Origin of the sequence: Rhodoferax sp. U2-2l, assembly GCF_020594515.1 — a bacterium.
Lineage (GTDB): Bacteria > Pseudomonadota > Gammaproteobacteria > Burkholderiales > Burkholderiaceae_C > Rhodoferax.
This window is the reverse complement of sequence record NZ_JAJCTH010000023.1, coordinates 1-56,825: the sequence shown is the minus strand read 5'-3', so window position 1 is coordinate 56,825 and position 56,825 is coordinate 1. Positions and strand designations below refer to the sequence as shown.

The following is a 56,825-nucleotide window of genomic DNA, read 5'->3' as shown; positions in this document are numbered from 1 at the left end:
AATATGCACCATTGCTACACCGGTCTTTGCCTGTGCCACGCTCCACCTTGCCACATTTGCAACGCCCGCGCCACGTGTTTCTTCGGAACGATTTGCGGCGCAGGCGGGCCGATTACTTCGCTAACCCGGCCCTCCACACCCTGGACATCGTCTGTTCCTATGCTGCACCGTTGGCACGCTCTATGCACCTGCGCAGGCTTGCCCTTTAAAATTTGACCAACGCACCGCTCTCCCCCCATCTCGCTCGGCCAAAGCCGACGCCCTCAGGAACACCCCATGACCGAACCCACACCCCAAGCCAAGCCCTCATTTTTTCAACGCATACCGCTGGCCTTCAGTGCGTTTTTCCAGGTTTTGTTCGGCAACATGCCGCCCCCGGTCGCTGCCCAACCTGCCCAGTCCGCAGCCGTGGTGCTGCGGGAGGCCACGCCCGACGCCGCCCTGCAACTGCTGGGCCTGCTGCAAAAAGAAGCGCGCCTGATCGACTTCACGCAAGAAGACCTCAGCAGCTACAGCGACGCCGACATTGGCGGCGCCGCCCGCGTGGTGCACGAAGGCTGCTGCAAAGTGCTGCGCGACCACTTCACCATTGCGCCGGTGCGCGCCGAAGCCGAAGGCAGCCGCATCACGCTGCCTGAAGGTTTTGACGCCAGCGCCATCCGCCTGACGGGCAACGTGGTCGGCCAGGCCCCGTTCAAAGGCAGCCTGAGCCACCGCGGCTGGCGCGCCACTGAGACACGCCTGCCCAAACTCACCCCCAGCCATGACGTGACCGTGCTGGCACAAGCCGAGGTGGAACTGTGAGCGCGCCACTGTTCTCGATTGGCATCGACCTCGGCACCACCCACTGCGCGCTGGCCTTTGTGGACATTGGCGCCAGCGATGGCGAAAAAACCACATACGGCGTGCTCGACATCCCCCAGCTCAGCGCCCCCGGCGCGGTCGAATCGCTGCCTTTGCTGCCCTCGTTTTTGTACCTGCCACATGAGGCCGAGCTGGCCGACGGTGACCTGAGCCTGCCCTGGTCCAGCACGCAAGGCTTTGCGGTGGGCGAATTGGCGCGCAGCCGGGGCGCGCTCACCCCGATCCGGCTCGTGTCCAGCGCCAAAAGCTGGCTCTGCCACCCCGGCGTGGACCGGCGCGCCGGCATTTTGCCGTTTGACGCACCGCCCGAAGTGGCCCGCATCTCGCCGCTGGAAGCCTCCACCCGTTACCTGGCGCACCTGCGCCAGGCCTGGGACCAGGCCCACCCCGAAGCGCCGTTTGACCAGCAGGACGTGACCGTCACCATCCCCGCCTCGTTCGACCCCGCTGCGCGCGAACTCACCGCCGAGGCTGCCCGCGCCGCCGGTTACCAGAACCTGACCCTGCTGGAAGAACCGCAAGCCGCGCTCTACAACTGGATTCAGGGCAGCGGCGGCGGCTGGCGCAAACAGGTCAAACCGGGCGACATCATCTTGGTGGTTGACGTGGGCGGCGGCACCAGCGACTTCTCGTTGATCGCCGTGCTGGAGCGCGAAGGCCAGCTGGAGCTGCACCGCGTGGCCGTGGGTGACCACATCCTGCTCGGCGGCGACAACATGGACCTGACGCTGGCGCATGTGGTGGCCCGCAAACTGGCCGCAGACGGCAAAACGCTGGACCCCTGGCAAATGCGCGCACTCACCTACGCCTGTCGCAGCGCCAAAGAAAACCTGCTGAGCGACGCCGCTCTGGAGGCGCAATCCATCGTGGTGCCCAGCCGTGGCGCCAAGCTGATTGGCGGCGCCCTCCGCACCGAACTGACGCAGGCAGAAGTGCGCGCCACCATCCTCGAAGGCTTCTTCCCGCAGGTCGACGCCGCCACCCGCCCGGCCAGCCGCACCCGCGGCGGCTTGACGCAGCTTGGCCTGCCCTATGCGCAGGACGCGGGCGTCACGCGCCACCTGGCGGCGCTGCTGGGTCGGCAAGCCGGGGCCACGGCTGAACTGGAAGGTTTTGCCGGGCAGGTGGACACCAACGCCAGCTTTCTGCACCCCACCGCCGTGCTGTTCAATGGCGGCGTGTTCAAGTCGACCATCCTGTCAGAGCGCACCCTGGGCACGCTCAACGGTTGGCTCGCCGGCGAACACGCCGAACCGGCGCGCGAACTGGCCGGGGCCGACATGGACCTGGCTGTGGCGCGCGGCGCCGCCTACTACGGCTATATGCGCCGCGGCCAGGGCGTGCGCATTCGCGGCGGCACGGCCCGCGCCTATTACGTGGCGGTCGAGTCAAGCATGCCCGCCATCCCCGGCATGGAGCCGCCGGTGCAAGCCCTGTGTGTGGCACCGTTTGGCATGGAAGAAGGTATCGAGACCGACTTGCTGGCGCAGGAATTTGGCCTGGTGGTGGGCGAGCCGGTGCACCTGCGCTTTTTTGGCTCGTCGGTGCGGCGGCAGGACCAGATCGGCACTCTGCTGGAATTCTGGCAACCTGATGAGCTGCAGGAGCTGGGCGAAATTCAGGCCACCCTGCCCGCCGAAGGCCGCCGAGTCGGCGAAATCGTGCAGGTGAGGCTGCGCGCCGTGGCCTCTGAGACCGGCACGCTGGAACTCACCGCCGTGGCCACCCAGGGCGACGAGCGCTGGAAGGTTGAATTTGACGTGCGTGGCAACGCCTAGTGCCTGAGCCGGTGAGCCAATACCTCGTCGGCATCGACCTGGGCACCACCAACACGGTGGTGGCCTACGCCCCGGTGGCCCAGCCGCCGGGACGTGGCAAGCGCCGTGCGCTCCCCGAGATCAAGCTGTTTGACATCGCGCAACTGGTCGCGCCGGGCCAGGTGGCGGCACGGCCCTTGCTGCCGTCGGTGCGTTACCACGCCGCAGAAGGCGAAATCGCGCCCGGTGAACGGCAACTGCCCTGGCCTGCTGCTGATGACGTGGCGCCGATGCCGACGCCAGTGGTGATGGGCCAATGGGCGCGCCAGCTGGGCAGCCAGGTGCCGGGCCGTTTGGTGAGCAGCGCCAAAAGCTGGTTGTCCCACACGGCGGTGGACCGACTGGCGCCCATCCTGCCCTGGGGCGCACCGGCTGACGTGCCCAAAGTCTCGCCAGTGGAGGCCAGTGCCAGCTATTTGGGCCACGTGCGCGCAGCCTGGAACGCCCAATTCCCCAACAGCCCGCTGGAACAGCAAGACATCGTGCTGACCGTGCCCGCGTCATTTGACGAAGGCGCCCGCGCCTTGACCTTGCGCGCCGCCCGCCAGGCCGGGCTGCCGAAATTGCGCCTGCTGGAAGAACCGCAGGCCGTGTTTTACGACTGGCTCTTGCGCCACCGCAGCCACCTGGCCGATGAACTGGCCCACACCCAGCTGGTGCTGGTGTGTGACGTGGGCGGCGGCACCACCGACCTGAGCCTGATCCAGGTCGACCAGGTCAACGGCGAGCCGCAGCTCACCCGCATCGGCGTGGGTAAACACCTGATGCTGGGCGGCGACAACATGGACCTGGCGCTGGCACACACCGTCGAGGCCCGCCTGGCCGCCAGCGGTCCGGCCACGCAAACCCTGTCAGCCAGCCGGCTGGCCCAGCTGATGGAGCGCTGCCGCGCCGCCAAAGAGCAACTGCTGGCCGCCGACGCGCCCGAGCAAACCCAGGTCACCCTGCTGGGTGGCGGGGCGCGGATGGTTGGCGGTAGCCGCTCGGTCACACTCACGCGCGACGAGGTGGTGCGCATGCTGGTGGACGGTTTCTTCCCGCAAGTTGAGCGCACTGAACAAGCCAGAGAAGGCCGCAGCGGCATCGTCGCCTTTGGCCTGCCCTACGCCCGCGACCCGGCCATCACACGCCACATTGCCGACTTTTTGCGCCAACACGCGCACGCCCTGCCCGACACCCTGTTGCTCAACGGTGGCGTGTTTCGCGCTGACGCGCTGGTGCAGCGGCTGGCGCAAACGCTGGCTGAATGGCGCGGTGCCCCGCTGCGCCTGCTGCACAACGACAACCCCGACGTGGCGGTGGCACGCGGCGCGGTCGCCTACGCGTTGGCGCAACACGGGCTGGCGCCCAAAATCGGTGGCGGCTCGGCGCGCAGCTACTTTTTGCTGCTGGAAGGCGCGGCCAAAAGCACCACCGACCCAACCGCTGCGCGCGGCATCTGCCTGCTGCCGCGTGGGCTGGCTCCCGGCGTGGAGGTCTTGCTCACCGACCGCAGCTTTGCCCTGCGCCTGGGCCAGCCGGTGCGCTTTAACCTGCTCAGCGCCACCGCCGAGGCCGACCACACGCCGCCCCAGGCCGGTGAATTGGTCACGCTCACGCAAGGCCAGTTTGAGCCCCTGCCGCCCATCGCCACGGTTTTAGAAGCCCGCACCGCCCCTGACACCGTGGCTGGCGGCTCATCCAACCCGAAGAACATCCCGGTGCAACTGGCCACCACCTTGACCGAAGTTGGCACGCTCGAGATCCACTGCGTGAGCCTGGCCGACCCCAGCCAACGCTGGTTGCTGGAATTTGACCTGCGCCATGCCCAAAACGCCGCCAGCCCCGGCACCGAAGCCGTCCCGCCCGACACCCCGGCCAGCGTCCGTCTGAAGCAAGCCGTTGACAAAATCGACCACGTTTTTGGCACCGGCAGCAAGCCCGTGCCAGCCAAAGAAGTCAAACAACTGCGGGCGCAACTGGAGCAACTACTGGGCGAGCGCGAGCGCTGGGCCGCACCCGAACTGCGCCACCTGTTCGACGCCTTGTGGGCCCGCGCCCGAGGCCGGCGCCGCTCGGCCGAGCACGAACGGGTCTGGCTCAACCTGGCCGGCTACTGCCTGCGCCCCGGTTTTGGCGACCCGCTGGATGGCTGGCGCATCGGCCAGCTCTGGACCCAGTTTGCGCCCGGCGTCCAATTTGCCAGCGACAAACAGGTCTGCACCGAATGGTGGACGCTGTGGCGCCGCGTGGCCGGTGGCCTGGCCGCGCCCGAACAAGCGCGCCTGCTGGACGACTTTGCCTACAACCTGCATCACAACGAACTCGGCAGCGACGCCGCCGCCATCAAGCCTGTCAAAGGCAGCGACGACGACATGCTGCGCCTGGGCGCCGCGCTGGAGCGCATTCCGGTGGACTACAAGGTGGAGATTGGCGAATGGCTGCTGGGCCGCCTGCAGAAATCGTCCACCGCTGCCGCCAAAGGCCGCCCCGTGGACGCCGCCAGCGATGCCCGCACCCTGTCGGCCCTGGGCCGCATCGGCGCCCGCCAGCCGTTTTATGGCAACACACACGACGTGGTGCCCGCCGAGACCGTGGTCGCCTGGCTGGACACCTTGCTGGCGCTGGACTGGAAGCGCCAGGAGAGTGCCGCCTTCGCCGCCGCCCACCTGGCCCGCATGACCGATGACCGCACCCGCGACCTGCCACTGGCGCTGCGCGAACGCATCATGGCGCGCCTGCAAAGCATCAACGCCCCGCCCGTTTGGATCGAGATGGTTGACCACAAAGTCACGCTGGACGAAGCCACCGAGCGACGTCTGCTCGGCGAATCGCTGCCGCCGGGGCTCAAATTGATTGCTTGAGGGCTACCCGTTGACAGCCTGGTGACATCGGAATGGCGATTGCCATCGGCAGGCCCCGACCCAAAGCGGTCTGTCACATGGCCATAGGGACATGCCATTGGCTTTCGTTCAGTTACAGTCCTTGCCCTCCCTGTAAGGGTGGCCCATGGCGATCACTTCGCATCGCAAGGGGCATCGGTTTCCCAGTGGCCTGGTTTGAAAAAACATGATCTGGGACTTTTGGGGCATGACGGCTGGTGCGGCTGGGCAAGCTGTGGCATAAAAATGAGGAAACCAAGATGCTATTAACTGATATCACCGTCGAGCACACGCGGGTGTCCAAACAGACTGGGGTGCGGCAGACTTTTTTGCTGCATCCGTTTACCGATACGCAGCGAGATACGCTGGGCAAATTCGAGATCGTTCGTGACATTCGTGAGCCCGGGTTCAAAGACGTCAAACGCTCAACCTTCGTGACATTTCAACAATTGGCGGAGTTGTATGCCAAAGGCGTCCTCGACGAGTTTGGGTTTTCCGTTCGCATGTGTCCGGGTCAGGGCACCTACCCCGCGGCGAACCCCGCCAAAAAGATACTGCCAACCAGCATCCGGCCAGGCTCATCGTTCGACCTGGCGGTTCAAAAGGTGGACGTTTCCATACCGGCCAATCGCGATTTAAGAACCGCCCTGCTTCGCACGAACGTCAAACTCCCCCTATGAATCCATCCGTTGCCCATGCCGAACTCATCGCCACGTTCAAGCGGGCGCAGGCAGATGCTGCGCACAAGTTCGGATTGATCCAAGCGGCTGCAAAAAAGGGCCCCAAGGCCATCCAAGCAGCCACTGAAACAGCGGCCAAGGCAGCCAAACGCAGGGACGCGTATGCCAAGAAGCTGGAAACCTTTGGGGTGAGCCTCAAGGATTGAGCGGGGCCCAGTCTACGGCCCGGCACCCATCGGTGGCGAACACGCCCAACTGGCCCAGAGGTGCAATGGACCCAATGCTGACATAGCGCCCCTCGACCCAGTGGCTTAAAACCGGTCACCGATACACGCTGTATCACGAAGAAAAAATATCGGATCGCAATATGCCATTCAGGCTCGTTATTCAAAAAAGTCAGTCTGAAGGCGCTGTTCTCGTGGGTGACCGGCCCCCCCACAATCACAACGAACGCAGTTCTTACCGTCGCGCTTGGCGGCGTAAAGCGCCGCATCCGCTGCCTCGAACAGGGATTGAGCCGTTGTACCGTCTTTGGGGAACATGGCAACCCCGACGCTGGCCGTGACTGGCACGGCGACACCGGCGTACGGGCGTCCTAAGGCAACAACAATGCGCTCTGCCGTATTCAGTGCCTCTGGCCGGAGGGCACCCGCAAGTAGGACCACAAACTCATCGCCCCCCCAACGTGCCGCGATATCGCCTGCACGAATCTCGCTCCGCAGCCGATTGGCCGCCTCGCGCAGCACTGCGTCACCCATCTCATGGCCCAGCGAATCATTAACTGCCTTGAAGCCGTCCAGATCAATGGCCAATAAAGCCAGCTGATCCTGACTTCTCATGGATTGGGCAACCTGTCGTTGCGCCGCATCGTCAAACAGACGGCGATTGGCTAGGCCGGTCAGGGCATCATGGCTGGCATCAAACACAACCTGTCCCATGGCCTGAGCCGCAAGTTGGATCGCGTGGCCAACCGCCTCAGCCTCATGAAGTTCCACCGTTGGTAGCACCACCGGCCGGCCTTCGCTCAGGTCCAGCGCAGCCCGGTTCAACTCTTGCACAGACTTGAGAATTCGACGCGCCAGTCGCAAGGCCAGCCAGAGCCCCAGGCCCATGCCAGTTGCCCCACCCAAAAGACCATAGATGACAAAGTTTCTCAGCTCGCCGTTGAGTTGCGCCTTGGGAACACCGACGGCAACCGTCCATCCCCAAAGGCTTGAGCGGGAGTAGCCATTCACAGCCGGATGACCGTCTTTTGTCATCGCAACCAACTGACCCTCGGGTGGCCCCGATTGGGTGGCCGCAATTTCGAGTACCGCCTTCTGTCCGACAAAGCGTTGCGCATCGCGCGAGCGAGCGACGATGGTGCCGCTGCCGTCCAAAACCGCAGCCAGCCAGCCATCGGGCAATCGAACCCCATTGAGTATCTCTGCAACGCGTGCAGGCGCCAAACCAACATTCAGGCTATAGACCACCTCGTCACCCCGCATGACGGGAACCCCCATGGCGATAGCGGGCTCACCCGTAACTGGACCGATGAAAAAATCGGTCAAGACCGTGACTCGATCACTGAACACGCGATCAAGCTGACGTGGTGTGCCCTGCTGCGGCAATGAAGCACCAATTGGTCGCAGGGTGTTGAGAATCTGCCGGCCCGAGGGATCCGTCAGGATGTAGTTATAAACAACTCCAGCTGGCAAGGCGTTGCGAGCATCCTTATGAAATTTCACCAAGTCCCCGCCCACCAGGGATTCCGTCGAAGCGAGGACCTTGAGTGAAGCCTCGATCTTGGCCAGCTCCTGCTCCAACCGCGCCAAGACTGTTCTGGCCGCGAGCACCGTGGTCATCTCCACTTGCTCGACACGCAGCCGGTAGTAGGCGTAGCCCAACCCCATTCCGGTGAGCGTCGGCAACAGAGCGCACACCAAGACCATCAGCATCAGGCTCTGGTTCAGCGAGTAGTGGCGACGCGCCTTCGTTAGGTTCATCGTGTGATTTTGCACCTGATGACGATGACAGGCATCGGCGTGCTTCTGCCACTTGTAAGTCTCCTGCTGCGCTTAATTGGTAGTCCGGTGTGGTCCGAACTTGCCGCAGCAGTCGACCTGAATCTGCATTCGACCCGAAGCAGTCTTCGGACCACTCGGATTCATGACTTGGTAGCGGAAATTCATCGCGAGCTCACCAGACGGGTACGATCAACAGCCGGAGTGCAGCGTCTCGTATCCTTCGTCCGCCGCGCCCCAACTCACGGTGTCGGCCAGCCTCCGGTCATTGCCATGACCGCGCGAAGGCAGATCGAATGGTCAACCCGAAGGTCGTTGTGGTCGTTCGCGATGGGTGTGGGCGGCGCGAGCTATATAGCCGTCGGAAGACCGCTACTGCGACCGGCGCATTCACGCTGCCCCCCTTCGGACATTATCGGAGTCGCATTCCGACCCGGCAAGTAGCCGTTAAAAGTTTGAATTGAGCCGGTCGCAGGGGGCGGTACATCTACATGTTTAGGAGAGCACTAAAGGCACCCGGCTGAAACCGGACGGAGTGTCGGCACAGCAGTGAGGGAGCGCGCCAGCGATGAAGCTAGAGCATGGCCGAAAGGCGCACCATCCAGCCTCTGACCTCGCCATTCGGGTCTCGCTCGGCGAGTCTGTCGGCAGTCATGTAAGGGAAGACCTTGCTCGCCAAGAGTTTCTTGACTGTGCTGTCCTTCATTGGTGCGCCAACCGAGTTCGCCGCGTGTATTCCCAAGGCGACAGCCTTTGGCACAGCATGCCCGTCGGCGTTCAGGTGATCGGCCACGTTGACGACAACCCCAAGCGCGTCTTTGATGGCGTCAGGGTGGAGGTAGCTTTCGATTTCGTGCTTCAACATTTGGGTAGCCCACGAACCATCCTGGCGGGCGTTAACAGCGGCAACAGCGTTGCCATAGTTTGGAACGTCGCTGTCGTAGATGTGCGCCTCCTTGCGGCCGAGATCTGCCAAGTAGCGCTCGGCAACCCAATGCTGCAGAGTTGACCCGCCGGAGGGTACGAATGCGAAACGACGATCCCTCGAGAGATCGGGCAGGTTTGGATCGGCGATGTGCAGAGCATGGCTCAGGTTTTTCAGCGCATCGATGTCCGTCGGCCCTTCAACGCAGATCAGGACCTTCACCCGGCTGTCCGCCACAAGGCCGAGTGCCGCGGCAACGTGCTCGAAAACATCGACACCGGATTCAACGCAAGGCTTCTTCGCTGAGTTGCGCGTGACGTAACGGATGCTGTCTGTAGGCAGTTCTGCCGCGAAGCCGGGGCTGTGCGTGGTCAGGATGACTTGGCAGCCGTCATCCCCGGCCAGCGCCTTGAAGGATTCGATCAGGATCTTTTGGTTGTTGGGGTGCTGGGCGGTCTCGGGTTCTTCGATCGCGTAGATGATGCTGCGTGCTTTATCGCCGCTGGCGAGGCGCCGTTCGGCCGCAGCTTTGAAGAAACTGACGAGGATCAGCCGGCGGATGCCGCTGCCGCGTTTGTTCAGCGGGATGCCGTCGTCGGTTTCCATGTTGACCGAGAAGAGGCCCTTCCACTTTGCCTGCGTGGGCGGGGTGAACTGAGGAGTCAGTTCCTTGGCCAAGTTCGGATCGATGGTCTTCAATGCGTCGTGCGTCAGGCTGGCGATCTCCTCGGTCTTTTGCCGAACCTTGGCCTGGATCGCGTTTATCTCCGCTTGTAGTTCAGCCAGCGCCTGGGTCACGGCAGCCATCATTGGCGCCTGAACTTCGCCGTCAGAGTCCTTGCTGTTGCGGTCGCTCTGGAACAGCGCAAACAACGGCAGGTGCGCTTGCAACTGATCCCAGATCTTCTTGCCGTCCTCCTTACCCTTGCTCAGGGGGATTGCCACCTCAGCAAGCTGCAGGTCGGGTTCGCTGAGCCAAAGAGCTTGCCGCATGCCGGGGTTGCCCTTCAGTGCAACGTCTAGCCCCTTCTTCTTGACGAGGACCTGGAGATCCCTCTCTTTGAGGTCGAGTAAGTTTTCAACCCCAGGCGCCGTGGGGTGGTGAGCCAGCAGGCTGACCTCCTCTGTCGGCTTTGCGGTCTTGCAGTCGAATACCTTGCAGATCCTGAGGGTGCCGGCGGCCGTAAGTAGGTACTCAGCAGCGAGCGACGTTGCTGCACCTGCGTCGAGGGTCAAGCTGGGCGGCAATTCGGAGAACTCGCAAGTAATCGACACCTTTGTGTTACCACTGTAAACGTTTGCGTCGCCCGACTCGATCTTGACGGTCTCGTTGTTGAAGAAGATCTCCAGCGCCTCAAGGACCGACGACTTGCCGATGTCGTTTTTGCCGATGAAGGTGGTCAGGTCATCGAACCAGACGGTGACTTCGTCTTGGTAGCACCTGAAGTTCGCAATCGAAATGTTTTCCAGTCGCACGGACAATCTCCCTGAAGCGGCGGTGAGTCCGCCATGTTTTGAACGTCGCTGGATGATATGACAGTCCAGGTATTCAATCGGGAAAGACCTCTGTCTTGTGGGGCGCCATGCGGCTTGGCATTTGTCTGTTTGATGGTGTGCCCGGACTGCTATAGGCGGCCCGAATGCAGGCCTTCATCGGCGCCAGCTTGCGACCCAGAGCCGCAATCGCCCCACAGCGAAAGTGCCGATGAGCAGCATGGCTGCCCAAGCGCTGTCTTCCATGCCGTTGGGATTTAGCAGCTGCGTCGATTTTTGGTGAGGCTTCGAGCCATCAAGGCCACAAGGCAAAGCGTCGCAAAGGCGCCGCCGGCCCAGAATGTGGCTGATGAGCCGAAGCTATCCCAGAGCCATCCAGCAACCACGCTGGCAACCAACAGCGCCAGCCCGCTTGCCAGGTTAAACACGCCGTAGGCGGTTCCTCGCAAATCCGAGGGCGCAGTCTCCGCCACCATGGTCGCCAGCAATCCCTGCGTCATCCCCATATGGATACCCCACAGCGCCACACCCAGCAATAAAGCGGGCCAGCCGGTGGCTGTTGCCAGCAGCACATCGGATGCCACCAGCACGACCAGTCCCCAGCCCAGCAGGGCCGAATGGGACACACGGTCCGAGAGCTTCCCGAAGGGGTAGGCCGATGCCGAATACACCAAGTTCATCGCCACCATGACCAGCGGGACCCAAGCCATGGCAACCCCCAGTTGCTGTGCACGCAAAACCAGAAAGGCCTCGCTGAACCGGGCCAGTGTGAAAATCGCGCCCAGGGCCACGACCCACCCATAGGCCGCCCCCAAGCGGCGCAGGTTGTCGTGCTTGATCGGATTCGTGCGCTTGTCGCCGCTGTGCCTTTGCGGCTCGCGCACCCCCCATGCCAACAGTGCCACGGCCATCAAGCCCGGAATGACGGCGACCCAGAACACGGCACGAAAGTCGTTGGCCCACAGCAGCATGAGGCCCGTGGCCAACAAGGGCCCGAGAAACGCGCCCACCGTATCCAGAGATTGCCGCAGGCCAAAGGCCGCCCCCCGTATGTCCGGCGGCGCGATGTCGGCAACCAGCGCATCGCGCGGCGCGCCGCGGATGCCTTTGCCAACGCGGTCAATCAGCCGGGCGGCAACCACCAAGCCTGCGCCAGAGGCCATGGCAAACAGCGGTTTGCTGAAGGCGCCCATCGCGTACCCAACAAGCGCCAAACCTTTACGTTTGCCCAGCCAATCACTGAGCGCCCCAGAGAAGACCTTGACGATCAACGCAGTGGATTCGGCCAGACCTTCGATGATGCCGATGGACAACATGGACATGCCCAGCGTGCCCGCCAAAAACATCGGCAGCAGGCTGTGAACCATCTCGGAGGAGATGTCCATGAGCATGCTGACAAAGCCCAGGACCCAGATGCCTGTCGGGATTTTGGAGGGGGTTGACTGCATGGCTAACACGCCGTTGAAGAGTTGCTGCGCAAAATGCGCAATCCATTGAACACGACCAACAGGCTGGCGCCCATATCGGCGAAGACCGCCATCCACATGGTGGCGCCATTGAACAACGCCAGCAAGAGGAACACCGCTTTGATACCCAAAGCCAAAGCGATGTTTTGCCAGAGAATGGCCTGCATGTTGCGCGACAGGCGTATGGCTTCGGGAATGCGGCGCAGATCGTCGTTCATGATCACCACGTCAGCCGCTTCCATGGCGGTATCTGTCCCCGCCCCACCCATGGCAAAACCGATGTTGGCGCGAGCGAGTGCCGGGGCGTCGTTGATGCCATCGCCGGTCATGGCGACAGTGCCATAGTGTTTTTGCAGTGCCTCGATGGCGGCAAGCTTGTCCTCTGGCAGCAAATTACCGCGCGCATCGTCAATACCCGCTTCTTTGGCAATCGCCTTGGCTGTGGCCACGTTGTCACCGGTGAGCATGACCGACGCCACGCCAAGGGCGTGCAGTTCCGCGATGGCCTGGCGCGAACTCTCCTTGATGGTGTCGGCCACGGCGAAGATCGCCAAAACTTGGGTGGAGGACGCCAGCATCGTGACCGTTCGCCCCTGCGCTTCGTGGTCGGCCAATCGGGCCTCGATCAGCGGGCTGCAAAGCCCACGCTCTTCGATCAGGCGGTGATTCCCCAACATCAATGCAAAGCCGCTGGTTTTGGCCTCGATGCCGCGACCCGGCAGGGCGGTAAAGCCTTCAAGTTGTCCGTTGCCTTGAAGTCCCAGGCCTTGTGCAATGGCTTGGGAGACGGGATGGTCAGAATGACCTGCCAAGTCCGATGCCCAACGCAAAACTTGCGATGCGTCCGGGCCATTGGGCAGGACGTCGGTCGCCACCAGTTGGGGCTTGCCCAGCGTGATCGTGCCCGTCTTGTCCAGCGCAATGGCCTTGATCTTGCGGGCCCCTTCCAGATGGATGCCGCCCTTGATCAGGATGCCACGGCGCGCGGCCGCAGCCAGACCACTCACCACCGTCACCGGGGTGGAGATCACCAAAGCGCAGGGACAGGCGATGACCAAAAGCACCAGGGCTTTGTAGATGGCCTGCATCCAGGTCCAGCCCATCAGCCAAGGCGTCAGCAGCCCCACCGCCAAAGCCAATGCAAAAACAGCCGGTGTATAGATGGCCGCAAAACGATCCACGAATTGCTGCGTGGGCGCCCTGGACCCTTGCGCCTGCTCGACCGCATGGATGATCCGGGCCAGCAAGGTGCCATTGGCTGCTGCGCTGACTTGGACCTCGACCATGCCGGTGGTGTTGATGGTGCCCGCAAACACCGGGTCGCCAACCACCTTGTCAACCGGGATGCTCTCGCCAGTCACAGGGGATTGGTCCACCGAAGTTGTCCCGGCGATGATCTCGCCGTCAAGCGGAACACGCGCGCCCGGCTTGACCCGAACGGTAGCGCCTATGGCGACGGTCTTGACCAGGCGCTCAACCCATGAACCGTCGGCTTGTCTGACCTCGGCCATGTCAGGGGTCATGTCCAGCAAGCCTTTGATGGCATGGCGGGCGCGATCCACGGACCGCGCTTCGATCAGTTCAGCCATGGCATAAAGCGCCATGACCATGGCGGCCTCTGGCCATTGACCAATGAGGAACGCGCCTGTGACGGCGACGGTCATCAGTGCATTGATGTTCAAGCGCAGATGGCGCAGCGCCGCCAATCCCTTCACGTAGGTTGAAAACCCAGCCAATCCAATGGCTGCAGCTGCCAGAACCATCCCAAGCGCAGTGAAGGTCAAGGTATGTGGGGCGAAGAATGACATCGATTCGGCGCCAAGAGCCAAAACCAAAGCCAGGGTGTACCGGGGCAAGCCTTCTTGAAGGACAAAGCCGCCATGCTGGTGACCATGGTGATGGTCATGGCCGTGATGGTGATCGTCGTCGTGTCCGACGGATTCAGACAAAGGGACTGGTTTGAATCCGGCCTGGCGGATCGCATCCAGCGCTTGCGGTATGGCTTCGGCAGGTGCGTCAATAGCCAGCGTTCGTGCGCCCAGTTGAAAGTTCAGGCTGCGTAGCCCCGGCAGTTTGGCCAAGGCATGTCGTATCTCGCCCTCCTCCGCCGCACAGTCCATGGTGGGGATGCGAAAAACCAAGATGCCTGCTGGCTCAGGCCTGGGTTGGGCTATGACGATGGATTCTGTGGCGCAGGCGCTTGCACACCCACAGGCGTGACTGGTAGCTTTTTCTTCGGTGTGCGGGTGGCTCATGGGTGTCCTTGCTGAATGGCATGCGAGTCGTTACAGTATTAAAAACCCTGTAGCCACTACAGAGTCAAGCCCTTGAGGAACTTCCATGAAAATTGGCGAACTGGCCGCGCTGACGAACACCCAAGTCGAAACCATCCGGTTCTACGAGCGCCAGAACTTGCTGGCCGAACCTGGACGCAGTGAGGGCAATTACCGTATTTACGGTGACGCCCACGCAGAGCGCTTGTCTTTCATCCGCCATTGCCGTGGGCTGGACATGACGCTGGACGAGATTCGTGTGCTGCTGCGTTTCAAAGACGCGCCAACGGACAACTGCCTGGAAGTCAATGAGCTTCTGGATGCGCACATTGGCCACGTAGCCGAGCGGATCAAAGAGCTGCGCCAGTTGGAAAAGCAGCTCAAGAGCTTGCGCGAAGCCTGCCTGGGCGGGCAGGAGGCGCAGCACTGCGGAATACTTCATGAGCTGACCGAGATCGCCAAAAGTCCTGTGTCCTCATCGAGCCGCGAGGGGCATGTCCATGGCGCCCATTCAGCCTCTGGGGCGCGCAAGTCAGCCCATAAGCACTGCACCTAGCTGTGTAGGCCGGTTGCTCACCACATTGCGACATTCCCGTCCATATTGTTCAAGAATCTTCCACAGTCGGCAGGGGCCCCGACCCTAGACTGAATTGCTTCGTCATCACGTGGCACGTTCATCGACATCACCCATGAAAAGCTCAGTCAAGACCCCGCATCAGCGCATCGTTGCACATCGGCGGCAACGCTGTGGACCCCACTGAGCGCAGTGAAACGCCCCAGGCGCAGAAAAGCATCGCCTTGACAACGGCAAGGCCGTGATGCCCCGTCTCGAGGCAAACAAGCAACGCATGTTTGACCACGGCCATGCCAAGGCATCCGTCCGTGCGGGGCCTCGGGCGCCCATCCCTTTTATTCATCACCAATCAGCATGAAAAAGATGCTTTACAGGAGGCTATATGCAAATTTAATAAGCTATTTCAATAGCAACACAACCCAATACCCAACGACAACATGAAAGATTAATAATATTATGAGCAATTTCAACGCAATATCATCAAAAAATCCAGTAAGCGCCCTCCAAGGCATGGGTCCGTATTCGCAAACCGTGGCATTCTCTCACTACAACAACCTTGCAGCCCAGTTACCTATCGATCCAGCATCCGGAAAAATAGTAGCTGGTGGCATAAAAAATCAAGCGCAACAATGCTTCGAAAATATCAAGGCCATTGTGGAAGGCATTCACCACACCATGGACGATATTGTCAGAATAAGCATATTCGTTCAAAATATCGCGGATATTGACGTTGTCGACGAAGTTTTTTCAACGTTTTTCCAGGGCTATGTTCCCGCGCGAACAACGGCGGCCGTCGCCGCTTTGCCCATGCAGGCCCTGATCCAAGTTGAAGCCCTGGTGTCCCACGGTGAAGGCACGATTCCAGGCGCGCCGCAAGCCGGAGATTTGGTCAAAGTCGCCAGAAATACCGACCAGGCACCCACCTCCCCGCTGTCGACGCAAACGGTCGCGTTTTCTCACTACAACAACCTCACCGCCCAATTACCGATTGATTCAAAAACAGGCAAGATCATCGACGGCGGCGTCAAAGAACAGGCGAATCAGTGCCTGAGCAACATCAAAGCCATCTTGGAAAGTATCAACCATGTGATGGATGACGTGGTGAGGGTGACCATCTTTGCGACAAATTTGTCGGATTTGCAAACGGCAAAAGAGGTTTTGGAAACGTCTTACCCGGGTTATGTGCCTGCACTGACAACGGTCGCCGTTTCAGCACTGCCTATGGGTGCCAAGGTACAAATTGAAGCTGTGGTGTCCCACGGAGATGGAACGCCGCCACAAAGTCCTGACGACGCCCGCAACATCGTCATCAAAGCCCAAGGGACGGATGACACCGCCGAACGCAGATACTCGCAAACCGTTGCATTTTCACATTACAACCATATTGCCGCTCAGTTAGCTTTCGACCCCAAAACCGGGAAAATGGTGACTGGCGACATCAAAAAGCAGACGGAACAATGTCTGAATAATATCAAGGCGATTTTGGAGGGTGTCAACCACGTGATGGATGATGTGGTGAAGATCAATATCGCACTCAAAGATATCGCAGATATTGATGCTGTGAATGAGGCATATGCAAAATTCTTCCCCGCCGGTGTGCCTGCGCGAAGAATCATTGGCGTATCCGCTTTGCCTGGCGATGCTTTAATTCAAATCGATGCCGTTGCATCAAACGCTGAAGGTACACCCCCCAAAGCAGCATCCGTCAGCGCCTAAAAAGGCTGGGGCGATCCAAGTGGTTCGGCACTGGCTCTAACGACGCGCCCAGTGTCGAATAAGCTGCCGTGGTGCAACCCGCCCACGGCAGCACCCGTTCGACACGGACTGACGAGGCGCCCCTGGTGTCTTCCGAGACGGACGTGATCGCGCCAAAACAGCCCAATGGACTGGTGCGCCACCGGCAAAGCCTGGACGGTGAGCAGCGACAATCTCCTGAATGAACAGAACGCTCCCAGACCTTGAGGCCAGCCGCTTGACATCCCTTCCCAAGGCAGAGGTGCATCTGCACCTGGAGGGCTGCTTCGAGGCGGCGACCATCGCGCAGTGGGCCAAGGCCGAAGGCGTGACACTGCCCAGACCGCAGGAAGATTTGTTCAAGTTCTCCGGCCTGGCAGACTTTCTTGGCTTTCTTGACCTGGCGTGCGGTTTGGCCTGCACCACCGAGCGATTGGTGGCACTGAGCTATGGGCTCAGCCAAAGACTGGCCGATAACGGCACGGGTTACGCCGACGTCATCTTCAATCCCACGCACTGGCATGCCTGGCATGGACGACTGGGCGCCATGCTCGATGCCATGGATGCGGGTTTCAAAGCGGCCGAACAGGATGGGTTGCCCAGCGTGGGCTTGTGCGTCAGCCTGTTGCGAACCCAGTCTGCCGATGAAGCCATCGAACTGGTTGATGCGCTGCGCGCCAGCCGCCATCCCCGCGTGGTGGCTTTGTCGGTGGATGGCAATGAGGTCACGGCGGGCCGCACCGGCCCGCGATTTGCCGACGCCTTCAGGCGCGCAGGAGATGCTGGCCTGCGCCGCACCGTGCACGCCGGCGAGTCCAGCGGGCCTGAAGGCGTCTGGGATGCAGTGAACTTGCTGGGGGCAGACCGAATTGACCATGGCGTCAGAGCCATTGAAGATGCGGCGTTGGTCAGTTTGCTGGCCGAGCGACAAATTCCCTTGGGGATTTGCCCCACGTCGAACCTGGTTCTGGGTGTCTACCCCTCCATTCATGAACACCCCATCGAGAATCTGCGTGCGGCGGGTGTGCGTGTTTCCGTCAACACCGATGACCCGGCCTTGCTGGGTGCCAGTCTGGTCGGGGAATATGCCTTATGCCGCCAGACCTTTGGATGGACGGATGAGGTGACCCGGTCCGTGGCGCGCACCTCCATTGAGGCCAGCTTTGCCAGTGCAGATGTCAAAACGCGACTGTTGCAAGCCTTAAAAGCCTGGTAGGTCCGCGAGAAGCCGATGGGCCACACAAGGGCCGACCCTGGCCGTGCGCTGACAGGCCCGCTAACCCATCCTGATTTCTTAGAACTTCATCACTTCACCGTCTTCAGGAATCACCACTCGCTCCTGAATTTTGTTTTCTTGCACAAATTCACGTAGTTCCTTGCGGTTGAGTGACATGTGGTTCACTGAATCCATGTGTACCGCCACGATGGCCGCGTTGGGCGCTGCTTTGGTGGCTTGCAGGGTGTCCTGCTTGCCCATGATGATGGGATGCTCCTCCCAGCCTGTCATGAGTGCGCTTCCTGTGTTGAGGATCACCACGTCTGGCTTGTGCTGTTTCAGTGCTTGATCCACTTCCGGGCGCCACACCGTGTCACCAGCGACGTAAACGGTTTTGGCCTGGGGCGCAGAAAACACCACCCCCATGACGGGACCCATCGCCGCAGAACGTGCGGGGTCTGCAAACCACAAATCACTGCCATGCTGGCCGCCGGTCTTGCTCAGCTTGACACCGTTGAAAGTGGTAGTTCCCTGGAGGACACGCACATCTTTAAAGCCTTGACCACGAATTGTTTGGGCATCGACTTCGTTTTGCACAAACACTGGCATGTTCTTGGGAATCTGCTTTTGCGCGGCTTCATCCCAGTGATCGGTGTGGGTGTGGGTCACAACGACGGCTTCAACGCTTTCCAACACGTCATCAACCGACAACGGCAACTCGACCAATGGGTTACGCAACTCGCTGCGGTAGGTGCCTTCAAAGCCAGGGAACCCACCTTGTGCGGAGAGCATCGGGTCGACCAGAAACGTGGTGCCAGAGAAGTCGATCTTGACCGTCGCGTTTCGAATCTGCTGGACTTGGACGGCGTTGGCCACCGCCGTGGGCGCTGCCGAGTCGCTGGTGCCGGCGTAGGCCGTGCCGCTGGCGACGAGCATCGCAATGCCACTCAGGACTGCGGCGCTGCGCAAAGGTTTCGAGATTTTCATGAGGTTTTTCCTTCAAAATTGGGTTGATTGCGCGCAACGAAGACGCCGTTTGCGCGTTGGGGTCAATTTTGCGGAGGGGCTCGGATTCGCACCAGTGGCCCAAATGACAACATTAGATAAAATCAGGCCAATTTACGACCATCGCCACTGGAGACGCCATGAAGCCCGTCCGTGTCGCCGTCCTTGCTTTCGAGGGCGTCAGCCTTTTCCATCTCTCGGTGCCGGGCATCGTGTTCGGCGTCACGCCTGCACCTGCTGGACTACCACCGTACGAAGTGCGCTACTGCGCGCCGGCTCCCGGTCGCGTGCGCTGCGACCAGGGTATGGAGATTGAGGTGCCCGGCGGCCTGGGCGCCATGGACGATGCCGACATCGTCATCGTCCCGGCCTGGAACCATCCAGAAAACGCTGCGCCAGCAGTCTTGTCGAACGCACTGAGACAGGCCCACGCCCGCGGCGCCCAGGTGGTTGGCCTGTGCCTGGGCGCCTTTGTGCTGTGTGATGCGGGCTTGTTGGACGAACGCCGCGCGACAACCCATTGGGCCTGTCGCGAGCTTTTCGCCCAGCGCTTTCCCAGGGCCAACTTTTTGCCAGACGTGCTCTACGTGGATGACGGTCATGTCATGACGTCCGCCGGGACAGTGGCTGCGATTGATTGCTGCCTGAACCTGGTGCGTCAGCGTCACGGCGCTGACGTTGCCAACCGCGTGGCGAGGTTGCTGGTGACACCACCACATCGCCAGGGTGGACAGGCGCAATACATCGAGCAGCCAGTGCCTTCGCTGCCCAGCGAGAACCGTTTACCCGGTGTTCTGGAATGGGCTCGCGAGCATTTGTCACAGCCGCTGTCACTGGATGTGCTGGCCGAGGTGGCGCGCATGAGCCGAAGAACCTTTACCCGGCGCTTTCGTGAAGCCACGGGCGTGACCTTCGTCAAGTGGCTGGCTGCCCAGCGAATCGCGAGAGCGCAGCAGCTGCTGGAAACCACGGATTTGCCGATTGAGCAGGTTGCGACGGAGGTGGGATTTGGCTCTGCGTTGTCCCTGCGTCAACACTTTACGGGCCAACTGCACATTTCACCATCTGGGTACAGGCGGCTCTTTTGTGAAAGCCAACACGGCCCTGGTGACTAAACACGCTCAGGTCTGCAAGACTGCTTTGGCCGATAGCAGGTGTACGAGCCTGTCAACGGCAGCCATAGGTCTTGAACCCGTCCTTGGGTAAGTGATGGTGAAAGACGGCAATTGGCCCCTTCCCGACGAAGGCTGGCGCGCGTGACAAAATCGCGGCGGTCCCATCGCTTGTCAAACTGCCCTTCCCCGGCCCTTTATTTCAAGTCCAACCCTCATGTCAGACCCCCAACCGCAGCGGGTGATCCCGCTGCATGACCATCGCCCCTTGGCCCTGGCGCTGCCAAAGTCCGCCTTCCAGGCAGACCAGCGCCTCACCGCCCAGGGCCTGCTGGCCGACTTGCGTGGCCGGGCCCTGCATGACCTGCGCATCAGCGTGACCGACCGCTGCAATTTCCGCTGCAACTACTGCATGCCCAAGGAGATTTTTGACGGCAACTACGCCTACCTGCCGCATTCGGCGCTGCTGTCGTTTGAGGAAATCACCCGCCTGACACGTCAGTTCGTCGCCCACGGGGTGCAAAAAATCCGCCTGACCGGTGGCGAGCCGCTGCTGCGCAAACATCTAGAACGCTTGGTCGCGCAGCTTGCCACCCTGCGCACGCCCGAGGGCCAGCCCCTGGACCTGACGCTGACCACCAACGGCGCACTGCTGGCACGCAAGGCCCAGGCCTTGAAAGACGCCGGTCTGCAGCGGGTCACCGTCAGCCTGGATGCGCTGGACGACGCGGTGTTTCGCAGCATGAACGACGTCGACTTTCCGGTGGCCGATGTGCTGGCGGGCATTGACGCCGCCCGTGCCGCCGGGCTGGGCCCGATCAAGATCAACATGGTGGTCAAGCGCGGTACCAACGAGCAGCAGATTTTGCCGATGGCCAGGCATTTCCGCGGCAGCGGCATGGTGCTGCGCTTTATTGAATACATGGACGTGGGCGCCACCAACGGCTGGCGCATGAACCAGGTGCTGCCCTCGGCCGAGGTGATCCGGCTGCTCCAGACCGAGTTGCCGCTGGTGCCACTGGCGCCGAGTCAGCCCGGCGAAACCGCCCAGCGCTGGGGCTACGCCGGTGCCGACGGGCGTTTTGACCCGGCCTTGGGCGAGGTGGGCGTGATCAGCAGCGTGACCCAGGCTTTTTGCGGCAGCTGCAACCGCGCCCGGCTGTCGACTGAGGGCCAACTCTATTTGTGCCTATTTGCCGACAAGGGTTACGACCTGCGCAGCCTGCTGCGCGGTGACGCGTCTGACGCCGACCTGAGCAATACCATCGGCCACATCTGGCAGGGTCGCCGCGACAACTATTCCGAGCAGCGCCAGGCGCTGGGGCCAGACACCGGCCCGCCGGTCAAACGCATCGAGATGAGTTACATCGGAGGCTGACCATGGCCCCCACGCTTGTCGCTACGCGTACGGCGCTGCCCCCCGAGGGGGTGCGTTTCGCCTTGGGGCGGCCCGGCGGCGAAACCTTTGGCTGAGCAAACATGATGATCAACCCACACAACATCACCGGCCTGGTCCTGGCAGGCGGGCGCGGCTCGCGCATGGGCGGGGTGGACAAGGGGCTGCAGGCCTTCCGGGGCACGCCGCTGGCGAAACACGCGCTGGACCGGCTGCGCGCTGGCGGCGGTGTCGGGCCGCTGGCCATCAACGCCAACCGGCATCTGGCTGATTTTGAAACCTTGGGTGTGCCGGTCTGGCCCGATGCCGACGCCAGTTTTGCCGGGCCGCTGGCGGGCTTTTTGGCCGGGCTGACGCATTGCCAGACGCCCTACCTGCTGACTGTGCCGTGTGACGCGCCGTTGTTCCCGCTGGATCTGGCGCAGCGCCTGGCTGCCGCGCTACAGCACGACAGCGCCGACCTGGCGCTGGCCATGGCGCCCGAGCCGGACGCGCAAGGTCAAATGCGCCTGCGCCCACAGCCCGTGTTTTGCCTGATGCGCACCAACCTGCTGACGAGCCTGAGCCATTTTCTGGGCCAAGGCGGCCACAAAGTGCAGGACTGGTGTGCCGGGCACAGCGTTGCGCGGGTCAGTTTTGATCTGCCTACCGACGCCCGCCAAGCCTTCTTCAACGCCAACACCCTGACCGAGCTGCACCAACTGGAGAACCAAGCCGCATGAAAACCCTGGATCAGATTGCCGCCGAGCTGGCTGGCTACGACCCGCAGGCGCTCAGCGCCGACACCGTCAACGCTTTTCTGGCCAAACTGGTCGAACCGGTGACCGAGGTGCAGCAGGTGGGCGTGTTCCAGGCGCTGGGCCGGGTGCTGGCGGCTGACCTCATCTCGCCCATCAGCGTGCCGCCGCACGACAACTCGGCCATGGATGGCTATGCTTTTGATGGCAGCCAACTGACACCGGATCAAGCCTTGCACCTGAACGTGGTGGGGACCGCGCTGGCGGGAAAAGCCTGGACGGGCACGGTGGGCCGCGGTGAATGCCTCAAGATCATGACCGGCGCGGTGATGCCGCCCGGCCTGGACACGGTGGTGCCGCAGGAGTTTGTGACGCTGGCACTAGGAGGCGCAGGCCAGACGGGCAACGACCCGGCCACCCCCGCCACCATCACCATGCCAGCGGGTGTGGTGCGCCCCGGCGACAACCGCCGCCTGCTGGGGGAAGACCTGATGCAAGGCCAGCCAGCGCTGCAAAAAGGCGAGTTGCTCTCCCCCGCGGCGCTGGGGCTGGTGGCCAGTTTGGGGTTGCAAACGGTGCCGGTGCTGCGGCGCGTCAAGGTGGCCTACTTTTCTACCGGCAACGAGATCCTGAGCCTGGGCGAACCACCGCGCGACGGTGCCGTGTACGACAGCAACCGCTACACCGTGTTTGGCCTGCTGACCCGGCTGGGCTGCGAGGTGATCGACCTGGGCGTGGTGCGGGACGAGCCCGCTGCGCTGCAAGCGGCGTTTGAGCAGGCCGCGCTGCAGGCGGATGCCATCATCACCAGCGGCGGAGTCAGTGTGGGCGAGGCCGATTACACCAAGGCGATGATGAAGCAGCTCGGTGATGTGGCCTTCTGGCGCATCGCCATGCGGCCCGGCCGGCCGATGGCCGTGGGTCAGATTTCACGCGCCAAATTGACTGCCCGTCCTGACATGGCAAACACCGGCGGCACCGAGCGTGACGCGGCGTCCCGTGGCTCGGCGATCCTGTTTGGCCTGCCGGGCAACCCGGTGGCGGTGATGGTGACGTTTCTGGCGTTTGTGCGCCCCGCGCTGCGCCAGATGATGGGTTGCAACGCGGTTGCGCCGCCGCTGCTGCGGGCGCGCAGCCAGGAAGTCATCCGCAAAAAACCCGGCCGCACCGAGTACCAGCGCGGTGTGGTCAGCACCGCACCCGACGGCACATTGCAGGTCAAGACCACCGGCAACCAGGGCTCGGGCGTACTCAGTTCCATGGTGCAGGCCAACGGGCTGATTGTGCTGCCCCACGCCCAAGGCAATGTGGCCGTGGGCGATGCGGTGGAGGTGATGATGTTTGACGGCGTGATCTGAGGCACGATCCGCCACGGCGGCTCAGCCGTCTTTGCCGTCGAGCCGGGTGGCCATCAGCCAGGGGGTGAACACCCACAGGTACAGCCCAAACGCCACGCTCCAGGCGGTGGCGGCCAGCATCAAGAGCAGGCTGTAATACTGAATCAGCAGGGTCGACGCCAGCACCCGGCACACCGCCGCCAGCATCACCAGCACATACATGGCCACCTCGGGTTTGGACGCCATGATGGGCCGCCCGGTGTGGCCGCGCGCGGTACGCGTCACCATGCCAATGATCAGGCCGCCGGTAGCCCCCAGACCCAGCGCATGCACCCCGGCCGACACCGGCACCCAGCCCAGTTGCGCCAGCGCCAGCAGGCCCAGCGCCACGGCGATCCAGCCGTAGGCCAGATGCAAGATCCAGAGGATGGGCCGATTCAGCGTGACCGCCGGTCGCCAGCCCCACAGCCGCCAGGCTTGCGCCACACCCGCCGCCGCCAACACGGCCGCGTTGAAAGCGTTGGCGGGCGCCAGCACCCACAGCAGCAGGCCTGCCGCCGTCAGACCCAGCGTGACGCGTTCACGCAGCTGTGAAGCCTCCAGCTTCAAGCCGGGGTTCACCGTCATGGTGAACATGGGAACCACCCGCCCGGCGATCACGGTTTCAATCACCGTGATCAGCGCCAGCGCGGCGTAAAGCGGTTGCATCGGGTTGAGATCCATGACCCCCAAGGCCGCCAGATGAAACAAGCCGTTGGCGCTGGCCAGCAGCAGCAGGATCACGGCCAAGGGCATGTTGCGGTAGTTTTTGACGCGCCAAAGCAAGGTGCCAAAAATCAGCGCCACCACCGGCAGCAGCGCCATGTCCAGCACCGCATACAGCAGCGGCACATCCGCCAGCGAGGCCAGCCGCGCTGCCAGCCACAGCAAGACCAGCGCGCCCAGCGATGCGCCGCGCGGCGTGTCCAGCCCGGTCCAGTTTTTGCCGGCGGTCATCAAAAAGCCCACGATCACCGCCACCGCGAAGCCATACAACATCTCATGCGCGTGCCACAGCAGCGGCGACACGGCGGTGGTGAACGATACCGACCCCAGAAAAAGTACCAACCACAGCGGCACCGTCACGGCGGCGACCAGCGCCCCGGCCAGATAAAACGGCCGGAAACCCAGCCGCAAAAAGGCCCAGCCCCGCGGCGGCGGGCCGGGCGGCTGACCAGCGATAAAGAGAGGTGGGGAAGTCGGCTTGTTCATGGCAGGGGGTGGCGTCTTGCGCCAGGTGGATCATCAGATGCGGCCCATTATGCGAAGCCGTGGGCGCGCTGTCCTTGAACCACTTCAAGAACCCGATGCCATAAAAAACCTGATTTGCGTCAATTCTTGAAGTGGTTCAAGGACGCCGCTGGACGCACCCCCTAACCTCTGGCATTCACTTTTTAGGAGCGTTCCAGCATGAGTCAACCCAAAGCCAGCGGCTTTACCAAGCAGATGGCCCGCAACATGTTCTATGGCGGGTCCGTCTTTTTCATCTTTGTATTTGCAGCACTGATCTTTGACAGTGAACGCAAGATTCCCCAACGTTCCAACGCCGAGGCCATCACCCCCCAGGTGGTGCGCGGCAAGCACCTGTGGGAAACGCGCAATTGCATTGGCTGCCACACGCTGCTGGGCGAAGGCGCTTACTTTGCACCTGAGCTGGGCAATGTCTACAAGCGCCGCGGGCCCGATTTCATCAAGGCCTGGATTGCCGCACAGCCCACCCACATTGAGGGGCGCCGCCAGATGCCGCAGTTCAACTTCACACCCGAGCAGCTGGACGACCTGACCGAATTTTTGCGCTGGACGGGTGAGATCAACACCGAAAACTGGCCACCGAACATCGAAGGCTGATGCTTGAAGCACCCCAGAACCCATTAGGAAACCATATATGCAAGCACTCACTCTCAAATACAAATCGCAAGGGGTAGCCAAGTACTACTTTATTGCGGCGCTGGTGCTGTTCACCGCGCAAATCATTTTCGGCATCACCCTCGGGCTGCAGTACGTCATTGGCGACCTGGCTTTTCCGTACATCCCGTTCAACCAGGCGCGCATGGTGCACACCAACCTGCTGATCGTCTGGTTGTTGTTTGGCTTCATGGGCGCGGCCTATTACCTGGTGCCCGAAGAGTCCGAGACCGAGCTGTACAGCCCGCTGCTGGCGATGGTGCTGTTCTGGGTGTTTCTGGCCGCGGGTGCCCTGACGATTGTGGGTTACCTGGCCGTGCCGTACGCCCGGCTGGCTGAACTGACCGGCAACGAGCTGCTCAAAACCATGGGGCGCGAGTTTCTGGAGCAGCCCTTACCCACCAAAGTGGGCATTGTGGTGGTCTGCCTGGCCTTTTTGTTCAACATCACCATGACCGTGCTCAAGGGCCGCAAAACCAGCATCTCGCTGGTGCTGCTGATGGGCTTGTGGGGCCTGGCGCTGATGTTCCTGTTCAGTTTTGTCAACCCCGACAACCTGGTGCGTGACAAGATGTACTGGTGGTTTGTGGTGCACCTGTGGGTGGAAGGCACCTGGGAGCTGATTCTGGGCGCGCTGCTGGCCTTTGTGCTGATCAAGACCACTGGCGTGGACCGCGAGGTGATCGACAAATGGCTGTACGTGATCATTGCCATGGCGCTGATCACCGGCATTCTGGGCACCGGCCACCACTTCTTCTTCATTGGCATGCCCGGCTACTGGCTGTGGGTGGGCAGCATCTTCTCGGCCATGGAACCGATTCCCTTCTTCATGATGACGGTGTTTGCCTTCAACATGGTGCAACGTCGCCGCCGTGAGCATGCCAACCAGGCCGCCGTGTTGTGGGCGGTGGGCTGCTCGGTGGTGGGCTTTTTGGGTGCCGGCCTGTGGGGCTTCATGCACACCTTGAGCGCCATCAACTACTACACCCACGGCAGCCAGATCACGGCGGCCCACGGCCACCTGGCGTTTTACGGCGCCTATGTACTGGTGGTGATTGCCATGATCAGCTACGCCATGCCCACGCTGCGTGGTCGGGTGGCCAACAGCCGCCGCGCCCAGGCGTTTGAGATGTGGTCGTTCTGGATCATGACCATCGGCATGGCGCTGATGGTGCTGGCGCTCACTGGCGCGGGCATCCTGCAGGTGTGGTTGCAACGCATGCCCACCGATGGCACGGCCATGCCGTTCATGGCCACGCAAGACCAGTTGCGCTTCTTCTACTGGCTGCGCGTCGCCGGGGGCGTTGGCTTCCTGATGGGTTTGTTGACCTACCTGTACAGCTTCTTTGCAGCACCGGGCACCGACGAGCGTGAAGCCTGGGACACGGCCGGCCTGGCGCCCCGCCGCGCTGCAGCATAAGGCTGACAGAGCGTGACTGACGTTCCGTTCTACGCCGAACAGGGCAGCGAGTGCGCCCTGTTCGAACACGCCTGGCGCCAGCAGCTGCCGCTGCTGATCAAAGGCCCCACCGGGTGTGGCAAAACCCGCTTTGTGGAGCACATGGCCGCACGGCTTAACCGCCCGCTGGTCACCGTGTCCTGCCATGACGACTTGAGCGCCGCCGATCTGGTGGGCCGCTTTTTGATCGGCAACGGCAGCACCCAGTGGTCCGACGGGCCGCTGGCACGCGCGGTGCGCCTGGGCGCCATTTGTTACCTGGACGAGGTGGTGGAGGCCCGCAAGGACACCACCGTGGTGCTGCACCCGCTGGCCGACGACCGGCGCATTTTGCCGATTGAGCGCACCGGTGAGCAACTGCAAGCCCCGCCCGAGTTCATGCTGGTGATTTCCTACAACCCGGGCTACCAGAACCTGCTCAAGGGCCTGAAGCCCAGCACGCGCCAGCGCTTCATTGCGTTGAGCATGGGCTACCCCAAGCCCGAGGTGGAGCTGGCCATTGTCCAGTCAGAAACCGGTCTGCCCAGCGCGCAGGCGCAGCAGCTGGTGCAACTGGCCCGGGCGCTGCGCAGCCTGACCGATCAGGACCTGGAAGAAACCGCCAGCACCCGGCTGCTGGTGTCGGCCGGGCGGCTGGTGGCCAGCGGTTTGTCGATGCGCCAAGCCTGCCACGCGGCCATTGTGAATGCGCTGACCGATGACGAATCCACCGCGCAAGCGCTCGATGACGTCATGCGGGCGCTGTTTGGTGATGCCCCCTGATTCGCCCTGCCCCAGCGCAGCGCTGGCCAAGCCCGTTGCACCAGAGCGGTCGCGGCTGGCTCGGCAAGACTGGCGGCGCCTCACGCAAGCGGGTTTTTTCCTGCTGTTTTTGCTCGCGCCTGCCCTGAACCTGCTGCGTTTTGACCTGTATGAAGCCCAGCTCTGGTTTCTGGGCATGCGCTGGTCGTTGGGCATCGACGCGCTGGCCCGTGGCGAGATCGACGCCACCACCGCCGCGCTACAAATTTTATGGCGGGCCTTTTTTCCCGGACTGGCGCTGGTGGGCGGTTTTATCTTCATTGCTTACAAATACGGGCGGCTGTACTGCGGCTGGTTGTGCCCGCATTTTTCGATGGTGGAAATGCTCAACGGCCTGCTGCAACGCGCGTGCGGCAAGCTCAGCCTGTGGGACAAAAGCCCCACACCACGTCTTGGCCAGTTGCCCAACACCCGCTGGTGGCCGCTGTTTGGCCTGAGCTGTGGGCTGGTGGGTTTTGTCTGGGCAATCACCTTGCTGACCTACCTGCTGCCGCCCGCCGTGATCTGGGGCAACCTGGTGCAAGGCAGCCTGACGCCCAACCAATTGCGCTTTCTGGGTGTGGCCACGCTGCTGATCAGCCTGGAACTGGCCTTTGCCCGCCATCTGTTTTGCCGTTTTGGCTGCGCCGTGGGTTATTTCCAGAGCCTGGCCTGGATGGCCAACCCCAAGGGCATGGTGGTCGCCTTTGAGCGCGAACGCGCCAAAGAATGCAAAACCTGTGGCACACAGCCCCTAGACCCCGTGCCGGGGTCGTCCCCCGAGGGGAGTGCCCGGCTTGGGGCGGCCCGGCGCGCGGCCCCCGTCGGCTCCGCCTGCGACAACGTCTGCCCGATGCGGCTGAACCCGCGCAACATCAAACGCATGATGTTCTCGTGTGTGCAATGCGGCCAGTGTCTGGATGCCTGCGAGACCTCTCAAGGCAACCAAGGCCGCAGCCCCACGCTGGAATGGCGCGTGGGCGCCGATGCGCTGCGCGAAACCCTGCGCCAACGTGCGCAAACCTTCAAAGAAGACCGCTGATGGAAGAAATGGTGGGGCAATGGTGGCACCAGGCCATCACACGCTTGGCCCGGGTTGATCACCCCGAGGCGGCTGTGTGTTTAAGCGACATGCAAAAGTCGATTGGTTTCCTGTTTCGCAGCGCGGGCGGTGCCCCCACGTTGCGTTTTGCCCACGCCACGTCGCAGCGGGTGGGTGGCCAGCGGCACTGGCTGCAGCGGCTCTCGGGCAGCGGCACCCGGGCGGCGCTGGCCCAACTCGAGCCCGATGTGCTGGCCCTGCCCGCACAACTGGCGGTGTTCGAGACAGCCGCCTTGAACCGCGACCTGTACCTGTGGCTGGCGCTGCAATCCGCATTTTTTGAGAATACGCAAGACTGGCTGGGTGACAACCTGCGGGCCACCCAGAAAGCGCTGGGCGCTTTCCCGGGCTTTCAAGCACGTTATGACTTTTTACTGCAAGCCCACCTGGCGCGCCGCCCCGATGTGACGCGCTTGCGCGGTGCAGCCCATCAGGGCGAACGCGCTGTCCAGGCCCATTTGCGCGGGCAGCCACTGCCCAAGCACGTCGCACCGGTCAAACCGCAAGACGTGGCCCCCGTCTGGCTGTGGCTCAGCGCCTTTGGCGCGGCGTCGGGTTTATCCAAACCGCAGACCGACCCAACCGCCGAACCCCGGCCCGGCAGCAACGCGCCCAACCGCGACACGCAGCGCCGACGCACCCGCCAAGCCAAGGAAGAAGATGCCCGCCAGGCGCTGGTGCTGCCATTTCACAGCGGCGGCCTGATGACCTGGAGCGAACACGTCAGCGTCAACCGCGGCACCGATGACGAAGACGATGGCAATACCAACACCGCCGCCAACGACATGGAAGCCCTCACCGTCGCCCCCGACGGCCAGACCCTGGCCAGCCGCGTGAAGTTTGACCTGGACCTGCCCAGTTCCAGCGCGGACGACGTGCCGCTGGGGCCGGGCCTGCTGCAGCCCGAATGGGATTACCGCAAAGGCGCCTTGCTGCCCGAACACTGTGTGGTGCAGGTGATGCAAGCGCGCCAAGCACCGCCTTTTGTGCCCAGCCCGGCACTCCAACTCACTGCGCGGCGCATCCGGCACAAGCTCGAAACCCTGCGCGACGCGCCACGGCCCCAACACGGCCAGGACAGCGGTGACGACCTGGACCTGGACGCCTGGGTGCGGTTCAGCGCCGACATGCAGGGCGCGAGCGGACTGCACACCGATTCACCGCCGATCTACACCCGCCGCGCTCTCAGCGAGCGCAGCCTGGCCACCTTGCTGATGGCCGATTTGTCGCTGTCCACCGACGCCTACGCCACGCCCACCGAGCGGGTGATTGACGTGATCCGCGACGCGCTGTACGTGTTTGGCGAAGCCTTAAGCGCGGTGGACGACCCGTTTGCGGTCTGGGGTTTCAGCTCGGTGCGGCGCAACCATGTGCGCCTGCAGCACCTCAAAGCCTTCCACGAACCGTGGAACGACGCCAGCCGGGCCCGTGTCGGGGCGATTCGCCCGGGTTACTACACCCGCATGGGCGCGGCCGTGCGTCACGCCACGCGGCAGCTGGCCGGCCGCAGCGAACACCGCCGCTTGCTGATGCTGCTGACCGATGGCAAACCCAACGACCTGGATGTGTATGAGGGCCGGTACGGCCTGGAAGACACGCGCCAGGCCATCCTGGAGGCGCAGGCGCGGGGCTTGTCGACCTTTTGCGTGACCATCGACGAAAAAGCCGAAAACTACTTGCCGATGCTGTTTGGCCAGCAGGGTTACGCGCTGGTGCGGCGACCGCAGGACCTGGTGAAACAATTGACGCAAGCATGGGCAAACCTGTCGCGCCGGTAATTTCCAGCGTTCGGTGTTATGGTTCGCGCCCTTTCTCTTACCCCTCACACCGCCCCCCTGCGCAGCAGCCTCGGGGTGAACCGTGTATCCAGCTCATGTCAGACACTTTTGATATCCAACGTTACCTGGCCGTCATGCCCTTGTTCAGCGACCTCTCCAACGACGAGCGCGCGCGTTTGGCACAAGGTTGCCAACTCAAGCGCTTTGCCCGCGGTGAGATGGTGTTTCGCAACGGCGACCCGTGCGATGCCTTTTTTGTCGTCATCGTGGGTCAGGTCAAACTGTTCATGGTGGCGCCGAGCGGCCAGGAAAAAGTGCTTGAAATCGTCGGGCCCGGCCAGAGTTTCGCCGAAGCCATGGTGTTCCTGGAGAAGCCCTCCTTTCTGAGCGTGCAAGCGCTGGGCGACAGCCTGCTGCTGCGCGTGAGCAAAGACGCCGTTTTCAAGGAGGTGGCGCAAGACCCGCGGTTTTCGCTGCACATGCTGGCGGGCATCTCGCGGCGCCTGCACGGGCTGGTGCAAGACGTGGAGAGTTACGCCCTGCAAAGCGGCATGCAGCGGATGATCGGTTTTTTGCTACGGGATATAGAGCATGATCTTCATACGCCATCGGGTGTGGTCACCGTGTCTTTGCCTGTGAGCAAGGCCACCATTGCGTCCCGCTTGTCGCTCACACCCGAGTATTTTTCGCGGGTGCTGCGTGAGCTGGAAGAGCAAGGGCTGATCGAAATCGACCGGCGCGAAATCCGGATCCTGGATGTCCACAAGCTCGCGGGCTACGGCTCGCAGTAATCGGCGGCATGTAACGTGACCAACCCGCTCGAATACGCCCCCTGGCTCTACCGCGCCACCCTGACGCTGCATGTCAGCGCCGTCACGTTGAGCGTGGCGCTGTTCACCGCACGCGGTCTGGGGGTGGCCTGGCGCCAGGCCTGGCCGATGCAGGCGCGCTGGCGCTGGCTGAGTGTGGCACTCGACACGGTGTTGATGGCCGCCGGACTGACCCTGTGGGGTCTGCTGCAGTTCAACCCCACCCGCGACACCTGGCTCGGTGTCAAGCTGGTGTTGCTGCTGGTCTACATCGTGCTGGGGTCTTACGGGCTCAAGCGCGCCAAAACGCATCGGGCACGCTTGCTGTTTTTTGTTGCGGCGCTGGCCACCGCGCTCACCATCATCTCGATTGCGCTGGCGCACCATCCGCTGGGCTGGCTGGCAAGCTGAGGTGATGCCGACCGGGTGACGCCTGCCCCGGTTTTGCAGACATGTCAAGCCAAGAAATGTTGCCTGTGCTTACCGTCGCTCACACATTTCACACACCATAGGTGGTAACATTTGCCTCCCCAAACACTACAGGTAGCGTTTGGAACCGATTTCGACAAGCAGATGACGTTGCTGAAAAGTCTCTGGAAGTCAATTAAACCCTATCTTCAGCGCTCACTTTTTAGGACCTATTTATGGCACTGCACACCCCGGAGCTTGCTCACACCACGCTGTCACTCCCGCCCCAACCCATCAGTGAAGAAGTGCTGATCGAAAAGTACAGCAAAGGCAGCGAATGCAGCATTGCCGACGTGAACCAACGCGTGGCGCGCGCGCTGGCCAGCGTCGAACAGCCCGACCAGCAAAAACTCTGGGAAGGCAAGTTTCTGGAGGCCTTGCAAGCCGGCTTTCTGCCCGCCGGGCGCATCCAGTCGGCCGCTGGCACCAACCTGTCGGCCACGCTGATCAACTGTTTTGTGCAGCCCGTGGGCGACTCGATTGCCCATGTGGAAGACGGCCACCCCGGCATCTACACCGCGCTGACCGAGGCCGCCGAGACCATGCGCCGTGGTGGTGGTGTGGGCTACGACTTCTCGCGCATCCGCCCGCGTGGTGCCTGGGTGGGCAGCACCCAAAGCTCCGCCAGTGGCCCGGTCAGCTACATGCGCGTGTTTGACCGCTCGTGTGAAACGGTCGAGTCGGCCGGTGCCCGCCGTGGTGCCCAGATGGGTGTGTTGCGCTGCGACCACCCGGACATCGAGGAATTCATCCACGCCAAGGACAAGGGCGACCTGAAGAACTTCAACATCTCGGTGGGCGTGACTGACGAGTTCATGAACGCGGTGCAGGCTGATGCTGACTTCGCCCTGGTGCACCGCGCCGAACCCGGCGTGCCGCAAAAAGAAGAAGGCGCTTTTCAAAACAAGGACACCGGCATCTGGACCTACCGCAAGCTCAAGGCCCGCGCCCTGTGGGACCAGATCATGCGCTCCACCTACGACCACGCCGAGCCGGGCGTGTTGTTTCTGGACCAGATCAACCGCGACAACAACCTGTCGTATTGCGAAACCATCGCCAGCACCAACCCGTGTGCCGAACAACCGCTGCCACCTTATGGCTGCTGCTGCCTGGGTTCGATTGACCTGACCCGTTTTGTGCGCAAACCCTTCAGCGCCAAGGCCAGCTTTGACGAAGCCGGTTTTGCCGCCGTGGCCCGGGTGGCGGTGCGTATGCTTGACAACGTGCTGGAAGCCACCGTCTGGCCCCTGCCCCAGCAACAGCAAGAAGCCGCCAGCAAGCGCCGGGTCGGCCTGGGTTTCACCGGTCTGGGCGACGCGCTGGTGATGATGAACCTGCGTTACGACACCCAGCAGGCACGCGACATGGCGCAACGTATCTCGATCCTGATGCGCGACACCGCTTATGACGCCTCCGCCGAGCTGGCACAAGAGCGTGGCGCCTTCCCGCTGTTCAACGCTGACCTGTTTTTGAGCGGCCAGACCTTTGCCTCGCGCCTGCCCGCCAGCCTGAAAGACCGCATCCGCAAAACCGGCCTGCGCAACTCGCACCTGCTGTCGATTGCGCCCACCGGCACCATCAGCCTGGCTTTTGCCGACAACGCCAGCAACGGCATCGAGCCCGCCTTCAGCTGGACCTACACCCGCAAAAAACGCATGCCCGACGGCAGCTTCAAGGAATACGCGGTGGAAGACCACGCCTGGCGCCTGTTCCGCCACCTCAAGGGTGAAAACGCCCCCCTGACGCCCGCGTTTGTGACCGCGCTGGAAATGAGCGCCCAGGCGCATGAAGAAATGGTGGCGGCGGTGGCCCCCTACATCGACACCGCGATTTCCAAAACCGTCAACGTGCCGGCCGACTACCCTTATGAAGACTTCCAGGACCTGTACACAGCCGCCTGGAAATCCGGCCTCAAAGGCCTGGCCACCTACCGGCCTAACAGCGTGCTGGGCTCGGTGCTGAGCGTCACGCCCAGCGCCCCCACCGTGGCCAAACCGTTGCAGATTGACAGTGCCAACCACCGCCTGGCGCTGGACCGCCTGCCCGCACCGGTGCTGTCCAGCCTGCGCTGGCCCGGTCGTCCGCAGTTGCCGGGAGGCAACTCGGCCTGGACCTTCATGGTGCACCACCCGTTTGGCGACTTTGCCTTGTTCATCGGCGAACTCTCGCCCGAAGAAGGCGGCGCACCCCAGCCGTTTGAAGTCTGGGTCAATGGCTCGGACCAGCCCCGCGGTCTGGGCGCCATGGCCAAAACCCTGTCGATGGACTTGCGTGCCAACGACCCGGCCTGGCTGCAACTCAAACTCGACGCCCTGGCCACGGTAAGCGAAGAACACGCCTTTGACATGCCCTTCCCGCCGCACGGCGAAAAGCGCAAATTCCCCGGCGTGGTGGCCGCCACAGCGGCGGTGATCCGCTGGCGCTGTGAGCAGGTGGCCGCCAGCGCCAAACTGCGCGCACCCGAGTCCAAACCCGCCTACACCCCGGTGATTGACGCCATGTTCAGCCGTGGTGAACCGCAAACTGGCACCTCGGGCACGCTGGCCTGGTCGGTGGACGTGGACAACCCAGCCACCAGCGAATCCTTCACGGTCACCTTGAAAGAGGTGAACCTGCCCAGCCATGACGGTGGTGTGGTGACCCGCCCCTGTGCCGTGGGCTTCAGCGGCAACTACCCCAAAGCCATGGACGGCCTGGCGCGCCTGCTCTCCTTGGACATGCGGGTGATTGACCCGGCCTGGATTGGCATGAAGCTGCGCAAGTTGTTGAACTACGCGGAACCTCTGGGTCATTTCATGGCCTTTGTGCCGGGCCTGCCCAACAACGAGCGCCGCCAGCAAGTGTGGCCGTCCACCGTGGCCTACATCGCCCGCCTGATCATTCACCGCTATGCGATGCTGGGTATCCTGAACGAAGAAGGCTTCCCACTGCGTGACATGGGTGTGCTCGACACGCCCGAAGCCAAGGAAGCCAGCCGCACCATGGCGGGCAAAGCCTGCCCCGAGTGCGGCAACCCCACCGTGATCCACAAGGACGGCTGCGATTTCTGCACCGCCTGCGGCTACGTGGGTCAATGCGGTTGAGTTTGCGGGTCGGCGGTTAACAGTGGCCAGTGAAGCCAAGCCTACCCAGGCTGCGCTTCACCCGCCTTGGCGACTGAATTGACGCACAAGGACCTCGTACAACGCAGCGGGGGTCACGGGTTTGGTCACGTCGTCGTTCATGCCAGCGTCCAGGCAGCGCATCCGGTCCTCGGCAAAGGCATTGGCCGTCATGGCCATGATCGGGACAGCACCCGCGTCGCCACCCGCTTGGCGAATCCGGCGGGTGGACTCACATACGAGTCGGCCCGGGCAAACAGCGTACTCACCTGCCCGGCCAGCAGCAGGGCCTGATTCTGGGGGGTGACGGCGGCCTCGACCTGGCTGCGACGGGCCTCAGATCAGCGCGTGAAACCGGTCAAACCAGGATCAGGGCCGACACCAGTGCCGCCGTCATGGCATATGGCACCCACGCGGGCAAAAACTTCCTGGGTTGTTCACCGCTCAACAATCGCATGCCGAACTCCTATCGGATCCAGGTCCGCCAGACGGAGGGGCTGACCTGTTTTGACGCATAGCGACCTGCTGTTAGTGTGTTTCTGAATCACGCTTTTATGAACGAATTGTTAAACCTGCGTAAGACCAAATTCTTTAACTTTAGAATGCGCGCTCTGGTCTTTGGCAACAGCCCGCGAGGGGTCTTCTCGGGCAGGGATCAGGTCACAGGCTCAGGGGCTTTTTGAACCTTGGTGCAAGGGCTCCCCGACGGCCCATTTTCTTTCGGTTCGTTTTATTCAAAGGATGAATTCATGGGTATCCAACGTATCGCCGGTCTGGCACTGACCGCATTGGCTTTCTGCGCACCGGGCCTGGGCCAGGCGCAAAACAAAGAGCTGGTGGTGGGCTCCAGCGCCACCTACCGGCCTTTTGCCTATGAAACCCCCACCAAGGAAATTGTGGGTTACGACATCGACATGATCAAAGCCGTGGCGCAAAAGGCCGGCCTGCAGATCAAGATCGTCAACACCCCCTGGACCGGCATTTTTGCTGCGCTCAACAACGGTGATGTGGACCTGGTGATCTCTGGCGTCACCATCAACGACAAACGCAAACAGTCTTACGACTTCACCGCCCCCTACTTTGAAGCGCGTCAGCTCATTGCTGTGCCCACCAGCAGCACCGCCAAAGGCCTGAAAGACCTGGCTGGCAAGAAGATTGGTGTGGTCACCGGCAGCACCGCGGATGACATGACCTCGCGCGAGTTTGGTAAGACCAACCCCGACATCCGCCGCTTTGAGAGCACCCCGGTGGTCATCGCCGAGTTGGCCAACAGCGGTCTGGACGCCGCCATGGGTGACAACGGTGTGATCGCCTTCCGCGTGCAAGAGCACAAGGGCCTCAAAACCGTGGCCGACGCCAGCTTCCCCAAGGAATATTTCGGCATTGTGGTGAAACAGGGCAACAAGGCATTACTCGATAAGCTCAACACCGGTCTGGCCGCTGTGAAGGCCGATGGCAGCTACGCCCAGATCTACAAGAAGTGGTTCCAGGCTGAAGCACCTGCGCTGCCCGCGCAATAAACACTGATCCTCGCGGTTTATGGATCAAGTTTTATGGTTCGGCTGGTTCCGCGCCGACATCATTGCGGAGTACGCCGAGCTGTTCTGGCATGGCCTGCAGATGACCGTGCTGGTCACGGTGATCTGCATCATCCAGGGCACGGCCCTGGGGCTGGCGATTGGGCTGGCGCGGGTGGCCGATGCGCGCCACGCGCCGCTGCGCCAGCTGTGCCGTTTTGCGCTGCGCTGGCCGTCCACGGTGTATGTGAGTTTCTTCCGTGGCACACCGCTGTTTGTGCAGATTCTGCTGATGCATTTTGCGGTGCTGCCGCTGTTCATCAACCCGGTGGACGGCATCCTGATCGACGGTGATCTGGCCAGAAACCTCAAGCAGAACTACGGTGCGTTTCTGTCCGGCGTGGCGGCTTTGACGCTCAATGCCGGTGCCTACATCTCCGAGATATTCCGCGCCGGTATCCAGTCGATCGACAAGGGCCAGGTGGAGGCCTCACGTTCGCTGGGCATGAGTTATGGCCGCACGATGTACCACGTGGTGCTGCCGCAGGCGTTTCGGCGCATGTTGCCGCCGCTGGGCAACAACGCCATCTCGCTGCTGAAAGATTCGTCGCTGATCTCGGCGATTGGCCTGGCCGAGCTGGCCTACGCCGCCCGCACGGTGGCGGGCGCCTACTCCCGCTACTGGGAGCCGTATCTGACGATTTCTTTGATGTATTGGGTGTTGACCCTGGGCCTGGCCTATGTGGTGAAGAGACTGGAGGCCCGTTATGGACGAGGTGATTCGCGTTAAATCTTTGAGCAAACAGTTTGGTGCGCTGCAGGTCTTGCGCGGCATCGACTGCAGCATTGCGGCGCAAGAGGTGGTGTGTGTGATCGGCCCCTCGGGCTCGGGGAAAAGCACGTTTTTGCGCTGCCTCAACGGCCTGGAAGACGCCAGCGGTGGTGAGGTCTGGGTGAATGGTGTGGCGGTGCACGAACCCAAAACCGATATTGACGCCCTGCGCTCCGACATCGGCATGGTGTTCCAGCGCTTCAACCTGTTTCCGCACAAAACGGTGTTACATAACATCACGCTGGCGCCGTCCAAGGTGCGTGGCTTGAGCGAGGCCGACGCCAAGGCCCGCGCGATGGCACTGCTGGACAAGGTGGGCCTGATCGACAAGATCGACGCCTACCCCAACCAGCTCTCGGGCGGCCAGCAGCAGCGTGTGGCGATTGCCCGGGCGCTGGCCATGCAGCCGCGCATCATGCTGTTTGACGAACCCACTTCAGCGCTCGACCCCGAGATGGTCGGCGAGGTGCTGGCGGTGATGCAGACCCTGGCCACCGAAGGCATGACCATGGTGGTGGTGACCCACGAGATGGGTTTTGCCCGTCAGATGGCGGACCGGGTGATCTTCATCGATGAGGGTGTGATCGTGGAGCAAGGCACACCGACCGAGCTGTTTGACCGGCCACAGGAAGAACGCACCCGGCGTTTCCTCAGCAAGGTGCTTTGAGCACCCTGAAAGACGTCGTGCCGACTCAGTCGCGCATCACCAGCACGGGCAGCTTGGTGTGTGACAAAACGGCTTGGGCCACGCTGCCCAGCACCAGTTTTTCCAGACCGCTGCGTCCGTGTGAACCCATCACGATCAGATCAGCCTGCAGTGAATCACCCGCTTCGACAATGCCGCGCCAGGCCGTGTGTGCCTCAATGATCGAGGTTTCCACTTTGACTCCGGCGGCCGCAAAACTGTCTTTGGCGGCGTGCACAGCGGCATTGGCTTCCGCGTTGGCGGCACTCAGATACTCGGCCTGACCGTAGGCGAAGTCAGTACCGACCCCGGTGAACGGGTAGGGGTCGATCACGTAAATGACGGTGACGGTGCTGTCGAAGGCCTTTGCCATCACGATCGCCTTGCCGACTGCTGCCTGCGATGTTTTTGAACCGTCAACGGGAACCAGAATGTGCTTGAACATGATGTACTCCTTATCAAAGCAACTTACTCGTGAATTTTGCGCCTGATCAGATGTCTTCAGGCACCATTTTGATGGCGCCACAGGGGCATTCCGACACACAAATGCCGCAACCCTTGCAATAGTCGTAATTGAACTCGAAGCCTTTGCCAGGCCCCAGTTTGATGACCGCGTTGTCCGGACACACGCCGTAGCAGTTGTCACATTCAAAACAGTTGCCGCAAGACAGGCAGCGCCGGGCTTCAAACAAGGCGTTGCTCTCATCCAGACCGCCCTGCACTTCCTCGAACGTGCTTTGGCGGCGGATGATGTCGAGCATCGGGCGCATGGTTTTGGGTGCGTCGCTGTAGTACCAGGTGTTGAGCTTGTCGAAGGTGGCCACGCTGTGTTTGGGCGCGGGCACATAGGCCTCGCCGCGCAACCAGGCGTCGATATTGCGCGCTGCCTTTTTGCCATGGCCGATGGCCACCGTCACGTTGCGCTCGGCGGGCACCATGTCGCCACCGGCAAAAATACCGGCATGCCCGGTCATCATCTGGGCATTGACCTGCACCACACCGTCTTGCACCACCAGGTCCGGCACGTTGTTGATCAGGGACAAATCCACGTCCTGACCCAATGCCAGCACCACCGAATCGGCCTCCAGCGTTTCAAACTCGCCGGTGGGCTGCGGAAAGCCCTTCTCGTCGAGTGCCATCTTTTCGACCATGATCGACGACTCACCGGCCTGTTTGATGGTGGACAACCACTTGATCAACACCCCTTCCTGCAGCGCCTCTTCCACCTCAAAGTCGTGCGCGGGCATTTTTTCGCGGTTGCGGCGGTAGACGATGATCGACTCGGTGGCACCGAGGCGCTTGGCGGTGCGCGCCACGTCAATGGCGGTGTTGCCACCGCCATAAACCACCACCTTGCGGCCCAGCAGCGGTTTGTCTTCACCTTCCATGGAGCGCAGCACCGACATCGCGTCCAGCACATGCGCCGAATCACCCGCCGGAATGAAGGCACGCTTGGCAATGTGGGCCCCCACGGCCAGAAACACCGCGTCAAAGCCAAAGTCCTGCTTGACCTGCAACACATCGGTGACCTTGGTGTTGTACTGGATGTCCACCCCCAGGTCCACAATGCGCTGCACTTCGTCGTCGAGCACCTGGCGCGGCAGGCGGTATTGCGGAATGCCAAAACGCATCATCCCGCCGGGCAGCGGTCCGGCCTCAAACACCGTCACCGCGTGACCCAGGCGCGCCAGGTGATAAGCCGCCGACAAGCCCGACGGCCCGGCACCGACCACCAGCACTTTTTTGCCGGTTGGCGCCGCAGGTGCGGCAAACTTCCAGCCCTGGGCGATCGCCTGGTCGCCCAAAAAGTGTTCGACCGAATTGATGCCAACCGCCGCATCGAGCTGGCCGCGGTTGCAGGCGCCTTCGCAGGTGTGGTAACAGACCCGGCCCATGATCGCCGGAAACGGGTTGTCTTCGACCAGCGTGCGCCAGGCCTGTTCGTAGTCACCGGATTCCGCGTGGAACAACCAGGCCTGGATGTTTTCACCCGCCGGGCACTGGTGGTTGCAAGGGGGCATGCGGCTCAGGTAAACCGGGCGCGAGGTGCGCCACGAGCCGGTGTGGTTGGCCAGCGAACTGCCGACATCGAGCGTGATGGCAAAAGGTTTTTGCATGGTCTTGTCCCCGACTAATTGGTTTCCAGCAGGCCAAAACGGCGGATGTTGCGGTCAGCCCGCCCCTGCAGCCGGGCCAGTGTGGCTACATCCGGATGTTTGCCAAACAAATGGGCAAAACGCTTTTGAGGCCGCAAATAGTCTTCCACCGGCACCTGACGGCGAATTTTGAGCACGCCGGTGACCTCGCCGCGTTCGGCCTCAAACACCGGGAACACCCCGCTTTCCACCGCCAGGCGTGACAGCTTGATGGTGTCGTGCGAGGCGGAGCCCCAGCCCAGCGGGCAGGGCACAAAGATGTGGATGTAGCGTGCACCGCGGATCGTCATCGCCTTGGTCACCTTGTATTCCAGGTCACGCAAATCCGCCACGGTGGCTGTGGCGACATAGGGAATCTCGTGCGCCATGGCAATTTGCGGCACATTTTTGCCCTGGCCAAACTCGTTGCCCGGATGTTCACCAACCGCCATGGTGGTGGCGGTGCGGGCGGCGGGCGGTGTGGCGCTGCTGCGCTGCACCCCGGTGTTCATGTAGGCCTCGTTGTCGTAGCAGATGTAGAGCACATCATCGTTGCGCTCAAACATGCCCGAGAGGCAGCCAAAACCGATGTCCGTGGTGCCGCCGTCGCCGCCCTGCGCCACCACCCGCACATCGCTGCGGCCCTTGGCTTTCATGGCGGCAGCAATGCCGGTGGCCACCGCCGCTGCGTTGCCAAACAAGGAGTGGATCCAAGGGATTTGCCACGAGGTTTCGGGGTACGGGGTGGAAAACACCTCCAGGCAGCCGGTGGCGTTCGCCGCGATCAACTGGCCGTTGGTGGCCGCCATGGCCGCATCGATGGCGTAGCGGGCACCCAGCGCCTCGCCGCAGCCCTGGCAGGCGCGGTGGCCGGAATTGAGCGAATTTTTCCGCTCCGAGCCGGCTTGCACGCTGCGCTGCTCCGGCGCCAGCAGGCGGTTGCCCACGGTGAAGGTGCCGGTCTGGTAAAACTTGACGGTTGACTGTTCCATCTGTGTCTCCTGATCAATTGGGGACAAAACGTGCGCCCGGTGGTCCGGGCTCACGGCCTGTCGCCTTGGTCTGTCACGCTACTAATATGTTGGGGACAGAGCAAGCTCACTGCGTGTAGCCTTGGTCTGTCCCGCAAGGTCTCAGTATGTTGAGGACAGATCAAGCTCATTGCGTGTAGCCTTGGTCTGTCCCGCAAACTCTTAGACTGCGCCTGAGGCCACGGTGCCCAGGTCGCGCAACACACCTTCAGCCACCGGGCCCGAGCGGCGGCTGGCTTTTTCGCGGTCCAGCACCCGGTTGACCACCGCCCAATCCAGGTCCAGAAAAGTGAGCAACTCCAACTTGTCCGACATGGCTTGCAGCAGCAGTTTGTTCATCGACTCTTTGGTGATGGGGCGCCCGCCCAGGCCAGCCACCACGGTGTAGACCGGTTGCGGACGGTTGCGCACCGCGCTGCGCACATCGCGTGAGACGATGCCACCAATACCCACGGCAAAACATTTCTCTACCACCACAATACGTTCGGCCATCACCGTGGCGTCGCGGATGGCAGAAATCGGAAACGGCCGGTACGAGGTGATGCCCAGCACACCCACCTTGTGGCCCTGCGCGCGCAGGTCGTCCACTGTGTCCTTGATGGTGCCCAGCACCGAGCCCAGCGCGATGACGATGGTGTCGGCATCCTCGGTTTTGTAGGTCTTGATCAGCCCGCCCGAATCGCGGTTAAAAATGGCCTTGAATTCATTGGCCACCTGCGGAATCAGATCCAGCGCCTGCATCTGTTTGGCGTGGGCCAGGTAACGCACCTCCGTGAACGCCTCGGGGCCGACCATGGCGCCAATCGTCACCGGGTCGCTGGGGTCCAGCACCTGGCGCGGCTCGTACGGTGGCAAAAATTGGTCCACCTGCGCCTGATCGGGCATGTCGACCCGCTCGTAGGCGTGGGTCAGGATGAAGCCGTCCATGCACACCATCACCGGCAGGGACAACTCTTCGGCAATGCGGAACGCCTGGATGTGCAAATCCAGCGCCTCCTGGTTGGTCTCGGCAAACAGTTGCAGCCAGCCCGCATCGCGCATGCTCATGCTGTCGGTGTGGTCGTTCCAGATGTTGATGGGCGCGCCAATCGCCCGGTTGGCCACCGTCATCACAATCGGCAGACCCAGGCCCGAGGCGTTGTACACCGCTTCCGCCATGAACAGCAGCCCCTGGCTGGCCGTGGCCGTGTAGGAGCGTGCCCCGGCAGCCGATGACCCAATGGCCACACTCAGGGCCGCAAACTCGGACTCGACGTTGATGAACTCGCACGGTGTGAGCGCGCCGGATTTGACCAGCTCACCCAGGCCTTCCACGATGTGCGTCTGGGGTGAAATCGGGTAGGCACAAATCACTTCAGGGCGGCTCAGCGCCACCGCCATCGCGACCGCATGGGAGCCTTCGCATTGTTCAAGCATGGTGGATCTCCTTGGCTTTTTCTTCCTGCGCCATGACGATGTCATAAGCTTCTTTGGCGGCCGCCTTGTTGCCTTTGGCCACGGCGCCTGAGAACTTCTGGTCGATCGCCCGGTGCACGGCATCCAGAGAAATCAGGCCGCCCAAAGCAGCGAACGCCCCCAGCAACGGCACGTTGGGCACCGGGCGGCCCACATGTTTCATGGCCAGTTCGCTGGCCGGCACAATCAGCTGGCGCTCCGGCAGAAAGCCCTTGGCAAACTCCTCCAGACCCATCTCGCTGAAGCTGCGTGTGGTGTTGATCAGGATGTAGCCGTCTTTCTTGAGGCCACTGAACACATCCACCTGGTGCAGCAGCGTCGGGTCCTGAATGATGATGGCGTCAGGCTGCATGATGGGCTCGCGTAGCCGGATTTCTTTGTCATCCATGCGGCAGAAGGCCACCACGGGCGCGCCGGTGCGCTCAGAACCAAAGCTGGGAAAGGCCTGCGCGTGTTTGCCACCCAAAAAAGCCGCGATGGACAACATCTCGGCACCTGTCACCACGCCCTGCCCGCCACGGCCATGGATACGAACCTGAAACATGAGTTGCTCCTCAATGTGCATGAAACCCAGCCGATGTTGGCGAAGCTCATTTTTTTGCTAACCGCAATGTAGATTCATAAAGCGGAAATAGTATTGATACAAATCAATAGCAGCTGACGCGCGACTTACGTCATCCAGAGTACTTGTTTTGTGACTTGCGTCAATGCGTACTTGACCCACTTGCCTATGCTCGCGGCTTTGCTTTTTTGAAAGGACACGTCATGGCGGTGTTGCAGTGGTCAGAGGCTTTCGCACTGGGGATGCCGGTGATGGATGACACCCATCTGGAATTTGTCAACCTGCTGGCCGAGGTGGTGAACGCCAGCGACACCCGACTGATGCCGCTTTGGCAGGATCTGATCGACCACACCGATGCGCACTTTGCCCGCGAGGACGGCTGGATGACAGCCACCGGTTTTAGCGCCGACAACTGCCACAGCAGCCAGCACCAGATCGTGCTCAAAGTGATGCGTGAAGGGCTGAAGCGGGGCCACGCCGGTGACCTGACCGTGGTGCGCCAAATGGCCGACGAACTGGGCGTCTGGTTTCCGCAGCACGCCAACGCCATGGATGCGGCGCTGGCGCTGCATTTGCGCAGCGTGGGCTACAACGAACAGACCGGCGAGATCCGGCTGCCCCAAGCCATACCGATGGAGGACATTGAGGGCTGCCACGGCACCAGCTACGCGCCTCACGATGCCCCGGACGCTAAACTCGCAGCGGCCTGAGCATCCCCTCTGGGCTCTCCCAAGCCGTCAAAATTTCCCGTTGAAAGCTGTCAGCCCTGGCACCCCAAGGGCTGCAGCCCCTGTTAACACAAAGGACCACCATGAGCATTTACACCAAACTCACCGAGCTGGGCATCACCCTGCCGCCCGTCGCCATCCCCGCCGCGGCTTATGTGCCGTTTGTGCAGACCGGCAACCTGGTGTTCCTGAGCGGCCACATTGCCAAAAAAGTCGGCAAGGCCTGGGTCGGCCAGCTGGGCAACAACATGACCACCGACGAAGCCAAGTTGGCCGCCCGCAGCATCGCCATTGATTTGCTGGGCACCTTGCACGCGGCGGTCGGCGACCTGAACCGGGTGACACGCATCGTCAAGGTGATGTCACTGGTCAATTCCAGCGCCGATTACACCGAGCAGCATCTGGTCACCAACGGTGCCAGTGAATTGATTGGCCAAGTGTTTGGCGCGGACAAGGGCGCCCACGCTCGCAGCGCCTTTGGTGTGGCGCAGCTCCCGCTGGGCGCCTGCGTCGAGATCGAGCTGATCGCCGAAGTCGCTTAAAACTTAAAACGTTTCCCAGTCCGACTCTGCCGCCGGGGCGGCCACCGCCTTCGGCGGTGCGGTTTTCAACGCCACGCCGGGCTTGACCGACACCGGTTTGGTCAAGGTGGGTGGCGTGCCCACAGGTCGGCTGGCAGGCGCCGCCAGCTTTTTGGCAGGCGAGCCGCTGGCCAGCGCCGCCTGGGCCTGAGGCTTGGCCAGCGCGGTCGGACGTTTGTAAACCAACGCCTGCGGGCGCGGCGTGATGTCCCGCGTGGGGTGTTGCGGCAGGGCTGCCAAGGCACGCCCATCGGTCTTGAAAACGGCCACCGCACGCGCCAGTTGGTCGGCCTGGTCGCGCAGGCTCTCTGCTGCCGCGGCGCTTTGCTCCACCAGGGCGGCGTTTTGCTGGGTCATCTGGTCCAGGCCACCAATGGCCTGGTTGATACCGGAAATCTGGGTGCTTTGCTCACCCGAGGCGGCGGTAATTTCACCAATCACGTCAGCCACCTTGCGCACCGACTGCACGATGTCATTCATGGTGGCACCCGCGTCAGACACCAGTTGTGTGCCCGAGGCGACCTTGTCCACCGAGGTGTTGATGAGAGTTTTGATCTCTTTGGCGGCCTCGGCGCTGCGCTGCGCCAGGCTGCGCACCTCGGAGGCGACCACGGCAAAACCCCGGCCCTGCTCACCGGCGCGGGCCGCTTCCACCGCCGCATTGAGCGCCAGAATGTTGGTCTGGAACGCAATGCCGTCAATCACGCCAATGATGTCAGCAATCTTGCGGCTGCTGGTGTTGATGTCTTCCATGGTGCTGACCACCTGGCGCACCACCGCGCCACCGCGTTCCGCCACGCTGGAGGCATTGGCGGCCAGCGTGCTGGCCTGGCGGGCGTTGTCGGCGCTGATCTGCACGGTCTGTGTCAGGTGGTCCATGCTGGAAGCGGTGGACTGGAGGTTGCCGGACGTTTGTTCGGTGCGCTGGGCCAGGTCGTTGTTGCCCTGGGCTATCTCGGCACTGGCAGTGGCGATGCTGTCGGTACTATGGCGCACCTGGTTGACCATGGTGCCCAGCGAGACGTTCATGCTGGAGAGCGACTTCATCAGGTCACCAAACTCGTCCCCACGCGAGGTGTCGATGGTCATGCTCAGATCACCCTGGGCGATTTTGGCGGCCAGCTCGTTGGCGACCACCAGCGGCTGGCGAATGGCGCGGATCAGCCAGGCAGCGCCAGCCACAATCAGCAGCAACAACAGCAGCATCAGGCCACTGGCCAAGAGGATCAGGTTCTTGGCATGTTCGGCGTAGCTGGCGCGGGCGGTCTCAAAGTTTTTTTCCTGCAACGCCACAAAATCGCGCTGCGACTTCTGGTACGCGTCCATGGCGGGCTGAAACACCGTGGCGATGGTGGCAGCGGACTCCTCCAGCAGGCCTTCACCGCGCTGCTTCATCGCGGCAGCGCGTGCCTCGAGCATGACTTTGCGGTTGGCGGCAATGGTTTTGAGCTGCTCGCGGTCGGCAGCACCCAGGTCTTCGGCCTCGATGGCTTGCTGGATCTTGCTGATCTGGGCCGAGGTGTCAGCCATCAAGCCTTTCAATCCGGCTTCCAGCGCCGGGTCGCCGCTGAACATCAGTGCCTGGGTGCGTGCCGCGTTGGTTTGGGACAGCGCGGCCCAACCCATGGCTGCCTTGACACGGGCGCTGAGCTTGTCCAGTACGGCGGTGCTCTCGGCACGGTCAGCAGCAGATTGCACGGCGGTGTAACCCACCACCAGAGAGATTCCCAGCACAATCAAACCCGTGGCCAGCCACAATTTGGAGGCCAGACGTAAGTTTTGCAAATTCATAGATGTCTCCAGACGACAGGCAGATGCCCTGATTTTTTGCCAGCGCACAATAGTAACGCGCACACGGCCTGTCCCCTAAGCCACAGCGCGTGAAATTAAACCCGTTGGATTGCCTGGTCGGCCACCGCCGCCAACTGCCCAGCCGTCACCGCGCCCGGGGCGATTTCAGCCAGCGGCACCAGCACAAAGGCACGCTGGAGCATGCGCGGATGCGGAATTTGCAGATCAGGGCGCATCACCACCTCATCGCCATACAGCACGATATCCAGGTCCAGTGTGCGCGGCGCGTTGATGTAGGGACGCAGGCGCCCGTGCGCGTTTTCCAGTTGCTGGAGCTGCGTCAGCAGGTCGGCGGCGCTCAGGGTGGTGTGCAGCGCGACCACAGCGTTGAAAAAATCAGGACCACTGGCCTCGAACGGCGCCGTTTGGTACAGGCTGGAGGCGCGCAGCACACGTGTGCCAGGCAGCTGGTTCAAGGCCGCGATGGCGTTGACAACGGTGGTGCGTGCATCCCCCAGATTGGCGCCCAGCGCCACATAGGCCAACACCGCGGAACCGGTGGGGTCAGGCATGCGACACCTCACCGTGCTCAGCGCCGCGCATCACGTCGGGGTCCCGCCGCCCTCGCCTGTCCCCGCGCCACCCGCAGCGCCTTCACCAGCAGCGCGGCCAGGGCTACGGCGCCTGCGGCGGCGCTTCTTGGGCGCATCGGAGGCATCTGCCACCGGCTCGCCATGCGGTGTGGCCGCAGTGTGGCCGGCAACATCTTGCGCCGGGGCGGCAGCATCCAGCGCACCGGGTGCAGGCAGCCGGTGCACACGCGGTGTGCGTGCCACTTTGGCGCGCTGTTGCTGCTCCAGTCTGACCGCATCGACCATGTCGTTGCGCAGGTTGTCATCGGCAACGCTGAATTCTTGCCACCAGTCGGACAACACCTCGTCAAGCTCGCCGTTTTCAGCACGCAAACGCATGAAGTCAAAAGCAGCCCGGAAACGCGGCTGCTCCACCAGGCCAAACGCGGCGCTGCCGGTGCGTTTCTCAAAACGGGGCTGCATGGTCCAGATGTCGCGCATGTCACCACCAAGCTTGCCACGGCCCGACACATCTCCGATGCGGGTGTTGAACACATCGTCAATCGCGTCCATCAGCGCCGGGTGGGAGTGCTGGCGGGCGTTCAGGCGCTTGGCCCAGCCGTCCCGCACATCAGCCCACAACACACAGGCCAGCAAAAAGCTCGGCGCCACCGGTTTACCTTCACCCACGCGGCGGTCGGTGTCCAGCAAGGCAGCTTTGACAAACGGCTGCTCGGCACGCTCCACCACCACGTCAAGCAGCGGATAAATGCCGCGCGCCAGGCCGAGTTCCTTGAGTTTCTCAATCGACGCCAGCGCATGGCCGGTTTGCAACAGCTTGAGCATTTCGTCAAACATGCGGCTTTGCGGCACTTCCAGCAGCAGCGACTGGCTCTTGACCAGGGGTGCGGCGGTTTTGGGCTCGAGTTTGAAGCCCAGGCCATGCAATTTGGCGCCAAAACGCACGGCGCGGATGATGCGCACCGGGTCTTCGCGGTAACGCGTGGCGGCGTCGCCAATCATGCGGATCACGCGCGCTTTGGCGTCTTTCATGCCGTGGTGGTAGTCGACCACGATCTGGGTCTCGGGGTCGTAATACATGGCGTTGATGGTGAAGTCACGTCGCGCCGCGTCTTCGTCCTGCGGGCCCCAAACGTTGTCGCGCAGCACACGGCCTGTAGAGTCCACCGCGTGTTTCATGCCAGCCAGGTCACTCTTGCTGGTTTTTTCGTTGCCCGCCACCTGCTCGGCGGCGGCGTTGTCCAGGTAAGCGCGAAAGGTCGAGACCTCGATCACCTCATGTTCACGTCCGCGCCCGTACACCACGTGCACGATGCGAAAACGCCGCCCGATGATGAAAGCACGGCGAAACAGGTTTTTGACCTGTTCCGGTGTGGCGTTGGTGGCCACGTCAAAGTCCTTGGGCGCCAGGCCCAGCATCAGGTCGCGCACCGCGCCACCCACGATGTAGGCCTCAAAACCCGCGGCCTTGAGGGTGCGCACCACGTTGTTGGCGCGTTCGTCCACCAACTCGGGGTTGATGCCATGCACGTCAGGGCCAATTTCGGCACGTTTGCCAAATGGGTTCTTGGCTGTGGCGGGGGCGGATTTGCCCAGCAGTTTGTCGATGAATCTTTTGATCATGGGTGTGGGTGGTTTGTCAAAACGCACAGGCCTGAGGAGCGGGATGTCATGCCGGACCTGATCCGGCATCCATGATGGGGGACATGGATTGCGGATCAGGTCCGCCATGACCAACAACTTCAAGCATGTGTTATAGGCCTGCTATTTTTGTGAATCGGCGCTATGGAAAAAGCTCAAGTATGCGCCAGCCGCGATCCAGTGCAATGGCGCGCAGTCGGTCGTCGGGGTTGGTGGCCACCGGGTGGGTCACGCGCTCCAAGAGTGGCAGGTCGTTGATCGAGTCGGAATAAAAGGTGCTCTCGACATCGTCCCAGCCCAGCTGGCGGCGGGCCAGCCATTCCTGCACCCGCACCACCTTGCCTTCGCGAAACGAGGGTGTGCCGTCAATTTCGCCGGTAAACCAGCCGCTGGCCGGGTCACGCGCGAGCCGGATGGCGATCAGCTCCGGCACACCAAACGCGGCGGCAATCGGGCGGGTGACAAACTCGTTGGTGGCGGTGACGATGATCACCTCGTCCCCCGCCGCCTGATGGTCTTGTACCAATTTTTTGGCATGGGGATGGATGGCGTTTTGCACCACAGACCGCATGAAATCAGCATGGGCAGCTTCTGATTTGGCAGCACCTTGCTGGCGGATGGCGCGCGTGGCAAAGCGCATGTAGTCATGGATGTCGAGCGTGCCCGCCTTGTATTGCTGGTAATAGGCGTCGTTTTGCCGGGCAAAGTCAGCCGCATCGTTCCAGCCCAGGGAGGTGGTGAACACGCCCCACTGGTGGTCGGAATCGACGGGGATCAGGGTGTGATCCAGGTCAAACAAAGTGAGCCTTTTGACCCCGCTGCTTGCCACTGTGTGTGCCGCGCGGCCCCCCAAGGGGCCTCTCGCGCCTGAAGGCGACCCGGCGGCGCTCGTTTTCTTTGACATCATGCGTTATCCATCATGGTTTTGATCAGCGGAATGGTGATGGCGCGCTGGGTTTGCAGGGCGTAGCCGTCCATCAGGTCGAGCAGTTCCATCAGTGAGCCCAAGTCGCGGCTGAAACGTGTCAGCATGAAGTCCATCACCTCATCACTCAACGCAATGCCGCGGGTCTGGGCGCTGGCGCGCAGCACCTCACGGCGCTGGGTGTCGTCCAGCGTTTGCAGCGCAAACACATGGCCCCAGCCAAGCCGGGTGCGCAGGTCGTCGCGCAATTTCAAGTCAGCCGGGGGCAAACTGCCGGCGGCCAGCACGGCAATTTGCTGCGTCTGGGCGTTGACAAACCAGTTGAAGGCCGCCTGCTGCTGCGCCACATCAAACGCATGGACATCGTCCATCAACACGGCCGCCCAGGTGGCGTCAAACTCGTCAGCGACAGACGTCGTCGCGTCAAGCCAGCCGACCCGCTGGCCCTGGCCCTGCAACGCGCTGCTGACGGCGCGCAGCAGGTGAGATTTGCCACAGCCGCCAGGGCCCCACAGGTAGGTGGGCACGGGCGAGCGTGCTGTGCCCGCCTTGCCCGGCTGGCCCAGCCACAGCTGCAGGTGATCCAGCGCCGCGGCGTTGGGGCCAACGCAAAAATTACTCAGGCTCGGGCCCTTGGCCAGGCCCATATCCAGCACCAGTTGTTTCATCATGATTCGCGGTACAAGGCGCTGTTCATATACGTGTCGCGCGCGCGGCGGATGGCTACCAGCAGCACCGCGCTGACCGGCAGCGCGATCAGCACGCCGACAAAGCCGAACGAGTGCCCAAACGCCAGCAGCGCAAAAATCACCGCCAGCGGGTGCAGGCCAATGCGCTCACCCACCAGCCGTGGGGTCAGGAAAAAACTCTCCACCAACTGGCCCAGCCCGTACACCACAGCCACCATCACCAGCACACTGACATGGCCGCTTTGCGCCGAAAACTCCAGAAAACCCGCCAACAGCGCCAAAATCAACCCCAAGCCAAACCCGACATAGGGAATGGCAATCGCCAACCCGGTAAACACCCCAATGGGCAGCGCCAGGTCCAGCCCGAACAGCGCCAGACCCACGCTGTAGTACACCGCCAGCACCAGCATCACCAGCAGCTGCCCACGAAAATATTGGCCCAGCACGCCGTCGGCCTCGTCAGTGAAGTTGCTGACCACGCCGCGCGTGCCGGGCGGCACCAGCGCCAACAGCATGCTGATGAAGCGGCGCCAGTCCATCAAAAAGTAGAACAGCGCCACCGGAATCAACACCCCGTTGCCCAAAATGGAGAGCGCCACACTGCCGCCCAGCTTGGCCGAAGCCAACAACTGGCCCACGCTGTCTTCCAGATTGGCGCTCAGGTGTTCCATCAAAAACGCGCGGATACCGGCCACATCCAGCGACACCTGCAAGCCCAACGCCGCCAGTTTGGGGGCCAAAAAAATGTTGAGCTGGTCCAAGAGCGGCGGCACCTGCTCGCGCAGTTGCGGCAGTTGTTTGACCAAAATCGGCACGATCAGCAGGGCAATCGACAACAACATCGCCAGAAAGACCAGCTCCACCAGCACCACCGCCACCACACGCGGCAGGCGGCCTTGGCCCAGGTCATCCAGCCAGTCCACCACCGGGGTCAGCGCATAGGCCAGGATCGCCGCCACCACAAAGGGGGTGAGCACCGGGGCCAGCAACCACAGCAGCAGCACCCCGCCGATCAACAGCGCGGCCCAGGCCAAGGCTTTTTTCTGAGGGGAGGTGAATTGCATCAAATGAGTGAAAAATCGGCGAGGGGCCGTACCCTTAAAATCAGGCCAAATTCTATCGGGCTCGGCTCAGCTGGCCGACCCACCCTCAAGTTAACCGATCACCCCCGGCATTTGGCCTGACTGAACTACCCCGTGACCACCCCATGACCACTTCAAACACCCCCACCACCGCCCTCTCCTACAAAGACGCAGGCGTCGACATTGACGCTGGCGACGCGCTGGTGGAGCGCATCAAACCCCTGGCCAAAAAAACCATGCGCGAAGGTGTGCTGGCCGGTATTGGCGGCTTTGGCGCGCTGTTTGAAGTGCCCAAGCGTTACAAGGAGCCGGTGCTGGTGAGTGGCACCGACGGCGTCGGCACCAAACTCAAGCTGGCGTTCGAATGGAACATGCACGACACCGTGGGCATCGACCTGGTGGCCATGAGCGTCAACGACGTGCTGGTGCAAGGCGCCGAGCCGCTGTTTTTCCTGGACTACTTTGCCTGCGGCAAGCTCGACGTGGACACCGCCGCCGCGGTGGTCGGTGGTATTGCCAAGGGCTGCGAGTTGTCCGGCTGCGCGCTGATTGGCGGCGAAACCGCTGAAATGCCCGGCATGTACCCCGCTGGCGAATACGATTTGGCCGGTTTTGCCGTCGGTGCCGTTGAAAAATCCAAAATTTTGACCGGCGCTGATGTGAAACCTGGTGACGTGGTGCTGGGCCTGGCGTCCAGCGGCGTGCATTCCAACGGCTTCAGTCTGGTGCGCAAATGTATCGAACGCGCAGGCAGCAACGCCCCGGCCACGCTGGACGGCAAACCTTTCAAACAAGCGCTGATGGAACCCACCCGCCTGTACGTCAAAAACGTGCTGGCCGCCCTGGCCGCGCACCCGATCAAGGCCCTGGCCCACATCACCGGTGGCGGTCTGCTGGAGAACATCCCCCGTGTGTTGCCCGAAGGCACCGCCGCGCACCTGACAAAAGGCAGCTGGCCACAGACCGAACTGTTTGCCTGGCTGCAAAAAACCGCCGGTATCGACGACATCGAGATGAACCGCACCTTCAACAACGGCATCGGCATGGTGGTGGTGATGGACGCGGCTGAAGCCCCCGCGTGTGCCGCCACCCTGCGCGCGGCGGGTGAAACGGTGTATGAGATTGGGGTGATCGCGCCGATGGGAGATGGCGCTGCGGTGGTGGTTGGCTAAGTTTGCTGGCTTGCCAAAGTTCGACTTGGCAGGCTCTTAACGCCAGTTAGTCGATAACTTTTGGCAATCTATCGATACAGGCAAGAGGCAAAAAACTCTGGTAACTTTGATCTGCCGCCAGGCAGGCGATGGGGTTGCCGTTCTCCGGCTTGCTCGCGGTTGAGGGATTGGGTTTTCCCGATTGCCATGTTTCGCTGACAGCCTTGGCTTGCCAGCCGTCACGCCACGCGAATGGCGCCTGCGCCCGGCAACCCCACCACCCGCCTTCAACGGTTCCAACGATGGACGACAGTTCAACAGGCTCATCAAACCGCCGATATGCACAATAACAAGCCTTCCGTGTTGACAGACACATACCTCTTCATCAAGGTTTTGACATGAACAAAGGCTTGCTCCTGAGATGTTCCGCGTATGTGGTGCTGTGTCTGGGCACCAGCGCCCACGCAGCCAGCCCCGGATTGGACTGCACCAAATCGCAAACCTCAAGTGCTGAGGCCGTCATTTGCGCCGACGCCGACCTGCTCACGCTGGACCACCAGATGACGCAGGTGTATGCGGCGGCCTTGAAAAAGGCGCGTGACGAGCGCCCGCCAGTGCTCAAAGCCGAGCAGCGCGGCTGGATCAAGGGCCGCAACGACTGCTGGAAAAGCACCGACCAGCGTCAATGCATGGCAGATAGCTACCGCGTCCGCATTGCCGAATTGCAGGCGCGTTACCGCTTGCTGGCGCCCACCGCCACGGTGCGTTACACCTGCAACGGCAACCCGGCCAACGAGGTGCTGGCGACCTATTTCAAGACCCACCCCGCCACGCTGATCGCCGAACGGGGTGATGCGGTGTCGTTCATGGTTCAGCAAATCAGTGCCAGCGGCGCGCGCTACCAGGGGCGCAATGAATCGCTGTGGGAGCATCAGGGCGAGGCCACCATCGTTTGGGGGTACGGCGCGCCCGAGATGCGCTGCCAACCCGTCTCCGCGCCCGCCCAGGCCGCAGAGCCAGCGCCGTTGCCACCCGCGTTGGCTGGCACACGCTGGCAGCTGCTGGCTTTTCAGTCAATGGACGATGCACAAGGCACCACGCGGGTGACCGAGCCCGCGCACTACACAGTCACGCTGGGCGCCGATGGCCGAGCAGCGTTCCGGCTGGACTGCAACCGGGGTGCGGGCAGCTGGCAGGCAGAAGCGGGTAGCGATAGTTCAGGCGCTTTGCGTTTTGGCCAGATCGCCATGACCCGCGCCCTGTGCGCGCCGGGTTCGCTGGACGCTAAGTTGGCACGGGACTTGGGATTTGTGCGCTCTTTTGTGCTGAAAGACGGCCACCTGTTCATGGCCTTGATGGCCGACGGTAGCATTTACGAGTGGGAGCCGTTGCGCTGAGGCAACCGATGCGTTAGTGCGTGGCGCGGCGCAGTTCTGCCGCGCGGGCGGCAATGGCCGGGCGGTCGTTGGTGACGCCGGCGTTGGCCAGGTAGGTTTCCAGATCTTCCAGCGCGTGGCCGGGGTGACCCGCCTCGGCATGCGCCAAGCCTCGGTCACGGTACTCCGCCCAGGCCTGCGGCAGCAGCACAATCAGGCGGTCTTGCACAGCGATCAGCCGGTGCCAGTCCTCCTGCGCGACATGGATTTCTTTCAGGTTATGCAACATGCGGGCAATGATGTCGCGCGGCTTGGCCGCCTGCAGGTACAGACCCAGCGGTACCTCTTGCTCATCCACCAGGCTGGCCAGGTTGCGGTAGGGCTCCAGACGCGCGGCAAGCTCCTCACGGCTGAGTGACTGACCGGTGAGTGGGTCGATCACCACCTGACCTTCACTCAAATTGACCTTGACCAGAAAGTGCCCTGGAAACGAGACGCCGCGGGCTTTGAGGCCAATGCCTTGCGCCAGCTCCAGCCAGATCACCGCCATCGAAATCGGAATGGCCAGGCGCGTGCGCAGCACCACGTGCACATAGCTGTTGTCGGGATCGGAGAAGTTGTTGAAGTTGCCGGCAAAGTTCAGGTCCCGGTAGACAAACTGGTTCAACGATCGCAGCTTTTGCAGCGGCCCGACATCCACCGGAAAGCGCCGCCGCAAACGCGCCAGCAATTGGTCCACCTCGCCCAGCACCTGCTGCACGCTGATGTCGGGGTACTCGTCCTGCGCCAGGCTCACGGCAGCTTCCAGCAAGGCAAACTCAGCGTCGGTGTGCACCAACGAGGCGAAATACTCCAGCGGCGTGGGAACGTTCAAGGAAAGATTCATGGGGGCCATTGTCTACCGGCGCAGAAGTTGGCGCAATTGCAAACCCGCCACGCTGACAGCTCCCAAATAAATAGTTACCGAACCCAGCAAAATAAGAGCCAGAAGCCAAATCCTCTTGAAACTCTCAGCACGCAGGGCAGTCCAGTTCCAGTGGCCATTGGCCCACATCAGGAAAACGGCCAGCAAAACACAGCCCGCCAGCACCTGCATCAGGAACACGCCCCAGCCTGGCTCGGGCTTGTAGCTGCCCCGTTTGATCAGCCCCACCAACAGCCACAGGGCATTCACCATGGCCCCGATGCCGATCGACAAGGTGAGCGCCGCATGCGCAAAGATCGGCACCAGAAAGATGTTGAGCAACTGGGTGAACACCAGCACGCCGATGGCGATGCGCACCGGGGTTTTGGTGTCCTGGCTGGCGTAGTAGCCCGGCGCCAGCACCTTGATGGCCACAATGCCGATCAGGCCCACGCCCCAGCCCATCAGCGCATAGGTGACCTGCTGCACGTCAAAGTCGGTCATGGCGCCATAGTGGTACAGCACTGCCACCAACGGTGTGGGGAACACCAGTAACGCCACCGCGCACGGAATGGCCAGCAGCGCCACCAGGCGCAGTCCCCAATCCAGCATGCCCGAATATTTGGCGGCGTCACCACTGGCGCGGGCGCTGGCCAGCTGCGGCATCAGCACCACCCCCATGGCCACACCCAGCATGGCAGTGGGGAACTCCATCAGCCGGTCGGCATAGGTGATCCAGCTCACGCTGCCGGGGCGCAGGTGCGAGGCGATCTGGGTGTTGATCAGCATCGAGATGTGCGCCACGCTCACCCCCAGCAGCGCCGGGCCCATCAGACGCAGGATGTTTTTGGTCTCGGCACAGGCCCACGCCTCACGCAACGCGGACCAGCGCCAGCTCATGCGCGGCTGCAGATTCAGCCGCTTTAACGCCAGCCACTGCACACCCAGCTGCGCCGCGCCGCCCAGCAGCACACCACCGGCCAGCGCGTAGATCGGCTCGATGCCCAGCGTTTTGAACCACGGCGCCCCCAGCCAGGCGGCGGCGATCATGCAGACATTGAGCAGCACCGGTGTGGCCGCAGGCACGGCAAATCGCTTCCAGGTATTGAGCACACCGGCGCCCAGCGCGACCAGCGACATGAAGGCGATGTAGGGAAACATCCAGCGCGTCATCACCACCGCCACCTCATAACCGCTCGGGTCCTGCTTCAAGCCGCTGGCCATGATCCACACCAGCCCACCCGCGCCCAGTACACCCAAAATGCTCAAAACCAGCAGCGCCCAGGCCAGCACGGTGGCCACACGGTCAATCACCAGGCGCGTGGCGTCGTCGCCCTGCTGCGCTTTGGAGGCGGCCAGCACCGGCACAAACGCCTGGCTGAAAGCGCCCTCGCCAAAAAAACGCCGGAACAGATTGGGGATGCGAAACGCCACGTTAAAGGCGTCGGTCATGGCGGAGGCGCCAAAGGTGGACGCCATCAGCAGCTCACGCACCAGCCCGGTGATGCGCGAAAGCAGTGTCAGCAGCGAAACGATAGAGGCGGATTTGAAGAGACTCACACCGCAAAGTGTAGCCGTGCGCCCTGCTTGGGTCGGGCTGGGCGGCTTGCGCCAGCGTGACACTGCTAGAATCGCAGGCTTTGCTGACAACATCCACAGACTCAAGGAACATCCATCATGGCATCTACAAAACCCAAAAAGAAAAACCCGCGCCTGGCATCGGGCCGTAAACGCGTCCGTCAGGACATCAAAATCAACGCTGCGAACACCTCGCTGCGTTCCCAATATCGCACCGCCGTCAAGAACGTTGAAAAAGCCGTTCTGACAGGCGACAAGGCCAAAGCAACCGAGTTGTTTGGCAAGATGCAAGCCGTGGTCGACACCGTGGCTGACAAGGGCATCTTCCACAAGAACAAGGCTGCACGCGACAAGAGCCGTCTGTCTGCCAAGGTGAAAGCCCTGGCTGCAGCCGCAGTCGCCGCCTAGTATTTAGGCAAATCGCACGGGGGGAAACCCCGCCGTTTGTAACGGGTGCGCTGTCAGCAAAAGCAAAAAAGCCGTCTCAGGACGGCTTTTTTGCGTCTGGTGACCCGTCCTGCCAGAAGTTGACACATTTGCCGTCAAGAAAGGGCAGGTGTGATGGATACAGGAGTGAAGCGCACACAGCGCGACTACACGTTGGCTTTTAAGCTGTCGGTGGTGGAGCAAGTGG

The 56,825-nt window shown here is 62.2% G+C and carries 48 protein-coding genes; 28 read left to right on the top strand and 20 right to left on the bottom strand.

From position 1 onward, the window contains the following. Window positions 1-276 precede the first annotated feature (276 nt). The 5 genes from LHU53_RS18395 to LHU53_RS18375 all read left to right on the top strand — a co-directional run bounded on the left by LHU53_RS18395 (window position 277) and on the right by LHU53_RS18375 (window position 6,428). A complete protein-coding gene (locus tag LHU53_RS18395; RefSeq protein WP_227334239.1) occupies window positions 277-804 on the top strand; it encodes a DUF2760 domain-containing protein in 528 nt (175 codons plus the stop codon). Further along, window positions 801-2,642 (top strand): Hsp70 family protein, encoded by a 1,842-nt coding sequence (locus tag LHU53_RS18390; protein ID WP_227334238.1) that lies wholly within the window; start codon window positions 801-803, stop codon window positions 2,640-2,642. The genes LHU53_RS18395 and LHU53_RS18390 overlap by 4 nt, the downstream gene beginning before the upstream one ends. An 11-nt stretch (window positions 2,643-2,653) precedes the next feature. After that, a complete protein-coding gene (locus tag LHU53_RS18385) occupies window positions 2,654-5,524 on the top strand; it encodes an Hsp70 family protein (RefSeq protein ID WP_227334237.1) in 2,871 nt (956 codons plus the stop codon). A gap of 236 nt (window positions 5,525-5,760) precedes the next feature. Then, entirely contained in the window at window positions 5,761-6,222 is a 462-nt protein-coding gene (locus tag LHU53_RS18380) for a hypothetical protein (RefSeq protein ID WP_227334236.1), read from the top strand. Then, a complete protein-coding gene (locus LHU53_RS18375; RefSeq protein ID WP_227334235.1) occupies window positions 6,219-6,428 on the top strand; it encodes a hypothetical protein in 210 nt (69 codons plus the stop codon). The genes LHU53_RS18380 and LHU53_RS18375 overlap by 4 nt, the downstream gene beginning before the upstream one ends. 177 nt (window positions 6,429-6,605) lie before the next feature. Here LHU53_RS18375 and LHU53_RS18370 read toward each other — a convergent pair whose 3' ends face one another. The 4 genes from LHU53_RS18370 to LHU53_RS18355 all read right to left on the bottom strand — a co-directional run bounded on the left by LHU53_RS18370 (window position 6,606) and on the right by LHU53_RS18355 (window position 14,365). Beyond that, a complete protein-coding gene (locus tag LHU53_RS18370; RefSeq protein WP_227334234.1) occupies window positions 6,606-8,207 on the bottom strand; it encodes a sensor domain-containing diguanylate cyclase in 1,602 nt (533 codons plus the stop codon). Between the two features lie 592 nt (window positions 8,208-8,799). Further along, window positions 8,800-10,626, bottom strand: a complete 1,827-nt coding sequence (locus LHU53_RS18365; protein WP_227334233.1) for an ATP-binding protein — start codon at window positions 10,624-10,626, stop codon at window positions 8,800-8,802. Between the two features lie 275 nt (window positions 10,627-10,901). Next, complete coding sequence (locus LHU53_RS18360; protein WP_227334232.1) at window positions 10,902-12,092, bottom strand: MFS transporter; 1,191 nt, start codon at window positions 12,090-12,092, stop codon at window positions 10,902-10,904. Window positions 12,093-12,094: 2 nt separating this feature from the next. Next, on the bottom strand, window positions 12,095-14,365 hold the full coding sequence (locus LHU53_RS18355) for a cation-translocating P-type ATPase (protein WP_227334231.1): 2,271 nt from the start codon (window positions 14,363-14,365) through the stop codon (window positions 12,095-12,097). Window positions 14,366-14,450: 85 nt separating this feature from the next. Here LHU53_RS18355 and cadR point away from each other — a divergent pair, with 85 nt between their 5' ends. The 3 genes from cadR (at window position 14,451) to add (ending at window position 17,907) form a co-directional block, all read left to right on the top strand. Next, a complete protein-coding gene (cadR, locus tag LHU53_RS18350; protein ID WP_227334230.1) occupies window positions 14,451-14,939 on the top strand; it encodes a Cd(II)/Pb(II)-responsive transcriptional regulator in 489 nt (162 codons plus the stop codon). Window positions 14,940-15,413: 474 nt separating this feature from the next. After that, window positions 15,414-16,673, top strand: a complete 1,260-nt coding sequence (locus tag LHU53_RS18345) for a RidA family protein (RefSeq protein ID WP_227334229.1) — start codon at window positions 15,414-15,416, stop codon at window positions 16,671-16,673. 220 nt (window positions 16,674-16,893) lie between these two features. After that, window positions 16,894-17,907 carry an adenosine deaminase gene (add, locus tag LHU53_RS18340; RefSeq protein WP_227334228.1) on the top strand — a complete coding sequence of 338 codons (1,014 nt, stop codon included), beginning with the start codon at window positions 16,894-16,896 and terminating at the stop codon, window positions 17,905-17,907. 78 nt (window positions 17,908-17,985) lie between these two features. Here the strand turns inward: add and LHU53_RS18335 are convergent, their stop codons facing one another. After that, window positions 17,986-18,894, bottom strand: a complete 909-nt coding sequence (locus LHU53_RS18335) for an MBL fold metallo-hydrolase (protein WP_227334227.1) — start codon at window positions 18,892-18,894, stop codon at window positions 17,986-17,988. Between the two features lie 158 nt (window positions 18,895-19,052). Between LHU53_RS18335 and LHU53_RS18330 the strand changes: the two genes are divergently transcribed. The 4 genes from LHU53_RS18330 (at window position 19,053) to glp (ending at window position 23,515) form a co-directional block, all read left to right on the top strand. Beyond that, entirely contained in the window at window positions 19,053-20,027 is a 975-nt protein-coding gene (locus LHU53_RS18330) for a GlxA family transcriptional regulator (protein WP_227334226.1), read from the top strand. Between the two features lie 214 nt (window positions 20,028-20,241). Next, entirely contained in the window at window positions 20,242-21,402 is a 1,161-nt protein-coding gene (gene moaA, locus LHU53_RS18325) for a GTP 3',8-cyclase MoaA (protein ID WP_227334225.1), read from the top strand. A gap of 104 nt (window positions 21,403-21,506) precedes the next feature. Beyond that, window positions 21,507-22,142, top strand: a complete 636-nt coding sequence (mobA, locus tag LHU53_RS18320; protein ID WP_227334243.1) for a molybdenum cofactor guanylyltransferase MobA — start codon at window positions 21,507-21,509, stop codon at window positions 22,140-22,142. Next, on the top strand, window positions 22,139-23,515 hold the full coding sequence (gene glp / locus LHU53_RS18315; protein WP_227334224.1) for a gephyrin-like molybdotransferase Glp: 1,377 nt from the start codon (window positions 22,139-22,141) through the stop codon (window positions 23,513-23,515). The genes mobA and glp overlap by 4 nt, the downstream gene beginning before the upstream one ends. A 21-nt stretch (window positions 23,516-23,536) precedes the next feature. Here the strand turns inward: glp and LHU53_RS18310 are convergent, their stop codons facing one another. Next, window positions 23,537-24,745: an NnrS family protein gene (locus tag LHU53_RS18310; protein ID WP_227334223.1), complete on the bottom strand. Its 1,209-nt coding sequence runs from the start codon at window positions 24,743-24,745 to the stop codon at window positions 23,537-23,539. Between the two features lie 198 nt (window positions 24,746-24,943). Between LHU53_RS18310 and LHU53_RS18305 the strand changes: the two genes are divergently transcribed. The 8 genes from LHU53_RS18305 (at window position 24,944) to LHU53_RS18270 (ending at window position 34,917) form a co-directional block, all read left to right on the top strand. Beyond that, a complete protein-coding gene (locus tag LHU53_RS18305; RefSeq protein WP_227334222.1) occupies window positions 24,944-25,381 on the top strand; it encodes a cytochrome c in 438 nt (145 codons plus the stop codon). Window positions 25,382-25,418: 37 nt separating this feature from the next. Next, a complete protein-coding gene (locus LHU53_RS18300) occupies window positions 25,419-26,858 on the top strand; it encodes a cbb3-type cytochrome c oxidase subunit I (RefSeq protein ID WP_227334221.1) in 1,440 nt (479 codons plus the stop codon). A gap of 12 nt (window positions 26,859-26,870) precedes the next feature. Further along, a complete protein-coding gene (locus LHU53_RS18295) occupies window positions 26,871-27,659 on the top strand; it encodes a CbbQ/NirQ/NorQ/GpvN family protein (protein WP_227334220.1) in 789 nt (262 codons plus the stop codon). Further along, on the top strand, window positions 27,649-28,719 hold the full coding sequence (locus tag LHU53_RS18290; protein ID WP_227334219.1) for a 4Fe-4S binding protein: 1,071 nt from the start codon (window positions 27,649-27,651) through the stop codon (window positions 28,717-28,719). Before LHU53_RS18295 ends, LHU53_RS18290 begins: the two co-directional genes overlap by 11 nt. Further along, the gene (locus LHU53_RS18285; protein WP_227334218.1) at window positions 28,719-30,557 is read left to right on the top strand and encodes a nitric oxide reductase activation protein NorD; all 1,839 of its coding nucleotides are present in this window, start codon (window positions 28,719-28,721) and stop codon (window positions 30,555-30,557) included. The genes LHU53_RS18290 and LHU53_RS18285 overlap by 1 nt, the downstream gene beginning before the upstream one ends. A 95-nt stretch (window positions 30,558-30,652) precedes the next feature. After that, on the top strand, window positions 30,653-31,348 hold the full coding sequence (locus LHU53_RS18280) for a Crp/Fnr family transcriptional regulator (RefSeq protein WP_227334217.1): 696 nt from the start codon (window positions 30,653-30,655) through the stop codon (window positions 31,346-31,348). A gap of 15 nt (window positions 31,349-31,363) precedes the next feature. After that, window positions 31,364-31,777 carry a SirB2 family protein gene (locus LHU53_RS18275; RefSeq protein WP_227334216.1) on the top strand — a complete coding sequence of 138 codons (414 nt, stop codon included), beginning with the start codon at window positions 31,364-31,366 and terminating at the stop codon, window positions 31,775-31,777. Window positions 31,778-32,010: 233 nt separating this feature from the next. Then, window positions 32,011-34,917, top strand: coding sequence for an adenosylcobalamin-dependent ribonucleoside-diphosphate reductase (locus LHU53_RS18270; RefSeq protein WP_227334215.1), 2,907 nt, complete (start codon window positions 32,011-32,013; stop codon window positions 34,915-34,917). A gap of 57 nt (window positions 34,918-34,974) precedes the next feature. Here LHU53_RS18270 and LHU53_RS19775 read toward each other — a convergent pair whose 3' ends face one another. Then, window positions 34,975-35,109: a hypothetical protein gene (locus LHU53_RS19775; RefSeq protein WP_255632104.1), complete on the bottom strand. Its 135-nt coding sequence runs from the start codon at window positions 35,107-35,109 to the stop codon at window positions 34,975-34,977. Between the two features lie 575 nt (window positions 35,110-35,684). Between LHU53_RS19775 and LHU53_RS18265 the strand changes: the two genes are divergently transcribed. Genes LHU53_RS18265 through LHU53_RS18255 form a run of 3 tightly spaced genes read left to right on the top strand, consistent with a single transcriptional unit; the run spans window position 35,685 to window position 37,951 of the window. Next, a complete protein-coding gene (locus tag LHU53_RS18265; protein ID WP_227334214.1) occupies window positions 35,685-36,455 on the top strand; it encodes a basic amino acid ABC transporter substrate-binding protein in 771 nt (256 codons plus the stop codon). 19 nt (window positions 36,456-36,474) lie between these two features. Beyond that, on the top strand, window positions 36,475-37,242 hold the full coding sequence (locus tag LHU53_RS18260) for an amino acid ABC transporter permease (RefSeq protein ID WP_078366346.1): 768 nt from the start codon (window positions 36,475-36,477) through the stop codon (window positions 37,240-37,242). Then, on the top strand, window positions 37,220-37,951 hold the full coding sequence (locus tag LHU53_RS18255) for an amino acid ABC transporter ATP-binding protein (RefSeq protein ID WP_255632103.1): 732 nt from the start codon (window positions 37,220-37,222) through the stop codon (window positions 37,949-37,951). The genes LHU53_RS18260 and LHU53_RS18255 overlap by 23 nt, the downstream gene beginning before the upstream one ends. Before the next feature lie 25 nt (window positions 37,952-37,976). Here the strand turns inward: LHU53_RS18255 and LHU53_RS18250 are convergent, their stop codons facing one another. From LHU53_RS18250 to LHU53_RS18230, 5 genes are all read right to left on the bottom strand, one after another. Continuing rightward, window positions 37,977-38,414 (bottom strand): universal stress protein, encoded by a 438-nt coding sequence (locus LHU53_RS18250; RefSeq protein ID WP_227334213.1) that lies wholly within the window; start codon window positions 38,412-38,414, stop codon window positions 37,977-37,979. Window positions 38,415-38,460: 46 nt separating this feature from the next. Continuing rightward, window positions 38,461-40,086: an NAD(P)-binding protein gene (locus tag LHU53_RS18245; RefSeq protein ID WP_227334212.1), complete on the bottom strand. Its 1,626-nt coding sequence runs from the start codon at window positions 40,084-40,086 to the stop codon at window positions 38,461-38,463. Window positions 40,087-40,100: 14 nt separating this feature from the next. Next, window positions 40,101-41,096: a thiamine pyrophosphate-dependent enzyme gene (locus tag LHU53_RS18240; protein ID WP_227334211.1), complete on the bottom strand. Its 996-nt coding sequence runs from the start codon at window positions 41,094-41,096 to the stop codon at window positions 40,101-40,103. A gap of 201 nt (window positions 41,097-41,297) precedes the next feature. Next, on the bottom strand, window positions 41,298-42,551 hold the full coding sequence (locus LHU53_RS18235; protein WP_227334210.1) for a transketolase C-terminal domain-containing protein: 1,254 nt from the start codon (window positions 42,549-42,551) through the stop codon (window positions 41,298-41,300). After that, window positions 42,544-43,134: a 2-oxoacid:acceptor oxidoreductase family protein gene (locus tag LHU53_RS18230; protein ID WP_227334209.1), complete on the bottom strand. Its 591-nt coding sequence runs from the start codon at window positions 43,132-43,134 to the stop codon at window positions 42,544-42,546. The genes LHU53_RS18235 and LHU53_RS18230 overlap by 8 nt, the downstream gene beginning before the upstream one ends. 221 nt (window positions 43,135-43,355) lie before the next feature. On the opposite strand from LHU53_RS18230, the gene LHU53_RS18225 reads away from it, so the two are divergent. Together LHU53_RS18225 and LHU53_RS18220 are read left to right on the top strand one after the other, a co-directional pair. Then, entirely contained in the window at window positions 43,356-43,862 is a 507-nt protein-coding gene (locus LHU53_RS18225) for a hemerythrin domain-containing protein (RefSeq protein ID WP_227334208.1), read from the top strand. A 101-nt stretch (window positions 43,863-43,963) separates the two neighbouring features. Continuing rightward, window positions 43,964-44,422 carry a RidA family protein gene (locus tag LHU53_RS18220; RefSeq protein WP_227334207.1) on the top strand — a complete coding sequence of 153 codons (459 nt, stop codon included), beginning with the start codon at window positions 43,964-43,966 and terminating at the stop codon, window positions 44,420-44,422. Between the two features lie 3 nt (window positions 44,423-44,425). Here the strand turns inward: LHU53_RS18220 and LHU53_RS19830 are convergent, their stop codons facing one another. The 6 genes from LHU53_RS19830 to LHU53_RS18185 form a co-directional block, all read right to left on the bottom strand. Further along, entirely contained in the window at window positions 44,426-46,252 is a 1,827-nt protein-coding gene (locus LHU53_RS19830; RefSeq protein ID WP_304621941.1) for a methyl-accepting chemotaxis protein, read from the bottom strand. Window positions 46,253-46,347: 95 nt separating this feature from the next. Continuing rightward, complete coding sequence (gene folK, locus LHU53_RS18205; protein ID WP_227334206.1) at window positions 46,348-46,824, bottom strand: 2-amino-4-hydroxy-6-hydroxymethyldihydropteridine diphosphokinase; 477 nt, start codon at window positions 46,822-46,824, stop codon at window positions 46,348-46,350. Window positions 46,825-46,854: 30 nt separating this feature from the next. Further along, complete coding sequence (pcnB, locus tag LHU53_RS18200; protein ID WP_227334205.1) at window positions 46,855-48,468, bottom strand: polynucleotide adenylyltransferase PcnB; 1,614 nt, start codon at window positions 48,466-48,468, stop codon at window positions 46,855-46,857. A 160-nt stretch (window positions 48,469-48,628) separates the two neighbouring features. After that, window positions 48,629-49,285 carry an HAD family phosphatase gene (locus LHU53_RS18195; RefSeq protein ID WP_255632102.1) on the bottom strand — a complete coding sequence of 219 codons (657 nt, stop codon included), beginning with the start codon at window positions 49,283-49,285 and terminating at the stop codon, window positions 48,629-48,631. A gap of 104 nt (window positions 49,286-49,389) precedes the next feature. Beyond that, the gene (gene hda / locus LHU53_RS18190) at window positions 49,390-50,079 is read right to left on the bottom strand and encodes a DnaA regulatory inactivator Hda (RefSeq protein WP_227334240.1); all 690 of its coding nucleotides are present in this window, start codon (window positions 50,077-50,079) and stop codon (window positions 49,390-49,392) included. Then, window positions 50,079-51,164 (bottom strand): AI-2E family transporter, encoded by a 1,086-nt coding sequence (locus LHU53_RS18185; RefSeq protein WP_227334204.1) that lies wholly within the window; start codon window positions 51,162-51,164, stop codon window positions 50,079-50,081. The genes hda and LHU53_RS18185 overlap by 1 nt, the downstream gene beginning before the upstream one ends. Window positions 51,165-51,307: 143 nt before the next feature. On the opposite strand from LHU53_RS18185, the gene purM reads away from it, so the two are divergent. Together purM and LHU53_RS18175 are read left to right on the top strand one after the other, a co-directional pair. Next, on the top strand, window positions 51,308-52,354 hold the full coding sequence (purM, locus tag LHU53_RS18180; RefSeq protein ID WP_227334203.1) for a phosphoribosylformylglycinamidine cyclo-ligase: 1,047 nt from the start codon (window positions 51,308-51,310) through the stop codon (window positions 52,352-52,354). A gap of 377 nt (window positions 52,355-52,731) precedes the next feature. Next, on the top strand, window positions 52,732-53,730 hold the full coding sequence (locus LHU53_RS18175) for an MliC family protein (protein WP_227334202.1): 999 nt from the start codon (window positions 52,732-52,734) through the stop codon (window positions 53,728-53,730). 13 nt (window positions 53,731-53,743) lie between these two features. Here the strand turns inward: LHU53_RS18175 and LHU53_RS18170 are convergent, their stop codons facing one another. Continuing rightward, a complete protein-coding gene (locus LHU53_RS18170; RefSeq protein WP_227334201.1) occupies window positions 53,744-54,595 on the bottom strand; it encodes a SirB1 family protein in 852 nt (283 codons plus the stop codon). A gap of 12 nt (window positions 54,596-54,607) precedes the next feature. After that, window positions 54,608-56,173 (bottom strand): murein biosynthesis integral membrane protein MurJ, encoded by a 1,566-nt coding sequence (gene murJ, locus LHU53_RS18165; RefSeq protein ID WP_227334200.1) that lies wholly within the window; start codon window positions 56,171-56,173, stop codon window positions 54,608-54,610. Between the two features lie 117 nt (window positions 56,174-56,290). Here murJ and rpsT point away from each other — a divergent pair, with 117 nt between their 5' ends. Continuing rightward, window positions 56,291-56,599 carry a 30S ribosomal protein S20 gene (gene rpsT / locus LHU53_RS18160; protein ID WP_227334199.1) on the top strand — a complete coding sequence of 103 codons (309 nt, stop codon included), beginning with the start codon at window positions 56,291-56,293 and terminating at the stop codon, window positions 56,597-56,599. Window positions 56,600-56,825: the final 226 nt, after the last annotated feature.

Excerpts from the sequence above, each read along its gene's own strand:
- LHU53_RS18395 (WP_227334239.1), top strand. The coding sequence starts at position 277 with ATGACCGAACCCACACCCCAAGCCAAGCCCTCATTTTTTCAACGCATA.
- LHU53_RS18375 (WP_227334235.1), top strand. The coding sequence starts at position 6,219 with ATGAATCCATCCGTTGCCCATGCCGAACTCATCGCCACGTTCAAGCGG.
- LHU53_RS18370 (WP_227334234.1), bottom strand. The coding sequence starts at position 8,207 with ATGAACCTAACGAAGGCGCGTCGCCACTACTCGCTGAACCAGAGCCTG.
- LHU53_RS18360 (WP_227334232.1), bottom strand. The coding sequence starts at position 12,092 with ATGCAGTCAACCCCCTCCAAAATCCCGACAGGCATCTGGGTCCTGGGC.
- LHU53_RS18355 (WP_227334231.1), bottom strand. The coding sequence starts at position 14,365 with ATGAGCCACCCGCACACCGAAGAAAAAGCTACCAGTCACGCCTGTGGG.
- cadR (WP_227334230.1), top strand. The coding sequence starts at position 14,451 with ATGAAAATTGGCGAACTGGCCGCGCTGACGAACACCCAAGTCGAAACC.
- LHU53_RS18345 (WP_227334229.1), top strand. The coding sequence starts at position 15,414 with ATGAGCAATTTCAACGCAATATCATCAAAAAATCCAGTAAGCGCCCTC.
- add (WP_227334228.1), top strand. The coding sequence starts at position 16,894 with ATGAACAGAACGCTCCCAGACCTTGAGGCCAGCCGCTTGACATCCCTT.
- LHU53_RS18335 (WP_227334227.1), bottom strand. The coding sequence starts at position 18,894 with ATGAAAATCTCGAAACCTTTGCGCAGCGCCGCAGTCCTGAGTGGCATT.
- LHU53_RS18330 (WP_227334226.1), top strand. The coding sequence starts at position 19,053 with ATGAAGCCCGTCCGTGTCGCCGTCCTTGCTTTCGAGGGCGTCAGCCTT.
- moaA (WP_227334225.1), top strand. The coding sequence starts at position 20,242 with ATGTCAGACCCCCAACCGCAGCGGGTGATCCCGCTGCATGACCATCGC.
- mobA (WP_227334243.1), top strand. The coding sequence starts at position 21,507 with ATGATCAACCCACACAACATCACCGGCCTGGTCCTGGCAGGCGGGCGC.
- glp (WP_227334224.1), top strand. The coding sequence starts at position 22,139 with ATGAAAACCCTGGATCAGATTGCCGCCGAGCTGGCTGGCTACGACCCG.
- LHU53_RS18310 (WP_227334223.1), bottom strand. The coding sequence starts at position 24,745 with ATGAACAAGCCGACTTCCCCACCTCTCTTTATCGCTGGTCAGCCGCCC.
- LHU53_RS18305 (WP_227334222.1), top strand. The coding sequence starts at position 24,944 with ATGAGTCAACCCAAAGCCAGCGGCTTTACCAAGCAGATGGCCCGCAAC.
- LHU53_RS18300 (WP_227334221.1), top strand. The coding sequence starts at position 25,419 with ATGCAAGCACTCACTCTCAAATACAAATCGCAAGGGGTAGCCAAGTAC.
- LHU53_RS18290 (WP_227334219.1), top strand. The coding sequence starts at position 27,649 with ATGCCCCCTGATTCGCCCTGCCCCAGCGCAGCGCTGGCCAAGCCCGTT.
- LHU53_RS18285 (WP_227334218.1), top strand. The coding sequence starts at position 28,719 with ATGGAAGAAATGGTGGGGCAATGGTGGCACCAGGCCATCACACGCTTG.
- LHU53_RS18280 (WP_227334217.1), top strand. The coding sequence starts at position 30,653 with ATGTCAGACACTTTTGATATCCAACGTTACCTGGCCGTCATGCCCTTG.
- LHU53_RS18270 (WP_227334215.1), top strand. The coding sequence starts at position 32,011 with ATGGCACTGCACACCCCGGAGCTTGCTCACACCACGCTGTCACTCCCG.
- LHU53_RS19775 (WP_255632104.1), bottom strand. The coding sequence starts at position 35,109 with ATGACGGCCAATGCCTTTGCCGAGGACCGGATGCGCTGCCTGGACGCT.
- LHU53_RS18265 (WP_227334214.1), top strand. The coding sequence starts at position 35,685 with ATGGGTATCCAACGTATCGCCGGTCTGGCACTGACCGCATTGGCTTTC.
- LHU53_RS18260 (WP_078366346.1), top strand. The coding sequence starts at position 36,475 with ATGGATCAAGTTTTATGGTTCGGCTGGTTCCGCGCCGACATCATTGCG.
- LHU53_RS18255 (WP_255632103.1), top strand. The coding sequence starts at position 37,220 with ATGGACGAGGTGATTCGCGTTAAATCTTTGAGCAAACAGTTTGGTGCG.
- LHU53_RS18250 (WP_227334213.1), bottom strand. The coding sequence starts at position 38,414 with ATGTTCAAGCACATTCTGGTTCCCGTTGACGGTTCAAAAACATCGCAG.
- LHU53_RS18245 (WP_227334212.1), bottom strand. The coding sequence starts at position 40,086 with ATGCAAAAACCTTTTGCCATCACGCTCGATGTCGGCAGTTCGCTGGCC.
- LHU53_RS18240 (WP_227334211.1), bottom strand. The coding sequence starts at position 41,096 with ATGGAACAGTCAACCGTCAAGTTTTACCAGACCGGCACCTTCACCGTG.
- LHU53_RS18235 (WP_227334210.1), bottom strand. The coding sequence starts at position 42,551 with ATGCTTGAACAATGCGAAGGCTCCCATGCGGTCGCGATGGCGGTGGCG.
- LHU53_RS18230 (WP_227334209.1), bottom strand. The coding sequence starts at position 43,134 with ATGTTTCAGGTTCGTATCCATGGCCGTGGCGGGCAGGGCGTGGTGACA.
- LHU53_RS18225 (WP_227334208.1), top strand. The coding sequence starts at position 43,356 with ATGGCGGTGTTGCAGTGGTCAGAGGCTTTCGCACTGGGGATGCCGGTG.
- LHU53_RS18220 (WP_227334207.1), top strand. The coding sequence starts at position 43,964 with ATGAGCATTTACACCAAACTCACCGAGCTGGGCATCACCCTGCCGCCC.
- LHU53_RS19830 (WP_304621941.1), bottom strand. The coding sequence starts at position 46,252 with ATGAATTTGCAAAACTTACGTCTGGCCTCCAAATTGTGGCTGGCCACG.
- folK (WP_227334206.1), bottom strand. The coding sequence starts at position 46,824 with ATGCCTGACCCCACCGGTTCCGCGGTGTTGGCCTATGTGGCGCTGGGC.
- pcnB (WP_227334205.1), bottom strand. The coding sequence starts at position 48,468 with ATGATCAAAAGATTCATCGACAAACTGCTGGGCAAATCCGCCCCCGCC.
- hda (WP_227334240.1), bottom strand. The coding sequence starts at position 50,079 with ATGAAACAACTGGTGCTGGATATGGGCCTGGCCAAGGGCCCGAGCCTG.
- LHU53_RS18185 (WP_227334204.1), bottom strand. The coding sequence starts at position 51,164 with ATGCAATTCACCTCCCCTCAGAAAAAAGCCTTGGCCTGGGCCGCGCTG.
- purM (WP_227334203.1), top strand. The coding sequence starts at position 51,308 with ATGACCACTTCAAACACCCCCACCACCGCCCTCTCCTACAAAGACGCA.
- LHU53_RS18175 (WP_227334202.1), top strand. The coding sequence starts at position 52,732 with ATGAACAAAGGCTTGCTCCTGAGATGTTCCGCGTATGTGGTGCTGTGT.
- LHU53_RS18170 (WP_227334201.1), bottom strand. The coding sequence starts at position 54,595 with ATGAATCTTTCCTTGAACGTTCCCACGCCGCTGGAGTATTTCGCCTCG.
- rpsT (WP_227334199.1), top strand. The coding sequence starts at position 56,291 with ATGGCATCTACAAAACCCAAAAAGAAAAACCCGCGCCTGGCATCGGGC.